Origin of the sequence: Paraburkholderia sp. Ac-20340, from assembly GCF_017104965.1 — a bacterium.
Lineage (GTDB): Bacteria > Pseudomonadota > Gammaproteobacteria > Burkholderiales > Burkholderiaceae > Paraburkholderia.
The window spans coordinates 1-57,519 of record NZ_JAAGPR010000029.1 but is presented as its reverse complement, the minus strand read 5'-3'; the positions used below and the strand labels follow the sequence as shown (position 1 = coordinate 57,519).

50 protein-coding genes and 1 pseudogene (1 of these 51 only partly in view) are annotated in these 57,519 nt (G+C 65.3%); 30 read left to right on the top strand and 21 right to left on the bottom strand.

Annotation, left to right across the window (positions count from 1 at the left end):
* On the bottom strand, positions 1 to 48 hold the 5' end (the start) of the coding sequence (locus G3N59_RS28170) for a LysR family transcriptional regulator (RefSeq protein ID WP_205986110.1). Its footprint begins 825 nt before the window's first position; the window shows 48 of its 873 coding nt (coding positions 1–48); the start codon lies at positions 46 to 48; its stop codon lies beyond the left edge, outside the window.
* Positions 49 to 186: 138 nt separating this feature from the next.
* On the opposite strand from G3N59_RS28170, the gene G3N59_RS28165 reads away from it, so the two are divergent.
* Positions 187 to 1,653 (top strand): MFS transporter, encoded by a 1,467-nt coding sequence (locus G3N59_RS28165; protein WP_205986109.1) that lies wholly within the window; start codon positions 187 to 189, stop codon positions 1,651 to 1,653.
* A 155-nt stretch (positions 1,654 to 1,808) separates the two neighbouring features.
* Here G3N59_RS28165 and G3N59_RS28160 read toward each other — a convergent pair whose 3' ends face one another.
* The gene (locus tag G3N59_RS28160) at positions 1,809 to 2,687 is read right to left on the bottom strand and encodes a LysR family transcriptional regulator (RefSeq protein ID WP_205986108.1); all 879 of its coding nucleotides are present in this window, start codon (positions 2,685 to 2,687) and stop codon (positions 1,809 to 1,811) included.
* Positions 2,688 to 2,796: 109 nt separating this feature from the next.
* Between G3N59_RS28160 and G3N59_RS28155 the strand changes: the two genes are divergently transcribed.
* On the top strand, positions 2,797 to 4,188 hold the full coding sequence (locus tag G3N59_RS28155) for an aldehyde dehydrogenase family protein (RefSeq protein WP_205986107.1): 1,392 nt from the start codon (positions 2,797 to 2,799) through the stop codon (positions 4,186 to 4,188).
* Between the two features lie 294 nt (positions 4,189 to 4,482).
* On the opposite strand, the gene G3N59_RS28150 is transcribed toward G3N59_RS28155, so the two are convergent.
* The 5 genes from G3N59_RS28150 to G3N59_RS28130 all read right to left on the bottom strand — a co-directional run bounded on the left by G3N59_RS28150 (position 4,483) and on the right by G3N59_RS28130 (position 8,723).
* Positions 4,483 to 4,938: a hypothetical protein gene (locus G3N59_RS28150; protein ID WP_205986106.1), complete on the bottom strand. Its 456-nt coding sequence runs from the start codon at positions 4,936 to 4,938 to the stop codon at positions 4,483 to 4,485.
* A gap of 68 nt (positions 4,939 to 5,006) precedes the next feature.
* Positions 5,007 to 5,246, bottom strand: coding sequence for a hypothetical protein (locus G3N59_RS28145; RefSeq protein ID WP_205986105.1), 240 nt, complete (start codon positions 5,244 to 5,246; stop codon positions 5,007 to 5,009).
* A gap of 79 nt (positions 5,247 to 5,325) precedes the next feature.
* Positions 5,326 to 7,266 carry an AI-2E family transporter gene (locus tag G3N59_RS28140; RefSeq protein ID WP_205986104.1) on the bottom strand — a complete coding sequence of 647 codons (1,941 nt, stop codon included), beginning with the start codon at positions 7,264 to 7,266 and terminating at the stop codon, positions 5,326 to 5,328.
* Positions 7,267 to 7,531: 265 nt separating this feature from the next.
* Complete coding sequence (locus G3N59_RS28135; protein WP_205986103.1) at positions 7,532 to 8,170, bottom strand: ABC transporter substrate-binding protein; 639 nt, start codon at positions 8,168 to 8,170, stop codon at positions 7,532 to 7,534.
* A gap of 307 nt (positions 8,171 to 8,477) precedes the next feature.
* On the bottom strand, positions 8,478 to 8,723 hold the full coding sequence (locus G3N59_RS28130) for a hypothetical protein (RefSeq protein WP_205986102.1): 246 nt from the start codon (positions 8,721 to 8,723) through the stop codon (positions 8,478 to 8,480).
* A gap of 400 nt (positions 8,724 to 9,123) precedes the next feature.
* On the opposite strand from G3N59_RS28130, the gene G3N59_RS28125 reads away from it, so the two are divergent.
* The 13 genes from G3N59_RS28125 to G3N59_RS28065 all read left to right on the top strand — a co-directional run bounded on the left by G3N59_RS28125 (position 9,124) and on the right by G3N59_RS28065 (position 22,180).
* A complete protein-coding gene (locus tag G3N59_RS28125; RefSeq protein WP_205986101.1) occupies positions 9,124 to 9,987 on the top strand; it encodes an STAS domain-containing protein in 864 nt (287 codons plus the stop codon).
* A gap of 15 nt (positions 9,988 to 10,002) precedes the next feature.
* Complete coding sequence (locus tag G3N59_RS28120) at positions 10,003 to 10,359, top strand: STAS domain-containing protein (protein ID WP_205986100.1); 357 nt, start codon at positions 10,003 to 10,005, stop codon at positions 10,357 to 10,359.
* Positions 10,360 to 10,378: 19 nt separating this feature from the next.
* Positions 10,379 to 10,804 (top strand): ATP-binding protein, encoded by a 426-nt coding sequence (locus G3N59_RS28115; protein ID WP_205986099.1) that lies wholly within the window; start codon positions 10,379 to 10,381, stop codon positions 10,802 to 10,804.
* Positions 10,789 to 11,985 (top strand): ATP-binding protein, encoded by a 1,197-nt coding sequence (locus G3N59_RS28110; protein WP_205986098.1) that lies wholly within the window; start codon positions 10,789 to 10,791, stop codon positions 11,983 to 11,985. The genes G3N59_RS28115 and G3N59_RS28110 overlap by 16 nt, the downstream gene beginning before the upstream one ends.
* A complete protein-coding gene (locus G3N59_RS28105) occupies positions 11,954 to 13,357 on the top strand; it encodes an ATP-binding protein (RefSeq protein ID WP_205986097.1) in 1,404 nt (467 codons plus the stop codon). The genes G3N59_RS28110 and G3N59_RS28105 overlap by 32 nt, the downstream gene beginning before the upstream one ends.
* Complete coding sequence (locus G3N59_RS28100; RefSeq protein ID WP_205986096.1) at positions 13,354 to 14,877, top strand: response regulator; 1,524 nt, start codon at positions 13,354 to 13,356, stop codon at positions 14,875 to 14,877. The genes G3N59_RS28105 and G3N59_RS28100 overlap by 4 nt, the downstream gene beginning before the upstream one ends.
* A gap of 42 nt (positions 14,878 to 14,919) precedes the next feature.
* The gene (locus tag G3N59_RS28095; RefSeq protein WP_205986095.1) at positions 14,920 to 15,390 is read left to right on the top strand and encodes a GNAT family N-acetyltransferase; all 471 of its coding nucleotides are present in this window, start codon (positions 14,920 to 14,922) and stop codon (positions 15,388 to 15,390) included.
* 87 nt (positions 15,391 to 15,477) lie between these two features.
* Positions 15,478 to 16,161, top strand: a complete 684-nt coding sequence (locus G3N59_RS28090; RefSeq protein ID WP_205986094.1) for a hypothetical protein — start codon at positions 15,478 to 15,480, stop codon at positions 16,159 to 16,161.
* A 321-nt stretch (positions 16,162 to 16,482) separates the two neighbouring features.
* Complete coding sequence (locus G3N59_RS28085) at positions 16,483 to 17,640, top strand: HPP family protein (RefSeq protein ID WP_205986093.1); 1,158 nt, start codon at positions 16,483 to 16,485, stop codon at positions 17,638 to 17,640.
* A 94-nt stretch (positions 17,641 to 17,734) separates the two neighbouring features.
* Positions 17,735 to 18,148 carry a helix-turn-helix domain-containing protein gene (locus tag G3N59_RS28080; protein WP_205986092.1) on the top strand — a complete coding sequence of 138 codons (414 nt, stop codon included), beginning with the start codon at positions 17,735 to 17,737 and terminating at the stop codon, positions 18,146 to 18,148.
* A 5-nt stretch (positions 18,149 to 18,153) separates the two neighbouring features.
* Positions 18,154 to 19,947, top strand: a complete 1,794-nt coding sequence (locus G3N59_RS28075; protein WP_205986091.1) for a chloride channel protein — start codon at positions 18,154 to 18,156, stop codon at positions 19,945 to 19,947.
* Positions 19,948 to 20,441: 494 nt separating this feature from the next.
* Positions 20,442 to 21,026: an ANTAR domain-containing protein gene (locus tag G3N59_RS28070; RefSeq protein WP_205986090.1), complete on the top strand. Its 585-nt coding sequence runs from the start codon at positions 20,442 to 20,444 to the stop codon at positions 21,024 to 21,026.
* Between the two features lie 8 nt (positions 21,027 to 21,034).
* The gene (locus tag G3N59_RS28065) at positions 21,035 to 22,180 is read left to right on the top strand and encodes a CmpA/NrtA family ABC transporter substrate-binding protein (protein WP_205986149.1); all 1,146 of its coding nucleotides are present in this window, start codon (positions 21,035 to 21,037) and stop codon (positions 22,178 to 22,180) included.
* 22 nt (positions 22,181 to 22,202) lie between these two features.
* On the opposite strand, the gene G3N59_RS28060 is transcribed toward G3N59_RS28065, so the two are convergent.
* The 6 genes from G3N59_RS28060 to G3N59_RS28035 all read right to left on the bottom strand — a co-directional run bounded on the left by G3N59_RS28060 (position 22,203) and on the right by G3N59_RS28035 (position 27,404).
* A complete protein-coding gene (locus G3N59_RS28060) occupies positions 22,203 to 22,496 on the bottom strand; it encodes an antibiotic biosynthesis monooxygenase (protein WP_346777948.1) in 294 nt (97 codons plus the stop codon).
* A 106-nt stretch (positions 22,497 to 22,602) separates the two neighbouring features.
* Positions 22,603 to 23,421, bottom strand: coding sequence for a multidrug ABC transporter ATPase (locus G3N59_RS28055; protein ID WP_205986089.1), 819 nt, complete (start codon positions 23,419 to 23,421; stop codon positions 22,603 to 22,605).
* Positions 23,422 to 23,530: 109 nt separating this feature from the next.
* Entirely contained in the window at positions 23,531 to 24,634 is a 1,104-nt protein-coding gene (locus G3N59_RS28050; protein WP_205986088.1) for a porin, read from the bottom strand.
* A gap of 76 nt (positions 24,635 to 24,710) precedes the next feature.
* Positions 24,711 to 26,054: an MFS transporter gene (locus tag G3N59_RS28045; RefSeq protein WP_205986087.1), complete on the bottom strand. Its 1,344-nt coding sequence runs from the start codon at positions 26,052 to 26,054 to the stop codon at positions 24,711 to 24,713.
* 130 nt (positions 26,055 to 26,184) lie between these two features.
* Entirely contained in the window at positions 26,185 to 26,544 is a 360-nt protein-coding gene (locus G3N59_RS28040; RefSeq protein ID WP_205986086.1) for a protocatechuate 3,4-dioxygenase, read from the bottom strand.
* Positions 26,541 to 27,404 (bottom strand): gallate dioxygenase, encoded by an 864-nt coding sequence (locus G3N59_RS28035; protein ID WP_205986085.1) that lies wholly within the window; start codon positions 27,402 to 27,404, stop codon positions 26,541 to 26,543. The genes G3N59_RS28040 and G3N59_RS28035 overlap by 4 nt, the downstream gene beginning before the upstream one ends.
* A gap of 375 nt (positions 27,405 to 27,779) precedes the next feature.
* On the opposite strand from G3N59_RS28035, the gene G3N59_RS28030 reads away from it, so the two are divergent.
* The 3 genes from G3N59_RS28030 to G3N59_RS28020 all read left to right on the top strand — a co-directional run bounded on the left by G3N59_RS28030 (position 27,780) and on the right by G3N59_RS28020 (position 32,478).
* Positions 27,780 to 28,487, top strand: coding sequence for a GntR family transcriptional regulator (locus G3N59_RS28030; protein WP_205986084.1), 708 nt, complete (start codon positions 27,780 to 27,782; stop codon positions 28,485 to 28,487).
* A complete protein-coding gene (locus tag G3N59_RS28025) occupies positions 28,484 to 29,755 on the top strand; it encodes a LysR family transcriptional regulator (protein ID WP_205986083.1) in 1,272 nt (423 codons plus the stop codon). The genes G3N59_RS28030 and G3N59_RS28025 overlap by 4 nt, the downstream gene beginning before the upstream one ends.
* A 551-nt stretch (positions 29,756 to 30,306) precedes the next feature.
* Complete coding sequence (locus G3N59_RS28020; RefSeq protein ID WP_205986147.1) at positions 30,307 to 32,478, top strand: TonB-dependent siderophore receptor; 2,172 nt, start codon at positions 30,307 to 30,309, stop codon at positions 32,476 to 32,478.
* Between the two features lie 95 nt (positions 32,479 to 32,573).
* On the opposite strand, the gene G3N59_RS28015 is transcribed toward G3N59_RS28020, so the two are convergent.
* The gene (locus tag G3N59_RS28015) at positions 32,574 to 33,242 is read right to left on the bottom strand and encodes an O-methyltransferase (protein ID WP_205986082.1); all 669 of its coding nucleotides are present in this window, start codon (positions 33,240 to 33,242) and stop codon (positions 32,574 to 32,576) included.
* A gap of 551 nt (positions 33,243 to 33,793) precedes the next feature.
* Here G3N59_RS28015 and bcsB point away from each other — a divergent pair.
* The 9 genes from bcsB (at position 33,794) to bcsR (ending at position 49,283) form a co-directional block, all read left to right on the top strand.
* On the top strand, positions 33,794 to 36,253 hold the full coding sequence (gene bcsB, locus G3N59_RS28010; protein WP_205986081.1) for a cellulose biosynthesis cyclic di-GMP-binding regulatory protein BcsB: 2,460 nt from the start codon (positions 33,794 to 33,796) through the stop codon (positions 36,251 to 36,253).
* 2 nt (positions 36,254 to 36,255) lie between these two features.
* Positions 36,256 to 37,590: a cellulose synthase complex periplasmic endoglucanase BcsZ gene (bcsZ, locus tag G3N59_RS28005; protein WP_205986080.1), complete on the top strand. Its 1,335-nt coding sequence runs from the start codon at positions 36,256 to 36,258 to the stop codon at positions 37,588 to 37,590.
* Positions 37,560 to 41,618 (top strand): cellulose synthase subunit BcsC-related outer membrane protein, encoded by a 4,059-nt coding sequence (locus G3N59_RS28000; protein WP_241024319.1) that lies wholly within the window; start codon positions 37,560 to 37,562, stop codon positions 41,616 to 41,618. The genes bcsZ and G3N59_RS28000 overlap by 31 nt, the downstream gene beginning before the upstream one ends.
* Positions 41,619 to 41,718: 100 nt before the next feature.
* A complete protein-coding gene (bcsE, locus tag G3N59_RS27995) occupies positions 41,719 to 43,632 on the top strand; it encodes a cellulose biosynthesis protein BcsE (RefSeq protein WP_205986079.1) in 1,914 nt (637 codons plus the stop codon).
* Position 43,633: 1 nt separating this feature from the next.
* Positions 43,634 to 43,909, top strand: coding sequence for a hypothetical protein (locus G3N59_RS27990; protein ID WP_205986157.1), 276 nt, complete (start codon positions 43,634 to 43,636; stop codon positions 43,907 to 43,909).
* Complete coding sequence (gene bcsQ / locus G3N59_RS27985; protein WP_205986078.1) at positions 43,906 to 44,763, top strand: cellulose biosynthesis protein BcsQ; 858 nt, start codon at positions 43,906 to 43,908, stop codon at positions 44,761 to 44,763. The genes G3N59_RS27990 and bcsQ overlap by 4 nt, the downstream gene beginning before the upstream one ends.
* On the top strand, positions 44,760 to 47,399 hold the full coding sequence (gene bcsA / locus G3N59_RS27980) for a UDP-forming cellulose synthase catalytic subunit (RefSeq protein WP_205986077.1): 2,640 nt from the start codon (positions 44,760 to 44,762) through the stop codon (positions 47,397 to 47,399). The genes bcsQ and bcsA overlap by 4 nt, the downstream gene beginning before the upstream one ends.
* Positions 47,400 to 47,480: 81 nt before the next feature.
* Complete coding sequence (bcsG, locus tag G3N59_RS27975) at positions 47,481 to 49,067, top strand: cellulose biosynthesis protein BcsG (protein ID WP_205986076.1); 1,587 nt, start codon at positions 47,481 to 47,483, stop codon at positions 49,065 to 49,067.
* Positions 49,068 to 49,283 carry a BcsR/BcsP family cellulose biosynthesis protein gene (gene bcsR / locus G3N59_RS27970; RefSeq protein ID WP_205986075.1) on the top strand — a complete coding sequence of 72 codons (216 nt, stop codon included), beginning with the start codon at positions 49,068 to 49,070 and terminating at the stop codon, positions 49,281 to 49,283.
* Positions 49,284 to 49,299: 16 nt separating this feature from the next.
* Here bcsR and G3N59_RS27965 read toward each other — a convergent pair whose 3' ends face one another.
* A complete protein-coding gene (locus tag G3N59_RS27965) occupies positions 49,300 to 50,166 on the bottom strand; it encodes an SAM-dependent methyltransferase (RefSeq protein WP_205986074.1) in 867 nt (288 codons plus the stop codon).
* A gap of 409 nt (positions 50,167 to 50,575) precedes the next feature.
* Positions 50,576 to 51,322 (bottom strand): annotated as a pseudogene (locus G3N59_RS27960) (hypothetical protein); the annotation flags it as partial.
* Positions 51,323 to 51,402: 80 nt separating this feature from the next.
* Between G3N59_RS27960 and G3N59_RS27955 the strand changes: the two are divergent.
* Positions 51,403 to 51,744: an XRE family transcriptional regulator gene (locus G3N59_RS27955; protein WP_205986072.1), complete on the top strand. Its 342-nt coding sequence runs from the start codon at positions 51,403 to 51,405 to the stop codon at positions 51,742 to 51,744.
* Between the two features lie 308 nt (positions 51,745 to 52,052).
* On the opposite strand, the gene G3N59_RS37470 is transcribed toward G3N59_RS27955, so the two are convergent.
* Positions 52,053 to 52,292, bottom strand: coding sequence for a hypothetical protein (locus G3N59_RS37470; protein WP_346777953.1), 240 nt, complete (start codon positions 52,290 to 52,292; stop codon positions 52,053 to 52,055).
* On the opposite strand from G3N59_RS37470, the gene G3N59_RS37465 reads away from it, so the two are divergent.
* Entirely contained in the window at positions 52,209 to 52,475 is a 267-nt protein-coding gene (locus G3N59_RS37465) for a GFA family protein (protein ID WP_346777951.1), read from the top strand. The two genes, G3N59_RS37470 and G3N59_RS37465, sit on opposite strands and share 84 nt — an antisense overlap.
* Positions 52,476 to 53,003: 528 nt before the next feature.
* Entirely contained in the window at positions 53,004 to 54,983 is a 1,980-nt protein-coding gene (gene rpoD, locus G3N59_RS27945) for an RNA polymerase sigma factor RpoD (RefSeq protein WP_205986070.1), read from the top strand.
* Positions 54,984 to 55,130: 147 nt separating this feature from the next.
* On the opposite strand, the gene G3N59_RS27940 is transcribed toward rpoD, so the two are convergent.
* The 4 genes from G3N59_RS27940 to G3N59_RS27925 all read right to left on the bottom strand — a co-directional run.
* Positions 55,131 to 55,793 carry a DUF799 domain-containing protein gene (locus tag G3N59_RS27940; protein ID WP_205986069.1) on the bottom strand — a complete coding sequence of 221 codons (663 nt, stop codon included), beginning with the start codon at positions 55,791 to 55,793 and terminating at the stop codon, positions 55,131 to 55,133.
* Positions 55,794 to 55,807: 14 nt separating this feature from the next.
* A complete protein-coding gene (locus G3N59_RS27935) occupies positions 55,808 to 56,173 on the bottom strand; it encodes a DUF4810 domain-containing protein (RefSeq protein ID WP_205986068.1) in 366 nt (121 codons plus the stop codon).
* A 65-nt stretch (positions 56,174 to 56,238) separates the two neighbouring features.
* Positions 56,239 to 56,916 (bottom strand): CsgG/HfaB family protein, encoded by a 678-nt coding sequence (locus G3N59_RS27930; protein ID WP_205986067.1) that lies wholly within the window; start codon positions 56,914 to 56,916, stop codon positions 56,239 to 56,241.
* A 401-nt stretch (positions 56,917 to 57,317) separates the two neighbouring features.
* Positions 57,318 to 57,519 (bottom strand): hypothetical protein (locus tag G3N59_RS27925; protein ID WP_205986066.1); only part of this gene is annotated, 202 nt, incomplete at its 5' end.

The window sequence follows — 57,519 nt, the reverse complement described above, 5'->3', positions numbered from 1 at the left end:
CGCCACCACCGTGAACGAGCGCAACTGGTCGAGTTCGAAACCGCGCATCCTGCCCTCGCTATCCATCGAATAAGTCGATGGATAGTACCACCTATTCCCGCTTTTCCGCCGGATGCGTGCTATAGCACAATGGCCTGCCGATGGTGCGCTGCAACGCGCCCGCGCAACTCTCCAGAAAGGTCCGTCATGAGTGACAACACCCTGACCGCCGCGCCGCCCGTGGCCGCGGCACCCGCTTGCGGCGCTGCCGCGCACGGTCATTCCGGCTGGGCGCTCGTGGTGCTGCTGATCGGCGCGATCCTGCCGCCAGTCGATTACTTCATCGTCAATCTGGCGATGCCGTCGATACACCGCGGGCTCGCCGCCAGCCCGTCGCAGCTGGAACTCGTGGTGTCGGCATACGCGTGCGCCAACGCCGTCGCGCAGATCACCGGCGGGCGGCTGGGCGATCTCTACGGCCGCAAGCGCATGTTCATGATCGGCATGGCGGGCTTCGTGCTGGCCTCCACGCTCTGCGGCCTGGCGTCGAGCGCTTCGGTGCTGGTGCTCGGGCGCATCCTGCAAGGCCTGTTCGCCGCCGTGCTCGCGCCGCAGGTGCTGGCGACGATCCGCAGCGTCTACGCGCCGCACGAGCAGGTGCGCGTGATGGGGCTGTACGGTTTCGTGTTCGGCGTTGCGGCGGTGATCGGCCAGTTGGGCGGCGGCGCGCTCATCAGCCTGCATCCGTTTGGCCTGGGCTGGCGCGCGATCTTTCTCGTCAATCTGCCGATCGGTGTGCTCGCGCTGCTCGGCAGTTGGCGGTTTATCCCGGAAAGCCGGCCGCCGCGCGGCGCGCGCATCGACGTGCCCGGCACGCTGCTGCTCTCGCTGTTTCTGCTGATGCTGGTGTATCCGCTCACGCGCGGACGCGAAGAAGGCTGGCCCGCGTGGATGCTGTTCTGCCTTGCGGCGTCGGTGCCGGTGCTCGGCCTGCTGCTGCGCGTGGAACTGCGCACGCTGGCCGCAGGCAAAGACCCGCTGCTCGACGTGCGGCTGTTGCGCAATCCCGTCGTGGCGCTCGGTCTGGCGCTGGCGTTTCTGTTCTATCTGCTCAGCGCGTTTTTCCTGAGCTACGGGATTTATCTCCAGAGCGGGCTGCACTGGACGCCGCTGGCGTCGGGGTTCGCGATCCTGCCGTTCGGCGTGGGCTTTCTGTCGAGTCCCTTGTTGATGCCGCGTCTGGTGGCGCGCATCGGCGGATATCGGGTGCTGACGCTGGGTTACGCGATGATCGCGCTGGGCCTTGCCACGGCGGCGTCGCTCGCGGGCGCCACGGCGCCGGGCACGGGCTTCTACGTCGGGCTCGCGGCGATGGGTATCGGCCAGGGTCTGGTGCTGCCTTCGGTCGTGCGGATCGTGCTCGCGGAGGTCGAACCGGCGCGTGCGGGCGTGGCGTCGGGCATGGTCACGGCAATGCTGCAGATCGGCGCGGCCGTGGGCGCAGCGACGCTCGGCGGGCTCTTTTTCGCGCGCCTGGGCGAGCATCCTGGCGCGCTCGATTACGCGGCGGGCTTCAAGGTGTCGATGTTCGCGCTGGTGGCGATTCTGTGCGTGTGCGTGGTGCTGTCGATGGCGCTGGCGCCGCTGCATCGCCGCTTGCATCCGCACGATTGAGCGTTCATTACGATATGCCGAAGCCTTCGTTCACGCCTGCGCGCACGCTTGCTACGATGCGGCCAGTCTTCTCCGAGACTGCCTGGGCCGCTCGCTGAGCCGGTCTGGACTGGGGTTGGCCCCGGCACGGGTGCATGCGCGTGCCGGGGCGCTTTTCACTGCGCGGCGGCCAGCGCCTGCGCTTCCAGCATGTCCACCAGCCGACGCAGCGCAGCCGGCGCGCGCAGATCGCGCCGCCAGACCAGATGGATCGACACATTGCGCACGGAAACCGGCAACGTGTGCGCCATCACCGAAGCGCGGCTCGGCATGTTTTCCAGCATGCTCGCGGGCAGCAGCGCGAGCCCCGCGCCCGCCGAAACACACGCCAGCATGCCGTGATACGACTCCAGTTCGAACACGCGCCCAGGTGCCGCGCAATCCTCCTCGAACCAGCGTTCGAAAATTCGCCGATACGAGCAGTTCGAGCGGAACGCGTAGATGTTCGCGCCGTTCACGTCCTGCGCGCGCTTGATGGGCGCGCGGTTCACCGCCGAGATCAGCACCAGTTCCTCGTTGAACACCGGCACGCCCGTGAGCGCCGGATGCGAAAGCGGCCCGTCGACGAAAGCCGCGGCCAGTTCGCCTTCGAGCACGCGATCGATCAGCTTGCCCGACGGCCCGGTCGACAGATCGAGCGCCACTTCCGGATAGCGCTGATGAAACGCCGCCAGCACCGGCGGAATGCGCACAGCCGCCGTGCTTTCGAGCGAGCCTAGCGGCAGCACGCCGCGCGGTTCGTCGCCGGCAACCGAGAGTTTCGCTTCGTCGGCGAGATCGAGGATGCGGCGCGTGTAGTCGAGAAACGCCGCGCCTGTCGCAGACAGCCGCAGACGCATCTTTTCGCGGATAAAGAGTTCCGCCCCCAGTTCTTCTTCCAGTTGCTTGAGCCGCGTCGTGAGATTGGACGGCACGCGATGCAGCCGCAGCGCGGCGGCCTGCACGCTGCCTGCATCGGCGATTTCGCGAAAGATCTGCAATTGAGCCAGCTCCACACCCTCTCTCCCAGAGAACAATTTGTTCAATATTATTCACTTTTACTGAGCATTGCCAGCTCGTATGCTGTGGCTCATCCCATCTCATGTTTCCTGCCAGGAGCCCAGCATGACCGCACACATCGACACGACCGGCGCCGTCTCGCGCAACCCCGCCAACGGCGACATCATCGCCACCTATGCGTTCGACAGCGAAGTCGCCGTCGAAGCCGCGCTCGTGCGCACGGCCAGCGCCGCGCGCACCTGGCGCGACACGCCGGTCGCCCAGCGCGCCGCCGTGCTGGTGCAACTCGCGCACGTGCTGCGCGAGCGCAAGCAGGTCTTCGCCAACATGATCGCCGACGAAATGGGCAAGCCCGTCGTGCAGGCGCGCGGCGAAGTCGAGAAGTGCGCGGCGCTGGCCGAGTGGTACGCCGAAAACGGCCCGGCCATGCTCGCGCCGCTCAACGCGCCGGTGCAAAGCGGCGTCGCGCGTCAGGAATTCCGTCCGCTCGGCCCGATCCTCGCGGTCATGCCGTGGAATTTCCCGATCTGGCAAGTGCTGCGCGGCGCGGTGAGCATGCTGCTCGCGGGTAACACGTACGTGCTCAAGCACGCGCCGAACGTGATGGGCAGCGCCTATCTGCTGCGCGACGCGCTCGCCGCCACCGACCTGCCGGAAGGCGCCTTCGAAGTGCTGAACCTGCCGCCCGAGCGCGTCGCGCCGGTGATCGCCGATGCGCGCATCGCCGCCATCGCCGTGACGGGCAGCGTGCGTGCCGGTGCGGCCATCGCGCAGCAGGCGGGCGCGGCGCTCAAGAAGTGCGTGCTCGAACTGGGCGGCTCGGACGCCTTCATCGTGCTCGCCGATGCCGATCTGAACGAAGCCGTGCGCTCCGCCGTGCTGGGCCGCTACGGCAATACCGGCCAGGTGTGCCTCGCGGCCAAGCGCCTGATCGTCGAGGAAAGCATCGCCGCCGAATTCGAAGCGCGTTTCGTCGAAGCCGTGAAGGCGCTGCGCGTGGGTGCGCCGCGCGAGGACAGCACCTTTATCGGCCCGATGGCGCGTTACGACCTGCGCGATGAACTGCACCACCAGGTCGAGCGTTCGATCGCCGAAGGCGCGCGCCTCGTGCTGGGCGGCAACAAGATCGAAGGCGCGGGCAACTACTACGCGCCGACGATTCTCGCCGACGTGCAGCCGGGCATGACGGCGTTCAAGGAAGAACTGTTCGGGCCGGTCGCGGCGATCGTGGTGGCGCGCGACGCGCAGCACGCGGTCGAACTGGCCAACGACAGCGAATTCGGTCTGGGCGGCACGATCTGGTCGGCCGACGTCGAGCGCGCGAACGCAATGGCGGCGCAGATCGAAACGGGCGCGGTCTTTATCAACGGCGACGTGGCGACCGATCCGCGCGTGACGGTGGGCGGCGTGAAGAAGAGCGGCTTCGGGCGCGAACTGTCGAGCTTCGGGCTGCACGAGTTCTGCAACATCCAGACGGTCTGGGTGGATCGCCGCTAAGCAGTCCGACGGAAGGCGCGAATACGTTTTGCGCCTTCCTGGAAGGTATTTTTTACCGATTCTGGCCCTGCCAGGGTTAGCGAGCGAGCGGGTTTTTCCGAATTCAACCTTTTGTCGCGATGACCGTTAATCAGGTCATGGAGCACGGCAGCGAATCGACCGACTTGCCGGTTCGTGCGCCGCGCACCATACCCTGTCCCCGTTCATTCAGGGACCATGCAGAGTCGAAGATTGAGCGCCGGCGGGCAACCGCCGGCGATTTTTTTTGCGCGGACGGAGCGCGTAGTGCGTACGTCAGGGCCCGCTGAAGCGCTTGATGAACGCGATGATGCTGGCGCGGGTCTTGAATGCGTGCCCTTCCGGTGCGCAGGCCTCGCGATCGAGCGGGATTGCGCTGAAATTGGCTGCGCTCGCAACGTTCTTCCAGACTCCGGCTGTCTTCTGGAACGCAAGCAGATCGATGTCGATTGCATCGTCGGTCTGTTCGATCGAGCCTTGCGGCAAACGGATGGCCGCACAGAGAAAAGCCACGTCGCCCGTCTTGACCATCTCCAGCACGATGTAGCGCCCGTCTTCCTTGCGATCTCGGTGCGCGGCCGCCAGAATCTGCGCGCGGTCGGGGTCGCTGCGATCTAGATCGGCGGCGTGGGCAAGATCAAGCGACGCCGCAAGCAAAGCGGCGTTGAGCGCGAATGTCAGTGCGAGGGAAAGACGGTTCATCGGCGGGGAAACGGCCGGCGAGCCCGGCATGTTTTGAACGGACGCCCATTCTATGCGGGCTTGATCATCGCCCGCCGGCTGCGCGGTCTTAATCCGCCTCAATGCGTATCGAAACTCATATCGTCGTGCATCACGCGCACGGGCTCGACGCGGCCGAGCGCGGCGAGCAACGAATGGCCCGCGGTCGTGAGCGACGGCAGGCACAGTCCCTCGGCGCGCGTTTCGAGCGCGACGAGCTGGCGTTCAAGCAGGGTGTCGAGTTCGTGACGGTTCATGTCGATCTGTTCCGGCGCGTGGCGGATCAACATCAGCGTGGCGAACTCGTGAGGGCTCAACAATTCATGTCTCCTAGTGATGCCGCAACCAGGGGCACAGGGGCGCATATCATCAGACATGAATGTGACGCCAGCGTGACTGTCACATTTGTTGTCGCGCGGCCGCCTCCGGCTGGCGCGTCAGCGCCGTGCCGCACTCCTCCACGAGATCGCGCAGCGTCGCGGCGAGATGCGTACCGGCATCGTCGGTGGCAATCCCCATGCCTTCGTCGCGACGCATCGCCCGCACGCCGACGATGATCGGCATGGCAGGCGCCCGCTCGCGCACGCGCCGCACCAGGTTGCGAAGGTACGGCGGCGATTCCGCGGCATCGAGCGACACCACGCAAATCGCGTGGATATCCAGCGCATCCACCATGCCCGCTTTCGTGTTGCGCACGTCGTCGTAGGTGGTCGCCGTGCAGGGAATGCGCGCGCGCATCAGCAACTGGCAGACGATGGCGGCCACCACGTCGTCGAAGGCGCCGCGCCCCGGAATGCACAGCACGGCGCGGCCGTCGTGCGGCACGTCCAGCGGCGCATCGACGGCATCGCCATTGCGGCGCGCATTCGCATCTTCCAGCGCCGCGTGGCGCGAATCGTCGACGGATTCGAGATCTTCGACGATATCGAGCAGCGCCTGATTGATGCGCGCCAGCTGCTCGGCCGGCAGCACGCCGCGCAGCACGTCGTTGCGGGCGAACCGCAGCCCTTCGAACACCACCTGTTCGTAGTAATCGATCAGCGGCATATCGGCGAGCAGGCGGTCGGCCTGCAACAGCGCCTCATGCGGATCGTCGGCGAGCAGACGCTGGTAGCAGGTTTGCGCGGGCGTGAGCGCGGGCTGATCGCCGAGCAGGATGGTCAGAAAATTCAATCGATCCACGTAACGGCCGAGCGTGACGATGCACAGCGTCAGCGGCGTCGACAAAACCAGACCGATCGGCCCCCAGAGCCAGCTCCAGAAAATGGCCGCCACCACCACCGCGAGCGGCGAAAGACCCGAACGGCGGCCATAGAGCATCGGCTCGGCGAACTGCCCCGCCACCACATCGACGACGATAAAGAAGATCAGCGTCCAGACTGCCATGGTCCATTGCGGCTGGATCGCGGCGGCCAGAATCGTGGCCATCACGGCGGCGATCCAGATGCCGATGTACGGCACGAAACGCAGCAGCGCCGCGCACGCGCCGAACAGCAGCGCGCCCGGCACGCCGATGCCCGCCAGCCCCACCGCGAGCACCGCGCCCACCGAAACGTTCACGCCCAGTTGCGCGACGAAGTAGCGCGACAGACGCTCGGAGGCGTCGTTGATGGCGGTCGTCGTGCGGTGCAGATCGTCGGAGCCGAACACACTGATGAGCCGGTCGCGCAGATCCTCGCGCTGCAGCAGGATGAAGATCGTCACCACCAGCACGATAAAGCCGGTTTCGAGCGGTGCGATGACCGGCGAAAACGCTTTCTGCGCGAGCTGCATCGGCGTGGGCGCGGGCGTGTGGACCTCGACTGGCATCGGCTGCTGCGGCTGATTGCGCGCGGCGCGCCCGCGCGGCTGGGGCGGCGCGGGCGGTGGCGTGGGCGTCACGCGCTGCAATGCGGCGGCGGCGCGCGTCATCAGCGAATCGGCGCGGCCGACGGTCTTTTCCTGCACCGTCTCGATTTTCTGCTCGATGGCTTCCTGATACTGCGGCAGATCGGCGGCAAGCTGCACGACCTGCGCGCCGATCAGCGCGCTCACGCCCGCCAGCGCGAGCACGGTGGCGAGCACGGCGATCATGATCGACAGGAACTGCGGCAGGCGCAGGCGGCGCAGCGCGTTGACGAGCGGCGCGAGCAGAAAGCTCAGCAGCACCGAAAGCGTGATCGGAATCAGCACCGCGCGGCCGAAGTACAGACCGCAGACGACCACCACGCCGGTGATGACGGAGGCGAGCGTGTGGACGGTCGGCGTGCTCGGGGGGAACACGCGGTTGCGGCGGCTGCCGGGCGTCGCGTGAGCGTGGCCGAACTGCGGCCGCTCGGGAGGCGGAAGCGGAAAATTCATGGCATGGCGACCGTGGCGGGGACGGTCATAGGATTCATTTGGCGATTCGTGGTGCGAATTGGGTTCGCGCATCGGGGCGCACCTGCATTCAGGGTAGTGCGCGCTGCGCGCAATGGGCGGCAACGGGCGAAATCATTTGGGTATGCGTGGCTTGATTCACGCCGCTTGCGTTCCGGTTTGCCTGGCATGGGCAGGGCAAGCGGCGTGCCGCGCGCGAGCGTAACGCAGACGCGCGACGGGCGAAAAGGCGCGCAGTCTGCGCGCGTCAGGGTTTGCCAGCTTCGAGTTGCTGATTGCGCGAGCTCAGGAACTGGATCAGGCCGTCTACGCCGCCTTGCTGGATCTTTTCGTTGAACTGGGCGCGGTAAGTCTGGATCAGCCAGGCGCCGAGCACGTTCAGGTCGTAGAGGCGCCAGCCGTTCGGCGTCTTGTAGAGGCGATAGTCGATCTCGACGGGCTTGCCGCTGGTTTGCGCGAGGGTGCGCACGACGACGTCGGTATCCGTCGGGGCGTTGCGCATGGGGGTGTATTCGATCTGCTGATCGGGCTTCAGTTGCGCCAGGGCGCCGGCGTAGAGGTGGATCAGCAGAAGCTGGAACTGCTGCATCACCTGTTGCTGCTGGGCGGGCGTGGCGGTGCGCCAGTGGCGGCCCATCGAAAGCTGCGTCGTGCGCTGGAAATCGACGTACGGGAGGATGTCGCGATCGACGATGCTGCGGATGCGCGGGATGTCGTCGGGGGTGATCGACTGGGCGCGGACTTCGTCGAGCACTTGCTGGGTGGCGGTCTTGATCAGCGCCTGCGGGTCGGTCTGGTCGACTTGTTGCGGTGCTGCGCTGGCTGTGTGGGGAAGCAGGCCGGTCAGGGCGGTGAGTAGCGTGATGATTTGCAGGACGGTCTTCATGCGGGGCTCGGTCGGTTTTCTGGCTGGCTGTCGCCACTTTTATAAAGCATTCGGGCGATGGGTGTGTTTCAAGGTCTTTTCTTTTCTATGTTTTTGCGAGTTTTGATCGAACAAACCGCGGAACACAAACGTAACCCCACACCCAGGTCCAAAAAACCTGTTACGTCACGTTACATCTACCGGGATTTTGTTACAGAAACCGGGTCCAGAAGACCAGCGAAAGACCCAGCAGATACAGAACGGCAAAAACCCGTCAGGTGACGACCAGCCGACCTCAACCAACAGGTCAGCCGGCCGTCCCGGCGCTTTATTCGCGCCCCCTCCCCTCAAACCCTTGCCCCGCCTGTCCAGCCGCCGCAGGCTCCATAAGGAAAGCCTCCAGCCCAAACAGCCAGGCAACGCAATACGACAATCTCGACAAGACCCGCAGGCCTTTCTCGTCCTCGGCGACCTCGTCCGCCAGTCCTTGCGCGGTAGCGAACGCGGCCCCTGCCGTTCCGCTGCTGAGACCCGTTGGCGTCGATTCCTGTAGTGAAACGGGATCGATCTTCATGTGGCACCCCTCTCCTCGTTTTTGTGTGTGGCGGTCAATACAGAGCAATCTCCGTACCAGCGCGTCCAGCCACAAAAAACCGCGCGATGCGAGCGATTCCCTCACGCCAGAGTGCGGTCCCGCACCCAATTCCCGAATCGCGCTTCAAGGCTCCGACATGCCCGGCATCGCCATCGTGTGTAAAAACTACAAGCACACCCTGCAAAAGCGTTAAACCCCTTAATACAAAAGGACTTTACCGACTCGCCCGCGACCTCAAAAAACCCCAAAAACACCCATTCCGTTCCCGATCTTTTTGCCCACGGGTAATAGCTTCAATCACGACAATGGTGTAAGGTGCAGCGGTTCCGTCTCAAAAATAGAGACTGCAAGCGCACCGCCAGACTGCAGGAGAGATCGCATGAACACACCCGAACGGGCTCGTCTCGAAGATGTTCTGAACCCGCATCGCGACGCCCTGCTCGCCGACTGGGTCCGCCTGCATCTGCCCATCGCGCTGCGCCGCGGTCTCGCCATGGAAGCGGAGATCCGCGAGCAGTTTTCGACCTTCCTCAAGGTGTTTCTCGACACGCTCGCAAAGTCCGACGCGCTCGACGTCAATCGCCCGGAATGGGAGCCGGTGCGCGCTTTTCTCGCCGATATGTCGGCTCATCGCGCGCGCCAGGGTTTCACGCCCGCCGAAACCGCCACTTTCGTGTTCTCGCTCAAGCAGCCGCTCTATGCGCGTCTGCGCGAGAGCTTCGTGAATCCCGCCGAGCTGGCCGAAGTCAGCTGGTCGATCAATCTGCTGATCGACGAACTGGGCCTCTACACCACCGAGGTGTTCCAGAAGAGCCGCGAAGCGATCATCGCGCGTCAGCAGGAGGAACTGCTGGAGCTCTCCACGCCGGTCGTGCAGTTGTGGGAAGGCATTCTGGCGCTGCCGCTGATCGGCACGCTCGATTCCGCGCGCACCCAGGTGGTGATGGAAAGCCTGCTGCAGAAGATCGTCGATACTGGCGCGGGCCTCGCGATCATCGACATCACCGGCGTGCCGACCGTCGATACCCTCGTCGCCCAGCATCTGCTCAAGACCGTGGCCGCCGCGCGGCTGATGGGCGCGGACTGCATCATCAGCGGCATCCGTCCGCAGATCGCGCAGACCATCGTGCATCTGGGCGTCGATCTCACCAACGTCACCACCAAATCCACGCTCGCCGACGCCTTCGTGATCGCGCTGCAGCGCACCGGCTCGTCGATCATCAAGCCGAAAGCCGCGGCTTAAGGGAGCAGGCGCGCGATGGAACGCATTCCGATTCTGCGTCTGGGCGACTGCCTGATCGTCTCGATCCAGGTGGACATGCACGACCGCCTCGCGATCGCGCTGCAGGACGATCTCACCGCGCGCATCGTCAAGGAATCCGCCAAGGGCGTGCTGATCGATATTTCCGCGCTCGATGTGGTGGATTCGTTCATCGGCCGGATGATTTCGAACACGGCGGCGATGGCGATGGTGCTCGATGCGCAGACCGTGGTGGTCGGCATGCAGCCGTCGGTGGCGATCACGCTGGTCGAACTCGGTCTCACGCTCACCGGCGTGCGCACCGCCCTTAATGTCGAAAAAGGCATGGCGCTGCTCAAGCAGCGTCAGGTCTAGCACGCCGGTTGCCTGCGAGATGAACGGCAACGGCGCGACCGACCGGCTGCTCACCCAGGTGAGCCTGCGCTCGGACGAGGAAATCGTCCGGCTGCGGCAGATCGTGCGCGACGAAGCGATCGCCCATGGCTTTTCGCTGATCGAGCAGACCCGGTTCGTGACGGCGGCGAGCGAACTCGCGCGCAATACGCTGCAATACGGCGGCGGCGGCGATGCGCGGCTCGACGCCGTCAGCAACGGCGTGCGCGTGGGTCTGAAGCTCACCTTCACCGATCAGGGACCGGGCATTCCCGACATCGAACGCGCCTTGCAGGACGGCTTCACGAGCGGCAACGGTCTGGGCCTGGGTCTGGGCGGCTCGCGGCGTCTGTGCGATGCGTTCACCATCGACTCCACGCCGGGCAGCGGCACCACGGTCACCATCATCAAATGGAAAGTACGCTAGACGGCGCGTCCGGCTCGGCCGGCGGCACCCATCGCTCCTTCGAGATCGGCGACGCCAGCAGCGTGGCGTTCGCGCGCCGCGGCGCGGCGCAGGCCGCGCAACTGGCCGGGCTCAACGAGACCGACGCGGGACGCCTCGCGATCGTGCTGACCGAAGCCGCCACCAACATCCTCAAGCACGCGGGCCACGGCGAACTGCTGGTGCGCGCGCTGGACGGCGGCGTGGAACTGATCGCGCTCGATCGCGGCCCCGGCATGACCGATGTGCGCACCGCGCTGTCCGACGGCCACTCGACGGCTGGCACGCCCGGCACGGGTCTGGGCGCGATCCGGCGGCTTTCGAATCAGATCGCGCTGTGGTCGCAGCCGGGCCACGGCACGGTGCTGCGCGTGCTGGTGCAAAAGCCCGGCGCGCCGCGCGCGGCGCTCTCCGGTCCCGAGATCGGCGGCGTCTGCGTGCCGTATCCGGGCGAGGAAGTGAGCGGCGATGGCTGGCAGGCGCAGGCCGATCCGGGCGGTTTCACGATCGCGCTCGCCGATGGCCTCGGTCACGGCGCGGAGGCGCACGTGGCCGCCACGGCCGCGCTCGAAGTGTTGCGGCGGCGCGCGGGGCTTTTGCCCGCCGCGTTGATGGAGCTGTCGCACGCGGCGTTGCGCCCGACGCGCGGCGCGGCGCTCGCGCTGGCGCGCTTCGATCTCGTGCGCGCCAGCGTGAGCTTTTGCGGCACCGGCAATATTGCGGCGGTGGCGTATGGCACCGGGCGGCCGGGGCTTGCGGGCGCGGCTGCGTCGGCGAGTTTATCGTCGAACTCGTCGTCGAACTCGTCGTCGAACTCGTCGACGAATTCGTCGACGCATTCAATCAGCGCGCAAGGCGACGCCCGCCCGAGCTACCAGATCGTCTCGCGCAACGGCATCGTCGGTCACACCATGCGCGGCACCCAGGAATTCGACCTGGCCTGGCGCGCCAACAGCCTGCTGATCCTGCATTCGGACGGCGTCGGCACGCGCTGGGATCTGGACGCCTGGCCGGGGCTCGCCCATCAGCCGGCTGTCGTCATCGCCGCCGTCCTTTACCGCGACTTCTCGCGCCGCCGCGACGACGCCACCGTCGTCGTCGTCAAGGCGCAGCCGGGAGTACAGTTGAACCATGAATACGCCACTGCTGCGCATCCGCATTGAAACCGCCCAGGACGTCGTCGTGGCGCGGCGGCGTTCGCGCGACCTGGCGGCGGGCTTCGGTTTTTCGACGCTCGACCAGACCCGCATCGCCAGCGCCGTGTCCGAAATCGCGCGCAACGCCTTCGACTACGCAGGCGGCGGCGAGGTCAGTTTCGCCTTCGACGCGGCACGCTCGCCGCAGACGTTCGAAATCATCGTGCGCGACCACGGCGAGGGGCTGCGCGATCTCGCAGCCGTGCTCGACGGCACGTGGCGCTCGCCCACCGGCATGGGGCTGGGCATCACGGGCAGCCGGCGGCTGATGGATCGCTTCGAGATCGAATCGACGCCGAAAGGCACCACCGTCTCGATGGCGCGCAGCCTGCCGCACGAGCGCTCGACGCTGCGCGGCCAGGAACTGGAGCGCATCGTCAACAGCGCGGCCGCGCTCGCGCCGCAGGCCGATTCGCTCGAAGAAGTGCAGCAGCAGAATCGCGAGCTGGTGGCCACGCTCGACGAACTGCGCGAGCGTCAGGAAGAACTGGCGCGCCTGACCCAGGAACTGGAAGCGACCAATCGCGGCGTGGTCGCGCTCTATGCGGAACTCGACGAACGCGCCGAAGAACTGCGCCGCGCCGACCTGATGAAAACGCGCTTTCTCTCCAACATGAGCCACGAACTGCGTACGCCGCTTTCGTCGATCCGCGCGCTCGCCAATCTGCTGCTCAACCGGCTCGACGGCGATCTGACGACGGAACAGGAGCGCCAGGTCAAGCTGATTCTCGCCTCGGCGGAAACGCTCGGCGAAACCGTCGACGATCTGCTCGATCTCGCCAAGATCGAGGCCGGCAAGACCGAAGTCACGCCCGCGTGGTTCGATCCCGCCGATCTGTTCGCCGCGCTGCGCACCATGCTGACGCCGCTGCTGGAAACACCGCATGTGTCGCTCGAATTCGCCGCCACGGCCGACTTGCCGCGCCTTTACACCGACGAACCCAAGCTCACGCAGATCCTGCGCAACTTCGTCTCGAACGCGCTCAAGTACACCGAACGCGGTCTGATTCGCGTGGGCGCGCGGCTCGAAGCGGACGGCGAGCGCATCGTGTTCTTCGTCGCGGATACGGGCATCGGGATTGCTCCCGAGCATCACCCGATCATCTTCGAGGAGTTCGGCCAGGTGCAGAACCGTCTGCAACAGCGCGTGAAGGGAACCGGCCTCGGCCTGCCGTTGTGCCGCAAGCTGGCCGCCTTGCTGGGCGGCGAAGTGGGCGTGGAGAGCGAACTGGGCGTGGGCTCGACGTTTCATGTCGATATTCCCGTGCGGCTCGCCGATGCCGCTCACGCCAGCGATGAACACAACGAACCCGCCGGCTCGGGAGGCACGGCATCATGACGCCCGACGCCACACTCATCCTCAATGTCGACGACAACGAAGGCGCGCGCTATGTGAAGTCGCGCGTGTTGCGCCACGCGGGCTTCGCGGTGATCGAAGCCGCCACGGGGCAGGCCGCGCTCGACGCCGTGCGCGAGCACGCGCCCGCACTCGTGCTGCTCGACGTGAAGCTGCCCGACATCAGCGGTATCGACGTGTGCCGCCTCATCAAGCAGGACCCGCGGACCAATTCGACGCTGATTCTGCAGACGTCGGCCGCGGCCGTGCAGGCGCGCGACAAGATTCGCGCGCTCGACGGCGGCGCCGACAGCTATCTGACCGAACCCGTCGATCCCGCCGAACTGGTGGCGAACGTGCGCGCGCTGCTGCGCCTCTACGCCGCCGAAAAAGCGCTGCGCGACGCCGACCGCCGCAAGGACCACTTCCTCGCCACGCTCGCGCACGAGTTGCGCAACCCGCTCGCGCCGATCCGCAACGCCATCGAACTGCTCGACCCGCGCCACGGCGCAAGCGACGCGGGCCGCGCCGACGCGCGCCAGATCGCCAGCCGTCAGGTCGAACATCTCGGCCGGCTGGTGGACGATCTGCTCGACGTCTCGCGGATTTCGCACGGCAAGATCGCCTTGCAGATGAACACGCTCGATCTGCGCCAGATCGTCGAAATGGCGGTGGAAACCAGCCGCCCGGTGCTCGACGCCAAGCAGCAGCAACTGACCGTGAGCATGACGGCGGCGCCTTGCCATATCGTGGGCGACGGCATTCGCGTCGCGCAGATCATCAGCAATCTGCTGTCGAATTCGGCCAAATATACGGCCGTGGGCGGCGCGGTTACCTTGCGTCTCGATGCCAGCAACGCCGACGTGGCGATCAGCGTGCGCGATAATGGCATCGGCATCGCGCACGACGAGCTGCCTTATGTGTTCGAACTCTTCATGCAATCGCGCGATGCGGTCAAGCGCGCGGACGGCGGGCTCGGCATTGGCCTCGCACTCGTGCGCGAGCTGGCGGAACTGCATGGCGGCTCCGTGGCCGCGCATTCGGAAGGACTCGGCAAGGGCTCGGAATTCGTGGTGCGGCTGCCCATCGTGCTCGCGCCGGATACCGACGCCGTACCCCTAGATAACAACAATATGGATAACGAACAAATCTCACGCAAACGACGCGTACTGATCGCCGACGACAATGTCGATTCGGCCACCTCGCTCCTGATGCTGCTCGAACTCGAAGGCCATGACGTGCGCGTGGCGCACGACGGCCCGAGCGCGCTGACGATCGCGCAAAGCTTCGAGCCGCATGTGGCGATTCTCGATATCGGTCTGCCAGGCATGGATGGCCATGCGCTCGCCAAGGCGCTGCGCGCGCAGCCGGCCACGGCGCACACGCAGCTGATCGCGCTCACCGGCTACGGCCAGGAACGTGACCGCCAGGCCACCACCGAAGCCGGCTTCGACCGGCATCTCGTCAAGCCCGCGCCCTTCGACGAAATCCTGCGCGAGATCGAAGGGACCAAAGCCAGCTAGACGCACGCCGCGGCGTTGCACTGATGAATACGGGGATTTCCGATGCAGCCACGCGCCATTCATAGCGGCGATCTCGAACTCGTCTGCCGCCATCGCGAGGCGATGTTCCGCGAAGCCGGCCGCGACGCGGCCACGCTCGCGACCATGACCGCGCACTTCCGCACGTGGCTCGCGCCGCGTCTTGCCGATGGGCGCTACTTCGGTTTCGTGCTGAATGAAGCCGAGGCCGAAGCCGATACCGATGCGCCCGTCGCGGGCATCGGCCTGATGGAAATCGACTGGCCGCCGCATCCCGCTCACCCCGATCAGGACCGGCGCGGCTATGTGCTCAATGTCTACGTCGAGCCGCACGCTCGGCGGCGCGGCCTCGCCCGCCAGCTCATGGAACTCGCCGATGCCGAATTCGCGCGGCGTGGCATCCGCTACGCGATCCTGCATTCGACCGAGCAGGGCCGCGATCTGTATCGGCAACTCGGTTGGGGCGGGACGACGGAAATGGCGAAGGCGCTGTAACCCGCACTTCGACGCCCGTTTCGCTCAAGCCCCCGTTCATTCGTGCCGTTAACCGGTTGAGCCATCAACCTTCTCACGGAGCCACGCTTGAACGGGAACACGCGCGCCTTTATTTCCAGACCCAAAACCGGCGCCCTCGCCGCGCTCGCGGCCTTCGTCCCTCTTTCGGTTGCGCTGCTGCTTTCGGGCTGCGTGACTCATACGCAAGTGGTCGCCGCGCCCGCGCGCCCCGTGGTGGTGGCCGCGCCGCCGCCCGCGCCGGTCGTGGTGGGCGCGCCCGCCTACGTGCCCGAGCCACATGACGCCTATGTGTCGGTCGCGCTCGATCGCGATGTGGTCTACGTGGGCGGCATGACGTACATCTGGTTCGTCGGCCCGGATGGCCAGCGCCATCGCCACTACTATGGCCGCGGCGATCTGCGCGGCGAGGTGTTCCATCGCCGTGCCGAACTGCGCAACGTGATGGCGCATCACGACGGCCATCTGCCGATGCAGCAACACGCCTTTGTCGAGCCGCCGCCGCGCGCGCCGCATGAGCCGCGCGTGCATGTGGAAATGGTCTCGCGTCCGGGCGGTCATGGCGCGCCGCGCCCGATGCCGCACGCCGAAGCCCATGCGCAGCCGCATCCGCATGCGCGCCCCGACACGCGCCAGGCGCAGCATCACGCGCCGGCGCCCAGCCGCAACGCCGCCGATCATGGCCGCCGTCTGCCGAACGCCCATCCCGGCGATGCGCATCCGATGGCGGGCAATCCGCGTCATACGGTCTAGGCCGAGGTTTAGGTTTAGGTTTAGGTTTAGGTTTAGGTTTAGGTTTAGGTTTAGGTTTAGGCCTTCGCCAGAGCCACAATACAAGCCGCCGGGCGCATCGCATGCGCCCGGCGGCTTTTTCATGCCCGTTTATTCGACATCCTCATTAATGTCGATCTGCGCCCAACCCCCGCGAAAACTTCAACGCTTATATCGGCACTTATATCCGCGCTTATACCAGGCATCGCGGAGCACCATTTATATCACGTTACGATATAATTCGGCGCAATCGAAGCTTCCCGGCTTCATGCTTATAACGTTCGATTTGTCGCTATTTCAACTGTGTTTCGTCTGAACTTCTCCCGCTGGATCGCACGCTTCGCGCCGCCACCCGTCACCTTGCGCTGGCGCGAACGTCTGCGTTCGGGCGTCGGCGCGCTGATCGGCATTGCGCTCACCGGCGCCGTCTCGCAGCACCTGCTCGGCAACGCTTCGACGATCCCCTGGCTGATCGCGCCGATGGGCGCTTCGGCCGTGCTGCTGTTCGGCGTGCCAGCCAGCCCGCTGGCGCAACCGTGGTCGATCATCGGCGGGAATCTGGTTTCGGCGGTCGTGGGCGTGACCTGCGCGCTCTTAATCGCCGATCCGGTGCTGGCTGCCGCCGTGGCCGTGGGCGTGGCGATCTGCGCGATGTTCACGCTGCGCTGCGTGCATCCGCCTTCGGGCGCGGTGGCGTTGACTGCGGTGCTCGGCGGCCCTGCCGTGCGCGCGCTCGGCTACGAGTTCGTGCTGGAGCCCGTGCTGCTGCAATCGTTCGTGCTGCTGGGCGCGGCGCTTGTCTATCACAAGGCCACCGGGCATCGCTATCCGCATGCTGCGCTCGCGGCGAAATCCACGCCGCCCGCGCCGGCCGCGAGCGGCTTCTCGCGCGCCGATCTCGAAGCCGCCCTGCGCGAGCGCAACGAGCTGATCGACGTCGATACCGACGATCTCGAAGCGCTGCTGCGCGAAACCGAAATTCGCGCCTACGCACGCACTTTCGGCATGCTCAATTGCGCCGATGTCATGTCGCGCAACGTCGTCAGCATTACGCCCGCGACCACGGTGGGCGAAGCGCGCGCGCTGCTGCGCGAGCATGACGTGAAGGCGCTGCCGGTGGTGGACGCACAGCGTCACGTCAAAGGCATCGTCACCCGCGCCGATCTCGCCGACGATGGCGCCCGCCAGCATCCGCTGCGCGCCTTGCTGCGCACGCTCGGCTTCGGCCCGCGTGAACGCGCGGGCAACGATGCGCGCGTCAGCACGTTGATGAGCACGCACGTGCGCACGATTACCGCGGCGACGCCCATCGTCGAATTGCTCGCGCTGTTCGCAGGACGCGGCCATCATCACGTGCCGGTCGTGGACGGCGAGCGCCGCCTCACCGGCATCATCACGCAGGCCGATCTGATCTCGGGCCTCTACCGGCAAACGCAGCCGCTGCAAAAACAGAGCGCCTGAAACCCGCAACAGCGCCGCCGCAATGTCCTATTGCGGCCATAAATATCATGTTGTGATATATTCGCAGATCGAAACGTCCCGCCCTGGATCCCCGATGAAGCAAAGCCCACGCGGCCTGAAAAAGGCCGATTTCGAGCAACTGTCCGAATTCCGCTATCAGATGCGCCGTTTCGAGCGCTTCTCTGAGCAGGCCGCCCAGAACGAAGGCATCACGCCACTGCAGTATCTGTTGCTGCTGCATGTGAAGGGCTATCCTGGCCGCGAATGGGCCACCATCGGCGAACTGGCCGAGCGTCTGCAGGCGCAGCACCACGGCGTAGTCGCGCTGGTGTCGCGCTGCGAAGCGCTCGAACTCGTGGAGCGCCGCGTGAGCGAGCGCGACCGCCGCCAGGTGGAAGTGCATCTGCTCGACGCTGGCGAAAAGCTGCTCGTGCGCCTCGCCGAACTGCATCGCGCGGAACTGCGCTCGCTCGAAGACGCTTTCACCATTCCGCAAATCGACCTTTGAAGACCATGCATTCCGACGATTCCCACAAGCGCGATTTTTCGGCCAACGCTCGCCTGCCCGGTATCGGCGCGCTGGCGGCCGTGATTGGCGCGCTCGCCACGCTCGCCGCGTTCGTGCTGCTGAGTCTGATCCACTGGTTCACGAACCTGTTTTTCTTCGGCCGCTTCTCGTTCGCCGATCATTCGCCCGCGCTCAATACGCTCGGCGCGTGGGTGATCGTCGTGCCGGTGGCGGGCGGGCTGATCGTCGGGATGATGGCGCGCTTCGGTTCCGAAAAGATTCGCGGCCACGGCATTCCCGAAGCAATCGAAGCGATCCTGTTCGGCAAGAGCAAGATGTCGCCGAAGGTGGCGGTGCTCAAGCCGCTGTCGTCGGGGATCGTGATCGGCAGCGGCGGGCCGTTCGGCGCGGAAGGTCCGATCATCATGACGGGCGGCGCGCTAGGTTCGCTGCTCGCGCAGTGCGTGCGCCTTACCGCCGCCGAACGCAAGACGCTGCTCGTGGCCGGCGCCGCCGCTGGCATGACGGCGGTGTTCGGCACGCCGGTCGCGGCCGTGCTGCTCGCGGTGGAATTGCTGCTGTTCGAATGGCGTCCGCGCAGTTTTCTGCCGGTGGCGCTCGCATGTGCCGTGGCGGGTTTCGCGCGCGCGGTGTTCTTCGGCACCGAACCGCTGTTCGCCATGCAGACGCCGCCGCCTCAAGCGCTCGCGCTCGGCTCGTGTGTGATCGCCGGGCTGCTCTCGGGCGCGCTGGCTTCGGGTTTGTCGGTTTCGCTTTACAAGGTCGAAGACCTGTTCAAGCGTCTGCCGCTGCACTGGTCGTGGTGGCCCGCTATCGGCGGTCTGGCGGTGGGGATCGGCGGTTATATCGAGCCGCGCGCGCTGGGCGTGGGCTATGACGTGATCGGCGATCTGCTGCATCAACATATTCTGTTGCAGGCGGCCGTGGCGATTCTCGCCGTGAAGGCCGTGATCTGGGTCATCGCGCTCGGTTCCGGCACGTCGGGCGGCGTGCTCGCTCCGCTGCTGATGCTGGGCGCCGGGCTGGGCTGCGTGCTCAGCCACGTGCTGCCCGGCAGCGATCCCGCGCTGTGGCCGCTCGTGTGCATGGCCGCGACGCTCGGCGCCACGCTGGGTGCGCCGCTCACGGCCATCGTGTTCGCCTTCGGCCTCACGCACGACGGCAATGCGCTGCTGCCCTTGCTCGCCGCGACGCTGGTCGCGCACGGTTTTGCGACCGTCGTGATGAAGCGCTCGATCATGACCGAGAAGATCGCGCGGCGCGGGTATCACATCTATCGCGAATATGGCGTCGATCCGCTGGAGCGCCATTACGTCGATGAGGTGATGACGCGTCAGGTCGAATCGATCGACGCGAACATGAGCGTGCGCGAAGCGTTGACGCGCTTCTTCGGCACGACGCAGCAGCGGCGCGCGTGGCCCGTGGTGCGTGACGGCCGGGTGCTCGGCGTGGCGGATCGCGCGATGCTCGAAGCGGTGCGCGTGGACGAAGCGCTCGATCAGCCGATCGGCACGCTGTTCGCCGCGCGTGCGGTGGATGTCGCGCTGCCCGAGGAAACTTGCCGCCAGATCGCCGCGCGACTTGCCGTGCATGGGCTGGAGCGGCTGCCGGTGGTGAGCGATCGCGAATCGAAGCGGCTCGTGGGCATCGTCTCGCGCAGCGATCTTGTGAAGCTGTCGCTGGCGCATTTCGAGGAAGAGACCAAACGCGAACGCTTTCGCCGTATCGGCACGGGCGGCGGCAAGCGGCGGTTTCCGCCAGTGCGTCGCACGGGCTGAGGCCGCGGGCGCACGCAGCAGAGAACCGTCGCGCGATACGGGCGGTTCTTCTGCTGAATGGTGAATGCTGAATGCTGCTCGCTGAACTCCGTTGCGTCGGGTCTCGACGCGTCAACACCCGCTTTTCTGCTTTAACGGCATCGCGCAGAATTGGCTGTTAGTTGCAATACAACACGCCGATCTGCGCCATTCGAGTGCCAGAGCGCGTCGCACGCACTGCTGCGGTGCACCACATCCGATCTAAAACCGGCCTGCGCCCCGCCGCTGCGCCTTCTTCGCCCTCATTTCGTGCGGCGCACAAACTGGCACGCACCTTGCTGAAAGGATGACGTGTGCCGCAACGATGCGGCGCACCACGTACGACGACGCCCCACACGTCGCGATCCATTTCAGTCGGGCAATGCAGTTCGACTCGCGAGGCAAACGCATCGAGCCAACCGACTCGCGCGATGCGCCACGTCGAAAGCCTTCATGCCATCGACCCAAGAAACACCATGCTGCGCGTCCTGCTCGTAACCGACACCGACAAGCCCATCGGCGATCTGCGCGACGCGCTCGCGCGCCTGGGCTACGACATGCTCGCCGAGCCCGCGACGCCCCAGGCGCTGCATCGCGTCGTCGAGCGCGAGCGGCCGGACGTCATCATCATCGATACCGAATCGCCGTCGCGCGACACGCTCGAACAGCTTGCCGTGATGAACGCCACCGCGCCGCGTCCCGTGCTGATGTTCAGCAACGACGCCAATCAGCAACTGATCCGCTCGGCGGTCAACGCGGGCGTGACGGCGTATCTCGTCGAAGGGCTCGCCGGCGAGCGCATCGCGCCGATTCTCGAAGTCGCGCTCGCGCGTTTCGCGCAGGAAGCGCAACTGCGCGAGCGTCTGACCCAGGCCGAGAACGAACTCGCCGAGCGCAAGCTGATCGACCGCGCCAAGCGCATCCTCATGGAACAACAGAAGTTGACCGAGCCCGCCGCCTACGCTTCGCTGCGCAAGCGCGCGATGAACCAGAGCCTCAAGCTCGCCGAAGTCGCCCGCCAGATCGTCGCGGCCGCCGACGCGCGCGAGCGCGACGCATGAACTCGCCTATGAATGCCACCGCCAACCCAGGCGCCGCGCCGTCCACACCGGCCGCGCGGCTCGAAAAGACCCATCTGAAGATCGGCTTCGTGCCGCTCGCCGATGCCGCGCCCGTCGTCGCCGCGAAGCTGCTGGAGTTCGGCCACGCGCACGGCCTCACGCTCGAACTGTCGCGCCAGCCGACGTGGGCCGCGCTGCGCGACAAGCTGCTGGCCGGCGAGCTGGACGCCGCGCACTCGCTGTATGGGCTCGTCTATGGCGTGCAGCTTGGCATTGGCGGGCCGCAGACGGACATGGCCGTGCTGATGGTGCTCAACCGCAATGGCCAGGCGATTTCGCTATCGAACCGTCTCGCCGATGCGCTCGCCGAACACGGCACCTTGCCGCGCGCGCTCGCCACGCTGGGTCGCAAGCCCGTGTTCGCGCAGACTTTCCCGACCGGCACGCACGCGATGTGGCTGTATTACTGGCTCGCTTCGCAGGGCGTGCATCCGCTGCGCGACATCGACAGCGTGGTGATTCCGCCGCCGCAGATGGTGGCGGCGCTGGCCGAAGAGCGGCTCGACGGCCTGTGCGTGGGCGAGCCCTGGCCCGCCCTGGCGCAGCGGCGCGGCGTGGGGCGCACGGTGATCCGCAGCGGCGAGATCTGGCCGGATCATCCGGAAAAAGTGCTGGCCTGCCGGCGCGATTTTGTCGCCAGCAATCCAAATACGGCGCGCGCACTGGTGCAGGCGATGCTGGAAGCCTGCCGATGGCTCGACGGCGCGGGCCATCGCAGGGAAATTGCGCAGTGGCTTGCGCGGCCCGAAATGCTGGGCGCGGATGCCGATCTGATTGCGGCGCGGCTGGAGGGTGAGGCCGGTTTGAGCGCGTCCGAGATGAAGTTCTTCGAGGACGGCGCGGTGAATTATCCGGTGGAGTCGGAAGGCGTCTGGTTTCTGACGCAGTTCGAGCGCTGGGGCATGATGGCGCCGCGTACCGACTATGCCGGGATCGCCAGCGCGCTGAATCAGACGGCGCTTTATCGGGAAGCGGCGGGCGCGATGGGAATTTCGGTGCCTGCTGTGTTGCCCAGGCCGGTGTTCGTCGATGGACACACCTGGGATGGGGAGAATGCGGCGGCGTATGTGGAGGGGTTTGAGATCAAGGCCTGAAACACCACGCCGCCCGTCCCGCTTACTTCACCACCACTTCCGTATGGCCCACGACCGGCGGCTTTTCGAAGTACGGGCCAACCAGGCGGCGCCATTCCTGGAAATCGGCGGATTCGCGGAAGTGGACCATGTGATCTTCGAGCGTCTCCCACTGCACGACCAGCACGTACTGGTTCGGCTCTTCCACTCCGCGTTGCAGCTCGACCGCACGGCAGCCGCGCGCGCGATGGAAAAGCGGCAGCGCCTGCGTGACGCCCGCTTCGAATTCGGCGTTCTTGCCTGCCAACACCGTGATATGCGCCATTTCGTAGACCACGTTCTGCTCCTTGCTATGCGTTGATTCGTTGATGCGTCGGGATGCGCGCCTTCGCCGTAGCTGACGCGCCCGCCACGTTATCACGGCTGCACGTTCGACCACACGCTCACTTTCCGCGCTTCATGACGGAATCAGGGGGATACCAGAAGTCACGGGACATATTGAATCCATAGGTCTTGCCGTCGTAGTGCAGCACAATGCGCTTCGTGTACTTGCCTGTCTCGACCCATTGCAGCTTTTTTACCTCTTCGCGTGTGACTCGTGCGCTGAGCGCGAGATCTGCGAAACCGTGGCTGGCGGTCTTTTCGAGAGCAATCGTAATGGCAGCGTCCGCGCCGTGTGTCTGGTCGAAGCCGGGACCGCACGAATTCGGGGCAATGCTAGCCCAGCCATAGAGATTCGTGCCTAATACAGCACGCAGCGCGCTGCCTTCTCGCACGTAGAGCGTCAACTCCTGGTCCGCAGCCGCATCGGCGCAACTCGGGCCGCGTCCACTGCTTTTGAATACCACGCCAAACGCGCGTACGTCGGGCGAAAGCCAATACGGCGCGGTATCGATGCGAAAGCTACCGACCTGCTCCGACGGGTCTTCTTCGATCGTGGAACGCGTAGCCGCAATCACCTGATCGCCTTTAACCAGTGCGACGACCTGCGCAATCTTGCCGTCATCGCTATTCGGGCCAACATGATCCGTATCGAACGCGAGCGCTGCAATCGTCGTATCCGGCGCATCCGGCATCGCCTTGCAGGACGCCGCCGCAAGCACGCCGTTGCCGTTGCTCCAGGACGCGAGATTGCCTTTCACGCCCGCCCACTTCGCCACCGATGCGACGACCTCATCGCCGCAAGGCTGATCTTCGCTGGCTTGAGCAGGAGTAGAGAGTGTCGCAACAACTGCCAACGCGAGCGGCAGGAATGTACGCATAAGACCGGTTTCCCCATTGAGCTTGAAAAGCGCGAAGGAGAATACCGCAAGACGAAACGCGGCGCATGCAGGAAACCCACATGCGCCGCGTTCGGAGAACAGAGGACAATCAGAACTTCGTATGCAGACCCACTCGTGCAACCGCCTGGGTCTGGCCGCTCGATGCGCCATCCGAGCTGTTCATGCCGTTGATCTGCGCATTGCCGCCCGAGCTGGCACGCTGATACACGCCGAGCACATACACGCTGGTGCGCTTGGACAGCGCGTAATCGACAATCGCCGCCAGCTGGTGCGCGTGATTGTTATCGACCACGTCGTTACCCTTCATGTACATATACGACGCACCCGCGCTCAGCGCCGGCGTGAAGTAGTAATGCGCGCCCACCGAGCCCTCATACACGGAACCGCCGTTATACGAGTTGTGCACCGTCGTGAACAGCGCGTTGGTGATCCAGTTGCCAAACTTGTAATGCGCGCCGATACCCCAGTTGCGCACGCTCACATCGCCTTCGCCGCTCACCACGTACTTGAGGTTCGTGTAAGCCGCATTCACGCCGAAGTTTTCGTGCGCGTAGTTCAGCGCGAAGCTCGAACCGTTGCCCGTACCGATCGAACCCGCCACGTTGCCGAAGCTGTACATCGCGCCCGCGCTGAAGCCGCCGAACGTCGGCGAAACGTATTTCACCGAGTTGTTGACGGTCTCGCCCGCCATGCGGTCCCAGTCGAACGCGCCGGTCGCGTTGCTCGGCAGCGCGAGCTTGTCGAACGGACCCGCGCGGAAGTCGTAGAAGTGACCCGACAGTTCGGCCGGATCATCGCCCGCGAAATACAGCGAGTCCGTCATGAAGTCGTACTGGTTACCCAGCGAGAGCTTGCCGTAGACGGGGTTGCTCAGGCCGACGATCGACGTGCGGCTAAAGAGGCTTTTGTTCGGCATGAAGCTGCCGTTGTCGATCTGAAACTGGTTGACGAGCTGGAAGAACGCCTTGCTGCCGCCGCCCAGATCTTCCGTGCCGGTGATGCCCCAGAGGTTCGGGCCGTTCACGCCGTCGTCCATCTTCACATTGCCGTGGCCGCCCTGATTGCTCACGTAGGTGATGCCCGTATCCATCATCCCGTAGAGCGTCACGCTGCTTTGTGCGAACACCGGGCCTGCGCAGATCACCCCCGTCAGCGCGGCGATTATTTTTTTGTACTGCTTACCGTTTGCCATTCTCCAAGCCTCCTGTTTATAGATCTAGATTCGTCTTGTTTGTATTCGTCGATTGTGGCGGGTGCGAACGCGACGTTCAGGCGTCCGCGACCGGCGCAGTAATGAAGCGCAGCGCGAGGCGGTTCAGCAGGATCGCAGCGGCAGCCACCAGAGCGGGCACGGCCAGCACCGAGAACACCGTCGAGAAGCTGAAGCCCAGCGACAGCAGCACGCCACCCACGAACGAACCGAGAATGCCGCCCAGTCGGCCGAAGCCCAGCATCCAGCTCACGCCCGTGGCACGGGCACGCGTCGGGTAGCAGGTCGGTGCGAGTGCGTTGAGGCCCGTTTGCGCGCCGCTCATGAAGAAGCCTGCGCAAGCCACCAGCACGGTCAGCATGCTGGATTTGAGCGTGCCCATGCCCAGCGCGAAGATGAACACGCCGCCCAGCAGATAAGCCGCGCCAATCACGGCGTTGCGGTCGAGACGGTCCATGGCGAAGCCCACGACGATCGCGCCCACCGTGCCGCCCAACTGGAACATGCCGGTAATCGCCGCTGCGCGTTCGACCGGAAGACCTGCGTCCTTGATCAGCGTCGGCAGCCAGCCGGTGAGCAGATAAATGATCAGGAGTCCCATGAAGTAGGTGACCCACAGCATCAGCGTGCTCATGGCGTAGCCATCGGCGAACAGCATGCGTACCGGCGCCTTGGCGGCAACGGCCGGTTCCGGCGAGGTGAAGCGCGTCGTGGCGGCGAAGCGATGACCGCTGACACGCGAGAGCGTCGCGGCAATACGTTCGGCGGAGAAGCGGCGCACCAGCAGGAAGCGTGCGGATTCCGGCAGCAGACCCATCAGCACCGGCACGAACAGGATCGGCAGCACACCGCCGAAGACGAACACGCCACGCCAGCCGAAGTGCGGAATCAGCGCCGCCGCAACAAAGCCGCCCATGCCCGAGCCGAAGTTAAAGCCCGTGAACATGATGGTCAGCAGCAGCGAACGGCTTTTCGAGGGCACGTATTCGGAGAGCAGCGTCGTCGAGTTCGGCATCGCCGCGCCCAGACCGAGGCCCGTGAGGAATCGCAGCGCGACCAGTTGGCCCGGCGTATTCGCGAAGGCGCACAACAGGCTGAAAAGACCGAAGCACGCAACCGAGCCCAGCAGCACTTTCTTGCGGCCGATGCGGTCCGCCGACGGTCCCGCGACCAGCGCGCCAATGGCGAGGCCAACCATGGCCGCGCTCATCACCGGGCCGAATGCGGCGCGCGTGATCGACCATTCCTTCATGACGACCGGCGCGACGAAGCCCATCACGGCCGTGTCGAGCCCATCGAGCGTCACGATCAGAAAACAGAGGGCGAGGACGAGCCATTGAAAGCCCGACATCCTGCGGGAATCGATAAAGCCCTTGATATCCACTGCATCAGCAGAGTTCATGCGTGTCTCCGAAGTTAATATTTCCCCGCTCGCGCGCTTCGTCGGCGCGGGAGTGTGTTGCTACAAGCTACTGCGGATCAATCGGCGGGCGCGCCGTGTTCGGGTGGCGCGCCCGCGGCCAGTCAAGCGGTCAAACTGCGTCGGGCACCTGACGCGTCTTCAGGAACGCTTCGAGCGTTTCGCCCCGCATGCACGCGTACATGCCCAGATTGGTGATCTTCACGACACGCGCGAACTTCTCCAGCACGAAGAAGCACACGCCGTACTGCACGAGGCCAAGCCAGTCGGTGTTGTCGACCAGCGTGCGCTCTTCGCTCGTGAGCGCGGCGGCGTCGTAGGCCGCCTTGCGATCGCCCAGCCACAGCTCGCGCGCGGCCGGCGTGCGCATCATCCAGAAGAAGCGGTTCAGACGCATCGCCTTGATGCTCAGGCGGATGTCGAACGGATACGTACCGGTCAGCGCTTCCACGCCTTCGAGTTGCGGATTCATCGTGCGCCCTCCTCGTTACCTTCCGCGACGTTCTCGTAGATCGTCACGGCCATCGCCGTGCTGGTCGCGAGGTAGTAGTTGCGGTGCACTTCCTTGATCTTCGGCGCGAGCGCGCCGCGCATCGCCAGCCACATGATCGTTTCCACGCTTTCCGCGCCGCCCAGGCGCACGTAGTCCACGTGCTTCATCTTCGCGAGCCGTTCCGGGTCGTTGACGATGAGGTCGAGGAACTCCATGTCCCATTCGGTGTTGTTGAAGCCGCTGCGCTCGCCATGCACCTGATGCGAGAGGCCGCCCGTGCCCACCACCACCACGTCGAGATCTTCCTCGAACGATTCGATCGCGCGTCGCATCGCCTGACCGAGGCGATAGCAGCGGTTCGCCGTCGGCAGCGGATACTGCAGCACGTTCATTTCGAACGGCACCAGCGCCGTGGGCCAGCCGCCGTCGTGCGGCAGCATCAGCGAAAGCGGCGAGTTGCAGCCGTGATCGAGCGGCTTGTCCTGGAAGATCGTCAGATCGAATTCGTCGTTGACGAGCTGTTCGGCGATATGGATCGCCAGTTCCGGGTGACCGGCGATATCCGGCAGCGGACGCTTGCCCGCGCCTTCGTCGGCGAATTCGTGCTGCGGCGAGACGCCCAGCGCGAAAGTCGGATAGCAGTCGAAGAAGAAACTGTTGGCGTGATCGTTGTAGAACATCACCAGCACGTCCGGCTTGCGCTCGGCGAGCCACTGCGCAACGGGTTCGTACCCCTTGAAGAGCGGCGCCCAGGCCGGCTCGTTCTGCTTGCCCTTGTCGTACGCCATGCCGATCGTCGGCACATGCGAAGTCCCAATGCCGCCTACTATCCTTGCCATGCTGTGTTGCCCTCATGCCGGCCCGCCCGCGTCGTGCAAATGCGTGCCGGATATTACGTTCGATTACCGAAGGGACTCGCCGCGCTGTGGCGGAAGCGGCCCCTGTTGGGATACGAAATTACAGAATTGGCGTTTGCGTGGTAAGTAAGGGTAACCACTAACTTTTGCATTTCGAACCGCTATAAACGGGCTATCCGGCGCTTCCCAGCCTTTCTCGCTGCCGCGAAAGCCACGCGCCATAACGGTTTTTGGTATCCTGAAACGAGTTGTTCGCGATTCTTCACGACTTCACGCGGCAACCGGCCGATAAACGAAACAGATAGCAAAAGAACGAACTCGCAAGGCCGTCCGGGCGGCCCCTGGCGGGACATCGAGATGAACGAGACTACCCAGCAAACCATCGTGCAGGCGCTGCGCACGCGCATCCTTTCAGGCGAGCTCGCGCCGGGCCAGCGGCTTGTCGAAGCCCACCTCGCCGAACGCCTCGGCATCTCCCGCACGCCGCTGCGTTACGCGCTGAGCGTGCTGGCCACCGAAGGGCTCGTCGAGCGCTCCGGCGGGCGTGGCTATATCGTGCGCCGTTTCAGCGTGACCGACGTGCTCAATGCAATCGACGTGCGCGGCGTGCTCGAAGGCCTGGCCGCGCGCAGCGTGGCCGAACGCGGCGTGAGCCCCGCGCTCGCGCGCGCCTTGCAGGATTGCCTGCGCGAAGGCGATGCGATTTTCGAGGCGGGCGCCGAGGCGCTCGGCGGCGAGGCGGAAGCGCACTATGCCGATATGAACGGCCGCTTTCACGCCCTGATCGTCGATGCCGCGCAGAATCACGCGGTCAGCGCGGCGCTTGGCCTGAACGACAAGATTCCCTTCGTTTCGCCGGCCACGGTCGTCTTCGACGATGCCGCGCGCCAGCAGCAATACATGATGCTGGCCTACGCGCACCGCCAGCATCACGCCATCGTCGGCGCGTTGCTCAAGGGCGAAGGCGCGCGCGTGGAGGCGCTGATGAAAGAGCACACCCACATTTCGAAGGAGAGCCTGAATCTCTCGGTCGAAAATCTGCATCTGATCGCGGGGGCCGCATGAATCCGCCGGATCTGCTCAATCTCACGCATCTGCGCGCGTTCCGTCTGGTCGCCGATACGGGCAGCGCCACGCGCGCCGCCGCCGCGCTGTACCGCGCGCAATCGGCCGTCACGCGATCGGTGCAGGAACTCGAAACCGCGCTGGGCCAGCCGCTGTTCGAGCGCAAGCCCTCGGGCATGCTGCCGACCGCCGTCGGCCGCGTCGTGCTGGATCGTTGCGCGCGCATCTTTACCGAACTCGAAGCGCTGGCGCAGTGGTGCGCGGCGCGCCAGACGCGCCGCCGGGCGCTCGCCGAAGGCGCGCTGCCTGCGTGGCTGCTCAACACGCGGCGGCTGCAGCTATTCGTGGCGCTCGCGCGCCATCGCCATATGCCCAGCACCGCGAGCGCATTCGGCATCAGCCAGCCCGCCGTGAGCAGCGCGATGCGCGTGCTCGAAAGCGGCTCGGGCGTGACGCTTTTTCACCGCAGTCCGCGCGGCGTGCAACTGAGCACCGAAGGCGAAACCTTCCTGCTGCACGTGCGGCGCGCGCTCAACGAATTGCGGCACGTGCCCGACGACATCGCCGCCCTGCACGGCAACATTCAGGGCGCGGTCACCGTGGGCGCGCTGCCGCTCGGCCGCACGCTGATCCTGCCGGCGGCCATCGCGCGCCTGAGCGCGCAGCATCCCGGCGTGCGCGTGGTCACGGATGAAAGCGCCTATGAATTGCTGGTGGCCGGCCTGCGCGCAGGCGATATCGATTTCATTCTGGGCGCGCTGCGCGAAAACGACGCGGCCAGCGGCCTCGCCAACGAGCGTCTGATGGCAGAGGACATGGTCGTGCTCGCACGGCGCGATCATCCGCTCGCGCAGAAAACCGGGCTGAGCGTGGCCGATATGCGCAACGCCCAGTGGATCGTTTCGCGCCTGAATTCGCCGGCGCGCGGGCTGTTCGAGGCGCAGTTCAAACGCCTGAAACTCAAGCCGCCCACGCCCACCGTCGAAACCGCCGATCTCGCCGTGATTCGCGGCCTGCTGATGGGCACGGACATGATCGCCGCGCTTTCGGCGCAGCAATTGCACTACGAGATCGCGGCGGGAGAACTGGTGGTGCTGGATGTGCCGCTGCACAACACGCGGCGCGAGATCGGTCTGACGATGCGCTCGGATAGCGCGCCGTCGCCGGGCGCGCGCGCATTGATCGACGCGATCCGGCTTGCGGTCGCGGAGGCCGCGCCTGCGGTGCGGGTGGTGGAAGGCCGTCTGAGCGGCCAGAGCGCGCGCTGAACGCCGCCTCGCCATCGCGCGCATCCACGCGCGTCCACCAGAGCGCGCCCGATGGCGAACACGTGGTCCACTACCGCATCGTCACGCCCCCATACCGACGCCGGAACACGCTTCGCCGTGTTCCTTCAAATGTCATAACGTTGCGCGTGCAACGTTATTCGGCGCGCTCGCTTCAGCCTGCGCTGCCGAAGCGATTTGACCCTCTCAAACGCCCCAAAAGATAGTTGTGTGCGCACCGGCCTGTCAGGTACTCATCAGGTGCTGAAAGTGTTGCGTAAACCCCGAATATGCCCTTGATCTGCGAAAACGAATAACAATCGTTCTCATTCACAGATACAATCCGCATACTTTTGAGGTTCAGCCTTTGTCGCGCATCGCCGCGGCACTGCGCCCATTCCCCAAACGATACGTCCGCCGACGAGCCGCTGGTCTCGCGAGGCGGCTGCACGACCACACGCTTCGAATTCACTATGTCCGCAACCCGTTTGCTTTCGCCGCGCCTTGATGCGGCTGCGCTGTCCGCTTCGTCGATCCAGACCGCTTCGCCTGCCATGCCCGCCAGCCGCCGCGCGATTCTCGCCGCCGTCGCCGTGGCGTTCGCGCTGCCCGCCGCCGCGTTCGCCCAGGCCAGCAGCACCGCCGCCACGACCACCACCGACCAAAGCACCAATAGCACGCTGCCCACCGTCAAGGTGCAGGCCGCCAGGGACGCGCTGCCCGGCGATCTCGCGCCGACTTACGGCGGCGGTCAAATCGCGCGCGGCGGCAACTTCGGCATGCTCGGCCAGAAGAACAACATCGACGTGCCGTTCTCGATGACGACCTACACGGCCAAGGCCATCGCCGACAAGCAGGCACGCACCGTCGCCGACGTACTTCAGAATGATCCGGCGGTGCGCACGGCGTACGGCTACGGCAACTTCCAGGAGGTCTACGTCATTCGCGGCTTCCAGCTCGATAGCGATGACGTCTCCCTCAACGGCCTGTACGGCATCACGCCGCGCCAGATGGTGGAAACGCCGGCGCTCGAGCGCGTGGACGTGTTCAAGGGTGCGAGCGCCTTCCTGAACGGCGCGTCGCCGAACGGCAGCTCGATCGGCGGCAGCGTGAACCTGCAGCTCAAGCGCGCCGACGACAAGCCGATCACCCAGGTCACGCTCGAAGGCAGCGCTTCGGGCGAGTTCGGCACGCGTGTCGATGTGGGTCGTCGTTTCGGCGATCAGGACCAGTTCGGCATTCGCGTGAACCAGGCGAACCGCGACGGCGAAACCAGCATCGACGGCGAACACCGCCGCAACAGCCAGACCGCCGTGGCGCTCGACTGGCGCGGCGAGAAAGTGCGTGTCGAAGGCGATTTCCTGTATCAGCGTCAGCACGTTTCGGACGGCCGCCCGGTCGTGTATGTCTCGGGTACGGAAATTCCGTCGGTGCCGTCGGCGACTTATAACTACGCCCAGACCTGGTCGTACAGCTCGACCGAAGACACCGTCGGCATCCTGCGCGCCGAATACGACTTCATGCCGGGCTGGACCGCCTACGTGGCGGGCGGCGCGCGCCATAGCAACGAGTCGGGCCAGTATTCGTCGCCGTATTACACGAGCCCCGGCGTCACCACGGGTTCGCGCATGTTCGTGCCGCGCAAGGAAGACGCGACATCGGCGGAAGTGGGCGTGCGCGGCCACTTCAACACCGGTCCGGTCAGCCATTTCGTGACGGCGGGCGCGTCGATCGTGAGCGTGCATACGGAATCGGCGTGGAACATGTCGGGCAGCTTCAACACCGACCTCTACAACACGCCGCAAGTGGCTACGCCCGCGTCGAAGTACTACTCGCAGGGTCTGGACGGCAATCCGCCGCTGACCTCGACGAGCCTGATGCGCAGCGTGGCCGTGTCCGACACGCTCGGCTTCCTGCACGATCGCGTGCTGTTCACGGTGGGCGTGCGTCATCAGGAAATCAACTCGAACGCGTATTCGTCGTCGACGCTGCTGCAGACCGAGGCCTACAACGATTCGATCACAACGCCGCTGTTCGGCGTCGTTTTCAAGGCGACCAATAATCTGTCGTTCTACGCGAACCGCAGCGAATCGCTCTCCGCGGGCGAGCAGGCGCCGAGTACGGCGAAGAATAACGGTGCGCTGCTCGCGCCGGAGCGCACCAAACAGTACGAAGTGGGCGCGAAGTACGACACCGGCAAGTACGGCGCGCAACTCGCGCTGTATCAGCTCGAAAAGCCGCAGAGCTATACCAATAGCGCGGGCTACTACGTGGCCGACGGCAACGAGCGCCATCGCGGCGTGGAAGCGTCGGTGTTCGGCGAGGTGTACAAGGGCGTGCGTCTGATGGCGGGCGCGACCTACATCAACGCGGTGCAGCTGGACACGGGTACGAACGACGGCAATCGTCCGATCGGCGTGCCGAGCTTCATGTTCAACCTGGGCGCGGAATACGATCTGCCGTGGGTGCCGGGCCTGACGTTCTCGGCGCGCTACACGCACACGGGTCCGCAGTATCTGAACACGACCAACACGCTGTCGATCAAGGCCTGGGACACGGTCGATATGGGCGCGCGCTACAAGACGAACCTGTTCGGCCGCGACACGACCTTCCGCGCCGACGTGTTCAACCTGACCAACAAGGCCTACTGGAGCTCGACGACCGGCGGTTATCTGACGATGGGCGCACCGCGCACGGTGCTGTTCTCGATGACGACGGACTTCTGATCGCGCTTGAGCGCTCCACGAGCCTCATGAGCGAAGTGAAAACGCCGGTGCTGCATGCAGCACCGGCGTTTTTTTATCGGCGAAAAAAGAGCGCTTCAACCGCCGACGACGGTGATCGCAAAACCATCCCAGCCCTTGCTGCCCACGGTCTGCACCGCCGTGGTATCGAGCCGCGCATCCTGCGTGAGCCGATCGAAGTAATCGCGCAGCCCCACGACATCGGCGTCGTGATCGTTCGGATCGGCGATACGGCCGCTGCGCACCACGTTATCCGCGACGATGACCGTGCCCGGGCGCGCGAGCTTCAGCACGCGTTCGAGGTACTGCGGATTGCTGCGCTTGTCCGCGTCGATAAACACAAAATCGAACGGCGGCGTGCCGTCGCTCACCATCGCATCGAGCGAATCGAGCGCCAGCCCGGTCACGACCGTGACCTTATCGCTCAAGCCCGCGCGCGCGAGATTGGCGCGCGCCACCGCCGCGTTCTCCGGACTGAATTCGAGCGACACCAGCGTGCCGTCTTCCGGCAGCGCACGCGCGAGCCAGATCGCGCTATAGCCGCCCAGCGTGCCGATTTCGAGAATGCGCCGCGCGCCCTGAATGCGCGCCAGCAGATGCAGGAACTTGCCTTGATTCGGCGCGACGTTGATGGCGCGCAGCCCCGCTTGCGCACTTGCCGCCAGCGCGCCGTCGAGCGCTTCGTCCGCGCCGATCAAGCGATCGGAAAACCAGTCGTCTACTGCATGCCAGGTCTGTTCGTTCATTGCGCGCTCCGCGATCGATGAAGCAGCCAGCTTAACGTGCGCGCACAACGACCTGCAGTTAGCACCACCCGAATATCCGCACGACAAGTCAATCAGACACGCCTGATGACTCAATTTTCTATGCGCCGATCATGATTATCGACAAGCTTTTTTCGCTTTATTTTTTGCCGATTTCCATGCAAGCCAATGCTTGCGGGCTTTCATTCGTTATGCATAGATATTGCGGAACCGTTCGGAAACATTGCACACTCCTTCGATCCGCCGCGCGATAAGGGGTCAGGCGTGAGAGGCTTACTGCAGGCGGCTCTAGCCATGCGTTGCGCGAATGCGACTATGCACGTCCTTCTGACAATCCTTAACCATGCAAAGCAAATAAACGGTGAGCAATCATCTGCCGGTTTTGATAAGAGTCATATAAACTCCGCTGAACTCCGAACGTTGGCGCACTCCCGAATCAGGGCGGGAAATGCGGAATCGCCAATATCACCCGACGACGGCTGGCTGTGCACGACTGGGGGCAGCCGTCGCGATAAGACAAAGGGCCGTTTGCGATGCGAGTTTCCGTTCATGTCCGCCTCGGCGCGCTGATCGCCGGGCTGCTGCTGGCGTCCAGCCTTCTCGCAGCCGACAAGCTGGCCGCTGCGTCGGCAAGCAAAGCTCAGCCCAACGCCACTTCAGGCACGCCAACTGCTACACCCACCGCCGCCGCGCCGGCGCCCGCCTCCGGGCCGGATATCGGCATCGGTCTTACGGGCGGCGTAGCGGGCAGCATCGCCACGACACCTGGCGGCAGCGGTCCCGCGGTGATTCAAACGGCGCCCGGCAAGATCGCCATGCCGGCGGACGCCACGCCGCTCCCCGTCGGTCCGACCCGCACGCGCACCTTCTCGCTGCGCCAGATGGGCGTCTACGGTCCGATGCAATTGCGCGGGCTCGATCCCACCGGCTATATGAATGTCGATGTACGCACCGACGAAGTCGTCAACAGTGCGAAGTTGCGCCTCGTCTACACGTACTCGCCGTCGCTTATTTATCCGCTCTCGCATCTGAAGGTGATGGTCAACGGTGAAATCGTCGCGACGATTCCGCTCGTGAAGGAAACCGCCGGGCAGATGGTCACGAGTGAGATCAATCTGGACCCGCGCCTCTTCACGGACTACAACCGCATCAGCGTGCAGATGATCGCGCACTACACGCTCGATCACTGCGAAGACCCGTACCACTCGGCGCTGTGGGCCGATGTCGCGCCCGAAAGCACGCTCACGCTCAACACCACCGGCATCACGCTGCCCAACAGCCTCGCGCTGCTGCCGGTGCCGTTCTTCGATCGCCACGACAACACGCTGCTGCGCGTGCCCTTCGTGCTCGCGGCCAACGCGGGCGTGCCGACGCTTCATGCGGCCGGCGTAGTGTCGTCGTGGCTCGGCGCGCTTGCGAGCTATCGCGGCGCGCGCTTCCCGGTCGTGCGCAGCGCACCCGCCGACGCCAACGCCGTCGTGCTCGCACTGCCCGGCCAGGTGCCCGCGGGTCTGACGCTGCCGGAGATCAAAGGCCCGACGATCTCGGTGATGGCCAACCCCGCCGCCGATCCGCAATCGGGCCGCAAGCTGCTGGTGCTCGCCGGCCGCACGCCCGAAGAACTGGAGAAGGCCGCCGATGCGCTGGTGCTCGGCCAGGCCGGCATGTCGGGCGACAGCGTGATCGTGCAATCGGTCGATATGGGTCCGGCGCGCAAGCCTTACGACGCGCCGAACTGGGTGCCCACCGACCGCCCCGTGCTGCTGCGCGAACTCGTCAGCGATCCTCAGCAATTGCAGGTCTCGGGCTACAACCCGCCGATGATCCGCGTGAACATGCGCGTGCCCGCCGACCTCTACGCGTGGGCGCGCAGCAACGTGCCGCTCGACATCCGCTATCGCTACACGGCGCCGTCGACCTGGAACGATTCGGTGCTCAACGTGAGCATCAACGACCAGCTGGTGCGTTCGCAACGTCTGCGTCCGGTCACGCGCTCCGCCGACGAAGCGCGCATCAACGTGCCGCTGCTCACGGGCGCCGATGCGCGCGCGACGAGCAACATCGAGATTCCGGCCTTCCGCGTCGGCTCGAACAACCAGTTCCAGTTCCAATTCCACATCGATTCGCAGAAGACCGGCCTGTGCACCTCCACCGCCACGGACGTCGCGCGCGCCGCGATCGACCCCGATTCGGTGGTCGATTTCAGCGACTTCGCGCACTACACGGCGCTGCCGAACCTGGCCTACTTCGCCAATAGCGGCTATCCGTTCACGCGCATGGCCGACCTCGCGGAATCCGCCATCGTGATTCCCGATGCGCCCAACGCGCAGGATCAGGAAGCCGTGCTGACGATGCTCGGCCATATGGGCCAGTGGACCGGCCTGCCCGCGCTGCGCGTGAAGATCGTGCCCGCCAGCCAGATCGACAGCGTGAGCGGCGACGACCTGCTGGTGATCGGCTCGGGTTCCGCGGCCACGCTGCTGCAGAAGTGGGGCAAGGATCTGCCGCTGCTGATCGAGCAAGGCAAGACCGCAGTGACCACGCGCGATCAGCGCAGCGGCTGGCCAGGCTGGCTCGGCGGCACCGAAGACATGGACGACGCAACCCCGGCAGGCCGCTCGATCGTCACGCTCGGCGGGCCGATCGCCGCGCTGATCGGCTTCGAGTCGCCGCTGTCGTCGGGCCGCAGCGTGGTGGCGCTGGCCACGACATCGTCGGCGCAACTGGGCGATGTGCTCGACGCGATGGACGATGGCACCAAGGTCTCGGCGATCCACGGCGATCTGAGTCTCGTGCGCCAAAACGAAGTGGAAGGGATGCGCGTGGGCGATCGTTACTTCGTCGGCGATCTGCCGTGGTATGCGCGCGTCTGGGTGCATGTCTCGCGCTATCCGTCGCTGATGGCGCTCGCGGGGATTCTCGCGGGTCTGATCGTCGCGCTTACGGTGTTCTGGGCGCTCGGGCGCATGGCCGCTCGCCGCACCGGAGACTGACGATGCGGCCGGGATCGTCCCGCCTCGCGCGCTGGCTCGCGGCTGGCGCCTGCGCGTTCGCGCCGCTTGCACTGCTTACGCTGCCCGTCGCCGCGGGCGCGGCGCAGGCGGCGGGTTCGACGCCTGCCGCTGCGGCCAAGGCGACGCCTGCATCGGCGAGCACAAGCGCCTGCGCGTGGTCCGACTGGACCGCGTTCAAGCACACCCTGCTTTCCGCCGATGGCCGCGTGATCGACGCCAGCACGCCGCGCCAGATCACCGTGTCCGAAGGCCAGTCGTATGCGCTCTTCTTCGCACTGGTCGCGAACGACCGCGCGGCCTTCGACAAGATCCTGCAGTGGACCGAGAACAATCTGGCGCAAGGCGATCTCACGGCGCATCTGCCCGCATGGGTCTGGGGACGCACGGATATCGACGAGAAGGGCGCGCCCGTGGCTGCATCGGGTGCCTCGGCGGCGGCTTCCGCCAGCGCGACGCAAGCCTCGAAAGGCACGTGGGGCGTGATCGATTCGAACTCCGCCAGCGACGCCGATCTCTGGATCGCCTACACGCTGCTCGAAGCGGGCCGGCTCTGGAACGAGCGCCGCTACACGGCGCTCGGCACCGTCATGGCGCGCAACATTGTGCGCACCGAAACGGCCACGCTGCCGGGTCTCGGCCGCACCGTGCTGCCCGGTCCCGCAGGCTTCAAGATCGACAAGGACACGTGGCGTCTGAACCCTAGCTACGTGCCGCTGCAGGTGATGCGCCGTTTCGCGCTGGCGCTGCCCGAGGCGAGCGAATGGAAGGCGATGCTCGACAGTTCGACGAAGCTCGTGAACGACACCGCGCCGCATGGTTTCTCGCCGGACTGGGTCGTTTATCGCGGCAAGGACGGTGCGAAGAACGGCGGCAAGAACGGCTTCGGCCCCGACGCCCCCACGCACGCCGAAAGCGCCTATAACGCCATCCGCGTGTATCTGTGGGCAGGCATGCTCGCCTATGACGATCCGCTGCGCAGCACGACGCTCGCCACCTTCACGCCGCTCTCCGGCTTCGTGGCGGCGCACGGCTTCCCGCCCGAACGCGTCGATACGCAAACCGGCACGCCGGCTTCGAACGAGGGCAACGGCGGCTTTTCGGCGGCGGTCGCGCCGTATCTGTCGGCGCTGGGCCGCACCGATCTCGCCGACGCCCAGGTCGAACGCAGCCGCACGCTCGCGCAAAAATCGCCGCCCGGTTACTACAGCAGCGTGCTGATGCTGTTCGGCCTCGGCTATCTGCAAGGCCTTTATCACTTCGACGCACAAGGCCGCGTCGCGCCCGCATGGACTACCCGATGCCCGGCCCCGCGCTGACCGCCCTCGCCCGCCCGTCGCGTGGCCAGCAACCGCGCGCCCGTCTGCGCGCGACGCCGCGCCTGTCGTCGCTGCTCGCGCTGCTGATCGCGGCGTCGCCATTCGTTGCGCGCGCGCAGAACGCGCAGAACGCCGCGATGGCGCCGAGCGCGCAGAACTCGCCGCAGCCCGCAGCGAACGCCGCCGCGCCTTCGGCACAGGCCGCGCAACTGCTGTCGGGCGCGCGCATGTGGATGTCGAAGAACCGTCCCGACGTCGCGCAAACGCTGGTGCAAAAAGCGCTGCTGTTCAATCCGCAGCAGCCCGATGCGCTCGCGCTCATGGGCGAGGTCGAGTTGCGCATGAACCGCCCGGCCGAAGCCGCGAAGGCGCTCGCGCAGTTGCAGAAGATCGCGCCGAATGCGCCCGCCACCCAGGAACTCGCCGACGCTTATCGCGTGGCCACCAAAGACAAGAACGAACTCGCCGAAATCCGTCTGCTGGCGAATGCGGGCAAGTCAGAGGAAGCCGCCCCACGCATGGCGAAGCTGTTCCCGAACGGCGCGCCGCGCGGCGATCTCGCTCGCGATTACTACCGCATCATGTCGGGCACGAGCGCGGGCCGCGTGCAGGTCATCAACGAACTGCGGGCGCGGTTGAAACAGAACCCGGGCGACGCGCCCTCCGCGCTGATTCTCGGCGACCTGCTGACCGATCGCGCCAGCACGCGCATGGAAGGGCTGAACCTGATCTACGGCGTCTATCAGCGTCAGGACAGCAACCGCGCCGAAGCGCTCGAACTCTGGCGGCGCGCGCTTGCCAGCGCGGGCCACGACGATCCGGCCTATTACGTCTGGTATCTGCGCTATCTGCAACAGGTGCCCGACGACACCGACACGCAGCAGACCGTCGCCGATCTCGCGAAGAAGCTCGGGCCGAACGGCGTCGCCCAGGCCAATGCGGCGGCGGCGAGCGGCAAGCCTTATGTCGTCGCATCGAATAACGGCGGTGGAAACGGCGGTGGCAGCCAGACGCGTGCGCGCCCGGCCGGTCCCGGCGCGGCGGCGCGCAATCGCGGCCTTGCGCAAATGGAGCGCGGCGATCTCAAGGATGCCGAAGCATCGCTGCAGAGCGCCCAGCGCGCCGATCCGAACGACGGCGAAACGCTCGGCGCGCTCGGTCTCGTGCGCATGCGCGAAGGCCGTCAGGACGAAGCGCGCGATCTGTTCGCACGCGCGCTCAAGCTCGATCCGGATAACGCCGGCAAGTGGCGCAGCCTCGAAAAGACGGCGAGCATCTGGGGCACCATTGGCCGCGCGCGCACCGCCAATTCGCAGGGCAAGCCGGAGGAAGGCGAAACGCTCGCCCGTCAGGCGCTCAAGCTCGATCCGGGCAATAGCGACGCCACGCGCATCCTCGCCGATTCGCTGATCGCGCAGAAGAAGTGGAACGAGGCGGAAACGCTGCTGCGCCCGCTCGTCGAAGCAAAGCAGCCCGACATGGGCGCGCTGCGCAGTCTCGTGACCGTGCTGCGCGCGACGCATCGCGACAACGAAATCGATCCGCTGATCACGGCCACGGCGCCGCGTCTGTCCGGCTCGACCGCGGAACTCAAGCGCCTGCGCGCCGACCTGCTTTCGATCCAGGCCGATCAACTGCTCGCCCAAAACCTCAAGAGCCCGGCCATCGCCAAGCTCGAAGACGCCGTGCGCCTCACGCCCGACGACGCCTGGACGCGCTTCACGCTCGCGCGCCAGTATCGCGATCTGGGTTTGCCCGCGCTCGGCCGTCAGGTCATGGAAGATGGCCTGAAAGTCTCGCAGGCGCCCGACATGCGCTACGCCAGCGCGCTCTATCTGAATTCCGTCGATGACATGGACGGCGCCGCCGCGCAGCTCGATGCGATTCCGGTCGCCCAGCGCAGCGACGGCATGCGCGAACTGATGGGCAATCTCAAGGCGCAGAAGCAGCTTGCGCAGGCGCGCCAGCTCATCGCGCAAGGCAAGGAAGACGAAGCGCGCGCGCTGCTCGACAGCGCCGCCGCCAGCGCCACGGCCGCCAATGATCCGCAGATGCTGGCCACGGTGGGGCGCGAATGGATCGCCATCGGCGAAACAGACAAGGGGCTCAAGCTGGTGCAGGACTGGCTCGCCGCGCATCCGGTCGATCCGGCCGCGAACAGCGTGCGCGTGCGCTATGGCGAACTGCTCGGCGCGGCCAATCGCGACGACGAGTGGGCGAAGTGGATCGACGCCACGCGCGCGCAGCCCGGCATCACCGACGAACAGCGCGCGAGCCTCGACGATCAGGAACTGCGCCTCGCCGTGCGTGCCACCGACCGTCTGATCGAAGCGGGCGATCTGCGCCGCGCGCAGCGCACGCTCGACGCCGTGCCGGATCGCCTGAAGTCGAACCGCCGCTGGCTGCTCGAAGAAGCCGATGTGCTGGAAGCGAAAGGCGATTACAAGGGCGCGCTGGCCTGCGCGCAGAAGGTGCTGGCCACGCAGCCGAACGACGCCGATGCGCGCCTGACGGTCGCGCGCCTCTACGAACGCATGGGCCGCAATGCGCAGGCCGCGCAGATGGTGCGCGACGTGCTCGCCGACACGCCCGAAGACGACGTCGATACGCGCCTTGCCATCGCGCGGCGCTTCACGGCGCAAGGGCTCAATCAGGACGCGCAGGATGTGGTCGATCCGCTGCGCGCGCGCTATCCGGACCGCTCGGATGTCACGACGCAGGCCGGGCGCGTGGCGCAGTCGCGCGGCGACTACGACGAAGCCGCCAGCCTCTATCGCACCTCGCAGACCCAGGAGCAGGCCGAAGGCGCGCAGCCGGACACCACCGACGGGCTGACATCGGCGGCCCGCGCGCTGCAAGGTCTGGAAGATCGCAAGCAAGGGCAGATCGCCACCGAGTGGTATCAGTCGAATCTCTCGGGCGACTCGGGCATTTCGGAGCTGCACGCCACCGAAATCCCGCTCTACGTGCGCATCCCGGATGGCTACACCGGCCACTATTTCTTCCACGCCGATACCGTCTATCTGAACGCCGGCACGCTGCCCGCCAACGATCTGCAAAGCGCGTATCAGTACGGCAAAATCGCGGCGCTCGGCAATACCGGCCTGAATCCGGTCAACGAGACGGCCACGGGCGTCGCGCTGGCGGCCGGTTACGAGTACAACCGCGCGAACACCAACTGGCGCGCCGATATCGGCAGCACGCCGATCGGCTTCCCGATCACCAGCGTGCTCGGCGGCCTGCTGTATCGCTACGATTTCCCGCACGCGTCGCTGTCGGTCGATGTGTCGCGCCGGGCCATGACGAGCACGCTCGTGTCGTATGCGGGCGGGCGCGATCCCGTCACGGGCGAAACCTGGGGCGGCGTGGTGCGCAATGCGATCAGCGTGCGCGGCGCGCAGGATTTCGGTCCGGGCACGCTGTTCACGAGCGTCGGCTACGGTCTGCTGACCGGCACCAACGTGCCGACCAACCAGGAACTGCGCATCCGCAGCGGTTACGGCCTGACGGTCTGGAAGCGGCCCGACCAGAACGTGTCGAGCGGCCTCACGATCAACTTCTGGAAGTACTCGAAGAACGAGCACTTCTATACCTTCGGCAACGGCGGTTATTACAGCCCGCAAAGTTATCTGTCGTTCGGCATCCCGATCGACTGGACCGGGCGTTACAACAAGCTGTCGTGGGAGATCGACGGATCGGTAGGCGTATCGTTCACCAACGAGGACCGCTCGCCGTATTTCCCGACCAACGCCGCACTGCAGTCGCAGGCCGCCGCTTACATGGCCGCCAACGGGCTGGGCTCGCCGTATTTCGGCGGCGGTTCGGGCGGCGGCTTCAGCTATGCCGTGGAAGCCGCGCTCGAATACCGCGTGACGCCGCACTTCACGGTGGGCGGGCGCTTCCGGCTCGACCGCTCGCGCGATTACGCGCCGAACGTGGGCCTGCTGTACCTGCGCTACTTCTTCACGCCGCAGCACGGTCCGGTGCCGTATCCGCCGACGCCGGTCAGGCCATACTCGGAATATTGAGGCATCGTATGAAGACTTCGATGGACAACGCGCTGCCGACTCTCGCCACGACGCTGGGCCGCCCGCCTGCGCCGCGGCTGGCCGCGCCGGGAGCGACACGATGAACCAGCCCGCCCGCGAATCCACCGCCGGCAAGGCGCAGGCCGCGCCCCACGCCGCCGAGCCGCGCAAGTCGCTGCTCGCGCGTCTGTCACAACGCGAGCCGCTCGCCGTCGACGGTTTGCCGCCCGCGCTGGCCACGCTCGGCATGGGCCTCGTGCATATCGTCTACGCCAACGCCTCGCCCGCGCGCGACGCGCTGTTCTGGGAGACCGCCGCCGCCGCGCTCGAAGGCCCGGCCACCGTGCTGTCCACGCGCGATACCGCCAGCATTGCCGCCACGCTGCGCGAGCACGGCATCGACATCGACCGGCGCGACGCCACCCATCACTGGGCCAATATCTGCTCGCTCACGCCGCTCGAAGGCCGCGACGGCGCGCAGGTGCTGATCGAGGCGCTGGAGGCGCTCGCCAACCAGTGCGCCGCGCCCGCGAGCCAGTTCTATATCGAAGGCGCGGAAGCCTTCTTCGCCTGGCACGACGCCGCCGCACTCGCGCGCCAGGGCGCGCAGCTCGCCAACTGGTGCGCGCAGCACCGCTACGGCGTGCTGCTGGTCGCCGAGCCGCCGGGCGCGGGCGAAGACAACGCACAACCCGCGCTCGCCGCGTTCCAGGCGCGCTTCGCGGGCGCGGCGCAGTTGCTGCAGACGCAGGGCCAGTTCCACTGGGAAGTCGCGTTCTGGCGCACGGGCGATGCGGTGCTCGGCAGCCAGTCGTTGCCGTTGCGCTTTTCGGCGGTCGATCATCGGCTGACGGTGTCGGGCGGGGTCTTCTCGAATTCGGCGGGCGAAGCCGGTCTGCTCGCGCCCGACGAAGGCCGCGTGATCGTGTCGCGCGACGCTGTGCTCAACGAGCGCGTGCTGCCGCCGTCGTGGCAGGTCGTCGACGATAACGAGGCCGCGCTCACCGCCGCGCGCAATGCCGTCGCCGCGACCGTGGTGCTCGATTTCGGCGCGAGCCGCGACCTCGAAGCGCTCGCCGAACACGTCCACACGCTGCGCCTGCAATGCGGCACCGCGCTCAAGATCATCGTGCGCGAAGACGGCGTGGCGATGCGCTACGAATCGCTGATGCTCAATCTGGGCGCGAACCGCGTCGTGCCGCGCAACACCACGCTTTCGCAGGTCGAAGCGATCGTCGAAAGTCTGCAGGGCCAGGTATTCTCGCGCCCGATGCCCGCCGATTACCGTCAGGCGCTGGCCGCCGTGATGCATGGCGACGAAAGCGGCTACGTCAGCGCGACGCACTTCGTCGAACTCGTGCGCGCCGCCGTCGAACGCAGCCGCGTGATCCAGTTGCCGAACGTGCTGATCCGCCTTGCGCTGATGCCCGAAGTCGCGCACGTCGATGCGTTGCAGGCCTGCCATCAGCGCCGCGCGGGCGACATCATGACGGCGGCGGGTGACAGCCTCTACGTGTTCTTCTTCGCGTGCCGCCTGGGCGACGCCGATGCGGTCTGCCAGCGCGTATTCCTGCGCCCGCTCGCCGAGCTGTTCCAGGGCGAGCAGCGTTGCGGCGATTCGAGCTCGATCGGCGCGCTGCTGCAAACGCTCACCGACGAAATCGACGCGCAAACGCCGCCCGATTACTCCGGCTGGCTCGCGCTGAATGCGCCGCAGGATGTGCCGACGCAGGAGCACAAGCAAGTGCAGGAGCAGGCGCCCGCCGCGCAGGAAACAGCCAAACCGCAGAAAGCGCAGGCCACGAAACAGGCTCAGGAGCCACAGCAGGCGCCCGTGATTCCCGCCTTTATCGCACCGCGCGAAGTCGCGCCTGCCGCGGTGGCGCGGCCCTTGCCGTCGTTGCCCGCGTTGCCCGTGCTCGCCGATACCGCGCCGGCGGCGCCATCGGCTGCGTCCACGCGCGCCGAACCGCGCCGTGCCGCGCTGCCGCTCAAAGCTCAGGGAACCCGCTGATATGGATATGTTCTTCGGCTATTTCATCTGGGGGCTGATTCTCGCCGCGCCGCTCTGGTGGCTGGCGTGGCGGCTGCGCCTCGGACGCTTCCTGCCCGACTGGGCGCGGCCGGTGCGGCAACGCCCGCTCGAATTGCCGCAGCAACTGGACGCGCTCGTGATCCGCGGCAAGCGTCGCAAGGATCTCGTGGTGCGCCGCCCATCGACGGTCGCCGCCACGGCACCGGCGCCCGCCAACCCCGCCTCTGCGGCCACTCTCGCGGAACCCCGCTCATGAAAACCATCGCGATCGTCTCCGCCGTGGGCGGCGCGGGCCGCACGACGCTCGCCGCGTCGCTGGCGGGCCTGCTGGCCGCACGTTCGCACACGGCGCTCGCTGTTGAATGCGATCCGCGCAACGTGCTGGCGCTGCATTTCGGTCTGCGCGAAAACGCGCGCGAAGGGCTGGTCACGCATCTCTACAACCCGAACGCCGCCGGCGACGACTGGGCGCGCGCCGCGCTGCAAAGCGACGACGGCGTGCTGGTGCTGCCGTGGGGCAGCGTCACGGCCGACGGCGAGTCGACCACCCACAGCAGCGACGACGGCGACGGCACGACGCGCCTCGACGCCAATCGCCGCTGGCTGCGCGATCTGCTCATGCGCGTCGATCTGCCGTCCAGCACGCTCACGCTGATCGACGCCGCGCCCTGGCCTTCGGCGCACGCGCGTCAGGCGATCGAAGCCGCCGACCTCGTGCTCGGCGTGCTCACGCCCGACGCCGCCGCCTGCGCGACGCTGCCGCGCTTCACCGAGGCGCTGGTGCGCGCGGGCAAGCGCACCGCCTTCGTCGCGAATGCCGTGGTCCCGGCCCGCCAGCTTCACACCGACCTGATCGCGCTGCTGCGCGCGCGTCTGGGCGCGGCCATGCTGCCATACGTAGTCCATGCCGATACAGGCGTGCCCAACGCCTTCGCGGGCGGCTCGAACTTCTGCCGCAGCGCGCCGGGCTCGCAGGCCGCGCACGATCTGAACGGTATCGCCTCGTGGCTGTCGCACTGGGCTTCGGGTGCGCTCTCCGAACTCGCCAGCGATCTGCCCGAAGGTGCGAGTCCGCCGCCGCCGGACCGCTTCGCAGGAGGCCGGGGATGATCCGCGCGAGGGTGCAGACGTTCTGGGCCGACTACGTGAGCGACCCGCTGGCTCGCTACTGGCGCGCGCTCTGGGTGGGTCTGCGCCGCGTGAGCGCGCCCGAACTGAACGTGGCCACCGATGCGGGCTTCGGCGCGTGGCTGCTGCGCCTCTTTTTCCGCCCGCCGCGCCCCGGCAAACGCGACTGGCCCGCGCTCGCCTTTTCCGCAATCGGCCGCGATATCGTCGCGCGGCTGAACCTCGGCCAGGACCGCAGCGCGGGCGCGTGGCTCCTGCGCCTCTTTCTGCGCCCGCGCCGTGGCCGCCGCCGTTTCGCCGCCGATCTGCGCATGGTCCACAAGCAGCCGCAAGCGCACAAGATCGCGGCGCGCGTGTGGCTCGACCGCAAGCTCGAACCGCTTTATCGATATGGCCGGCGCGTTGGCGCAGCAATCGCGGCGCGCCTGCCGGCAATCGACTGGGACGGCATCCAGCACCGCCTCGAAAAGCTCTCCGAAGCGCTCGACAGCGTGCCCTTCCTGCGCCAGTGCCTGCTCGTGCTCGCCTTCATCACGGCGATCACCATTTGCACCACGCCGCTGCCGCTCGGCGACCAGGTGCTGCTGTTCTTCCTCGTCTGGCTGGTGGTGATGCTCGCGCGCCGCGTGCCGGGCCGCCTGTCCACCATGCTGATGGTGATGCTGTCGATCATCATGACGGGCCGCTACGTCTGGTGGCGCTCCACGCAAACGCTGCACCTCACCAGCCCGGCCGAAGCCATCGTCGGGTATGTGCTGTTCGCCGCCGAACTGTACACGTGGGTCGTGCTGATGCTCGGCTACGTGCAGACGGCCTGGCCACTGCGCCGCAAGCCATCGCCGCTGCCCGACGATCCCAACGACTGGCCCACCGTCGACATCTACATTCCCACTTATAACGAGCCGCTCGCGGTGGTGCGCCCGACCGTGTTCGCCGCCAGCACGATCGACTGGCCGCGCGACAAGCTGCGCATCTACCTGCTCGACGACGGCGACCGCGACGAATTCCGCGACTTCGCCGCGCATGTGGGCATCGGCTATATCCGCCGCGAGGAACACACGCACGCGAAGGCGGGCAACATCAATCACGCGCTCAAGCTCACGAGCGGCGAGCTGATCGCGATCTTCGACTGCGACCACATTCCCACGCGCTCCTTCCTGCAGACGACGGTGGGCACTTTCCTCGCCGATCCGAAATGCGCGATGGTGCAGACGCCGCACCACTTCTTTTCGCCCGATCCGTTCGAGCGCAACTTCGACACCTTCCATCGCGTACCGAACGAAGGCAGCCTTTTCTACGGTCTGATCCAGGACGGTAACGACTTCTGGGACGCCACTTTCTTCTGCGGCTCCTGCGCAGTCATCAAGCGCGCGCCGCTGGAGTCGATCGGCGGTATCGCCACCGAAACGGTGACCGAAGACGCGCACACGTCGCTGCGTCTGCATCGCAATGGCTACACCTCGGCGTATCTGCGCACGGTGCAGGCCGCGGGCCTCGCCACCGAAAGTCTCGCGGGGCACATCGGCCAGCGCATCCGCTGGGCGCGCGGCATGGCGCAGATCTTCCGGCTCGACAATCCGTGGTTCGGCAAAGGGCTCTCGTTCTTCCAGCGCATGTGCTACAGCAACGCCATGCTGCACTTCTTCTACGGGCTGCCGCGTCTGATCTTCCTCGTGATGCCGTGCGCGTTCCTGTACTTCGGACTGCACGTCATCAACACGCCCGCGACGGTGATTCTCGCCTACGTGCTGCCTTATCTCGTGACCGCTGCGATCGCCAATTCGCGCATCCAGGGGCGCTACCGGCATTCGTTCTGGGCCGAAGCGTACGAGAGCGTGCTGGCGTGGTACATCGTGCTGCCGACCACGATCGCCGTCGTCAATCCGAAGCTCGGCAAGTTCAACGTGACGTCCAAGGGCGGTCATATCGAGGAGGATTACCTCGACTGGACCATCTCCACGCCGTATCTCGTGCTGCTCGGCATCAACGTGGTCGCGATTCTGTGCGGTATCGGCCGTCTGACGATCTGGCAGACCGACGAACCCGCCACGGTGTTCATGAACCTGTTCTGGGCGCTCGTGAATCTCACCGTGCTGGGGCTGGCCGTGGGCGTGGCCAAGGAAGCGCGTCAGGTGCGCGTGGCGCACCGCATTCCGCTGCGCGTGCCCGCCATGCTCACGCTGCCCGACGGCCGCACGCTCGCCTGCAAGACCGAAAACTATTCGATGGGCGGTCTGGGGCTCGTGCTGCCCGTCGAAGCGGGCGACGAAAAACTCGATTCCGGCGAGCGCGTGAGCGTGTGTCTTTCGCGCGGCTCGGTCGAGCACGACTTCCCCGCGGTGGTCGCGCGGCTCGCGGACCGGCGCCTGGGGATTCGCTTCGAGGATATGTCGATCGAGCGCGAACGGCGTCTGGTCGAATGCACGTTCGGTCGCGCCGACGCCTGGCTCGAATGGGAAGACGTGCCGCGCGACGACGCGCCGCTCAACGGTCTCGTCGAACTGATCCTGCTGAGCTGGCAAGGGTATCTGCGTCTGGCCGACGCCTTCTTCGACGCGCTGGAGAACATCTTCACGCGGCGGCGCGACGAAGGGGGCAAACCGGCGCGTCAGCCGTAACGCGCAGCCGTATTTATCGCTATTCGAAACGCAGCAGCACCACCGAATTCACGCCGCAATTACGCTGGAACGCGACTCACTATGGGCCTCTGGAATCTCTACTTCGCCGCCAAGCTGTATCTCTTCTCGCTCGGGAAGCTGCAGATCGTCTGGCTGCTGAACATCCTGTTCGCCGTCGCGCTGCTGGTGCCGCTGCACTGGCGCTGGCTGCGCATCACGCGCAATGTGCTCGCGATCGTCGCGGGCTTCGTGCTCTTCTATCACGAGTCGGGCTGGCCGCCGATCAGCCGGGCGATCTCGCAGATTCCGGTGCTGCTGACCTTCACGCCGTCGTACATGCTGGAACTGCTCGGTCGTCTCGTGTCGCTCAAGGCGATCATCGCGGCCGTGCTGGCGGTGCTGCTCTACTTCCTCGTCAATCGCTGGATTCGCGTGACGACGCTGGTGCTAATCGCGCTCGTGGGCATTCCGCTTTATCAGGGCGCGGGCACGCTGGTCGCGAACGCCACCAGCGCGCTCGCCGACAATAGCGACAACGGCGATAACACCAACCGCAACGCCAACGAGCCGAAGAACGAACAGGCCGGCGGTTACGACCAGCAACTCGCCGCTTTCCGCTCCAACGAGGAAGGCCGCCACGTCACCTTCACGCCGCTCACGAGCGATACGAGCGCGCAGTTCGACATCATCGTCGTGCATATCTGCTCGCTGTCCTGGGACGATATGGATGTCGTGAAGATGCGCAACAACCCGCTGTTCTCGCGCTTCGATTACGTGTTCCAGAACTTCAGCTCGGGCGCGAGCTATAGCGGCCCGGCGGCGATCCGCGTGCTGCGCGCGTCCTGCGGACAGGAGGCGCACAAGGCGCTCTACGATCCCGCGCCGCCCGAGTGCCATCTGTTCACGCAACTGGCGCAGGCCGGTTTCACGCCGAACGCGCTGCTCAACCACAACGGCCGCTTCGACAATTTCCGCGGCACGGTGATCAACGAAATCGGCGTGCCGGGTGTGACGATTCCGTCGAACGACGGCCTGCCCGTGTTCATGAAGGAATTCGACAACTCGAATCTGTACGACGACTACGACGTGATCGCGCGCTGGTACAAGCAGCGCATTGCGGCGGGCGGCGGTCCGGTGGCGCTCTACTACAACACGGTGTCGATGCACGACGGCAACCGCCTGCCGAACAACAATCTCACGAGCCTTCAGTCGTATCCGATCCGCCTGCAGACGCTGCTGGGCGACGTCGATAAAGTGATCAACCTCGTCGCCCAGTCGGGTCGCAAGGCCGTGATCGTGTTCGTGCCGGAGCACGGCGCTGCGCTGCGCGGCGAAGAGAACCAGATCGCCGGCATGCGCGAAATCCCCACGCCGAATATCGTCCACGTGCCGGTGGGCGTGAAGGTGGTCGGCCTGCCGGCCGGCACCGACCACGCGGGCGGCCCGGTGACGATCGACCAGCCGACGAGCTATCTGGCGCTCGCGCAACTGCTCGCGAATCTGGTGGCGAAAAGCCCGTTCGCGGTTGGCGCGCAACCGCTCGCGACTTACGCGCAGAACCTGCCGCAGACGCGCATGGTGGGCGAAAACGAAGGCACCGTGACGATGGCCACGCCATCGGGTTACGTGATTCACACGCCGGACGGCGTCTGGGTGGAGGGCAAGTAAATGGCGCTGAAACTCTGGGGCAGTTCGCGTCGCTCGCGTCGCAGTCCGTTGCTGCCCGGCGATATCGATGCGCTCGCGCGTCTGGTCGATGGCGTCGATGCCGATCGCTACTACGATGTGCAGGCGCTCGAAGCCTGGCAGGACGCAGCCGGGCGCTGGCCGCTCGTGGCCGCCGTGCTCGAACTCAAGCCCGAAACGGACGACTCATCGGCATAACTGGGCGATGGCGCGTCTAGACGCGCTCGGCGTAGACGGTGCGCTCGATCGGCATGCAGCTCAGGTTGCGGCCGGTCGGTTCGATATAGCGTTGCGCGAGTGCGGCGGGTTCGAGCTGCTCGATGGCGCGCCAGCCGTAGGGCGCGAGAAACGCACGCAGCGCCTGCGGATCGAGACCGAAACGCCAGACCGGGCGCGACGCGACGAAGCGGCGATAAAGCGGCGCCATGCCCGGCGGTACGTCGCCTTCGAGAAAATCACTGCAGATATAGGTGAAAGCCAGGCGGCTGCCCGGCTTTGCGCGAGAGAGAAACGCGAAGGTGGCGCGCACGGACGCTTCGTCCAGGTATTGCGTGACGCCTTCCCACACGAAGAACGTGCGCAGCTCGCGCCGGTAACCCTGCGCGGCAAGCGCAGCGTCGAGCGCCTGATGCTCGAAATCGATCGCCACGAGCGTCATATTCGCGGGCACCCGGCCATAGCGTTGCTTCAAACGGGCGCGCCGCGTTTCGATATTGGCGCGCTGATCCAGCTCCCACGCAGGCACGCGGTTGTCGTCGAGCAGACGTAGCGCACGGGTATCGAAGCCCGCGCCCAGATTCACGAATGCATCGATCTGCGGCAGCGCTTCGCTGAGCTTGTCGTCGATGTAGCGCTTGCGGCAGAGCAAGCCGCCCCACAGCCCCGGATAGTGACGCTCGGCCATGGCGCTCATGCGCGTGGCCGTGCGCGCGCCCGTCATCGACAGAAACCAGCGCGCAGCGGTGGGCAGGAAGGATTCGGCGAGTTCGTCGTGGACGATGCGACGCGACGGCGCCAGGCGCTGCTCGACGGCAACCAGCGCCATCGGCCCGATCGCGGTGCGGGCGGCTTCCATCGTCATCGCGCTCTCCATCTGTGGCGGCTTCGGGGACGCTTCAGGACAGCGTCGGGCGGCCTCGGCTGCGCTTGTGGGGAAGCGGGTACGGGTAAGGATCGCCGTGGAACAGTTCCATCGTCAATTGCGTCCAGTCGGCCTTGCGTGATGCGGCTAGCGTGCGGACGCTCCGCAAGCCGGTGCTGGTGCCGCTTTGTCGCGCGGTCGCGCCGCAGTCTGTGGGCACCGTATCGAACAGGTCGCGTGCGAAGAGTTCGTGCGTATCCCCGCTGTGGCCGCTGTGGCCGCTTTGGCCGCAAGTTGCCGGCATCGCGGGCCAATCGCCGCAGCGTGTGCGGGAGATGTGCGCTGGCGTGTCGCTTTCGGCCTCGCGTGCGGCCAGATGCACCGCGGCGGTTTCGCGCGCCTGCGTCACCAGCTCGAACAGATCGCTCGTTACGCCGCGCGTGTGTTGCGCCGATGCCTCGCTGCGCAGGCGCTTCGTGAGGTCGATATAGGCGTCGAGATCGGCGTTGCGTACCGCTTCGTGCAGCTTCGCCATGTCGCGCGCCTTCACGCGCGTGGGCTGCACGAGCTTCACGAAATACGGCGCTTCCAGTTCGACGCCGAACGCAACCGGATAACCGTTCGCGCCAAATTCCGCGCCTGCGCGTTCCGTCGTGCCGATGCGGTCCACGACCACGGTGCCCTGCGACGCGCACGGCGCCTTCGCGGTGCTGACGCTACGCAGACGCTCGGGCTGCACGCGCAGGCCGCTACCCAGCGTGAGTTCGGTGGGCGACGCGCACACGAGCGCGTAGTGATGATCGCGCAGCTTGCCCGACGGCAAGCGCGTGCGGCTCGTCACGAACACATGTTGCGGTAGCTGACGCACCTGCCCGCTCGCATCCACCCAGGCGTTCCAGACCAGCGCGTCTTCGCGCCGCACGTCGGCCACACGCGGGCGACTGGCCGCCGGCGAGAACAACGCCAGCAGCGAGCCCGTACGCAGCGCGGCAAGCTGCGCGCTGTTGCCGAGCGACTGACTGATGCCCCACAGAAAACGCCCACCGCCCAGACGGCGCTCCCACTCCTTGCGCAGGACGATCGTCGGGAGATCTTCTCCCGTTTCGGAACCGATCCTGGACCAGCAGAACGTGGGCGGTAGGTGTTTCAGTGCCATCGACTTCCTCGAAATGCGCCGAGCCCACCGGATTCGGCAGGCAATTCAATAAACGTTACTGTATAGGTATAATGCATGACATGGAAGGCCCAGACACTCATTTTCCCGTGCAGGAACTGCTGCGCCGGCTAGCGGCAGACACGCGCTCGTCCAGCCAGATCGCGCGGCTTTCGGGGGTTAGTCAGCCCACGGTTTCGCGGTTGCGTCTATCGAATGGGCGCAGGGTTCGGCGCAGCGCGTCATTCAATAAGCTATGCAATTTCTACAATATGGATGCCGCCTCGCGGCATGCGTCGGCGTATAACGACCTGCTGCGCAATGCCATCGTCGATGTCTGGGACGGATCGGAGGAGCACGGGCGCGCGCTGCTCGTGGTCATCAAGGGGCTCAAGGAACTGCGCGAGCGGGCCGGTCGCGCGTGAGCGAGAACCGTGCATGGCATCTTAGGTAACCCGATTTGGGAACAAGGTCGCCAGCAGGCATGGCATACGAGCGAAAAAGGCAGGTTTAGTCGCTTTCCAGACTTGCTTGTGTGCCTTGTCGCACCGACATTGCATAGAAATAGGCACGATGCGGGCAATACGCTCCCATAACCGGTGACCTTTCGGCTCGAGCGGGAACCTATGCGAAACAAGGCCTCGTTTTTTCGGCGAGTGTCTATATATAGAGAAGGCCGTCGCGTTTCGCGACCCGCCCGTAACTTTTCGTTTGCTTGCCTGTCACCATGAATTCACCGTCGACTGACGATCGCGCTGCATCGCTGCGAGGCCAGTGCCTCTGCGGCGCCGTGCGCTATCGCGTCGCCGATGCATTCCGCTACGCCTTCAACTGCCATTGTTCGCAGTGCCGGCGTGCAACCGGCGCGGCTTTCAAACCGTTCGCAGGTATCGAGCGCGCGCATTTGCGTCTTGAACAGGGTCGGGACGAGGTTTCGGTTTATGGAGATGTCGATGCCGCACACGATGTCCATTGCGGACGTTGCGGCTCGCTGCTGTATTCGGTCGTACGCGAAGGCGCGTATGTGCACGTGACGCTGGGTACGCTTCTCGATGCGCCGACGATTCGCCCTCAAGGGCATCTCTTCGTCGCATCGAAAGCGCCGTGGTACGAGATTACTGACGCATTGCCTCAATATGACGAATTTCCTTCGTAATATTCCAGCGCACTTGCCGAAGTCAACGCACAAGCGCGCAAGTACGTTCATAATGATGGGTTGGCACGCCGCAGTCGCCGTAATGGGGAGCGATCGTAGTGTGCCACGTGCATCCCTGCGCCATTTCGACGCAATTTTGCTGCGGCACCGCCTGGCCGTTTGTCCAACGAAGGAAAACGTGCGAACCATTGGCCGGTTATTGCGTCAAATCACGCGCTTGAGAGAACGCGGAGCGCTCAACAGCGCCACTCAGACGTCGTATCTAAAACGTTTCGACCCTGCAAGGGGCGATCTGTGCGTCCGCGCGACGATACAGGTTGCCTCCTATGGCGTAACGCACTACCATACGCGATCTTTCTGCATTGCACGAAAATCCAGGACGCCACGCCCCTGTGCGTTTGGCGCTCGCTCGGCGGGCCGGCACGCGCCCCCGCCCATTCCCCTGCAATTTCGTCATCGCCAGGACGCCACGCCGCTGGCGCGTGACCCTTTTTGCCCTCGCCGGGCATTCCTCTCGAGGAGAATGTATTGACTAGCCATGACCGGGAAGACGCGCTGGCCTCGTCTACCCGCACCGCACGCCGCGGATCCAAGGACAAGACCGGCGATACGACTCAAATGGACGGTTCCTCGCAGCTCGAAAAGCGTCAGCACCAGATGCGCGCGCTGATCAAGCTCGGCCGTGAACGCGGTTACCTGACCCACGCCGACATTAACGACCACCTGCCCGATAACTTCGCGCAGACGGCCGCGCTGGAAACCATCGTCGCGACCTTCAACGACATGGGCGTGCAGGTCTACGAGCAGGCGCCGGACGCCGACACGCTGCTCCTGAACGACGAAGCACGTGCCGACCAGCAGGCCGACGACGAAGCCGACGAAGAAGTCGAAGTCGCGCTGTCGACCGTCGACTCGGAATTCGGCCGCACGACCGACCCGGTCCGCATGTACATGCGTGAAATGGGTTCGAGCGAGCTGCTCACGCGCGCAGGCGAAATCGAAGTCGCCAAGCGCATCGAAGACGGTCTCCAGGAAATGATCCAGGCGATCGCGGCTTGCCCGTCGATCGTCGCGACGATTCTCGCCGACGCAGACCGCGTTGCTGCGGAAGAGATGCGCATCGACGAACTCGTCGACGGCATCGGCAGCGGTGACGCCGAGCAGGAACCCGCACCCGCCGCAGAAGCCGAAGCCGATGACGCCGTCGAAGCTCAGGCATCGGACGAAGAAGAATCGGACGATAGCGACGACAGCGACGAAGAAGCAGACAACGCCAAGGCGAACGAAGCGCAACTGGCCCAGCTCAAGGCTGACAGCCTGGCGATCTTCGCACGCGTGCGCGCGCTGTTCGAACAGATGACCTGCACGACCGACGCCGACGCTCGCGCGACGGCCGCCGAAATGCAGATCTGCGCGGACATCCAGCAGGAACTCGCACAGATCCGCTTCACGGCTCGCACGATTGACCGCCTGTGCACGCTGCTGCACGAGCAGGTCGCGGGTATCCGCGCGATCGAACGCAATGTGCTGGCGATCGTCGTCGACCGTTGCGGCATGCCGCGCGAGGCGTTCATCGAGCAGTTCCCGGGCAAGGAAACCGATCTCGAATGGGGCGTGCGTGCTGCCGCTTCGTCGAGCAAGTACGGTCCCGCCATCGAGCGTAGCCTGCCGGCCATCCAGGCCGAACAGCGCAAGCTCGCTGAGATCGAAGCCGCTGCTTCGCTCTCGCTGCAGCAGATCAAGGCGATCAACCGCCGCATGACCGCTGCCGAATCGAAGATGCGTCAAGCCAAGGGCGAGATGGTCAAGGCCAACCTGCGTCTCGTGATCTCGATCGCGAAGAAGTATGTGAACCGTGGCATGCAGTTCCTCGACCTGATCCAGGAAGGCAACATCGGCCTGATGAAGGCGGTGGACAAGTTCGAATACCGCCGCGGCTGGAAGTTCTCGACCTACGCAACGTGGTGGGTTCGTCAGGCTGTGACGCGTGCGCTCGCCGACCAGGCGCGTACGATTCGCGTGCCGGTGCACATGATCGAAACGATCAACAAGCTGAACCGCATCTCGCGCGAAATCCTCCAGCAGACCGGTATGGAAGCTCATCCGGCCGATCTGGCGGCTCGCATGGGCATGACCGAAGAGAAGGTGCGCGGCATCCTGAAGATCGCCAAGCAGCCGGTTTCGCTCGAAAGCCCGGTCGGCGACGACGGCGATGCCACGCTCGGCGACATGATCGAAGACGCATCGTCGAGCTCGCCCGCCGATGCAGCGATCCACGCGAACATGCGTGCCGCCATCGACGAAGCGCTCAAGGCGCTGTCGCCGCGCGAAGCGAAGGTGCTGCGTATGCGTTACGGCATCGACACGACCTCGGACCACACGCTCGAGGAAGTGGGCAAGCAGTTCGACGTGACGCGCGAGCGTATCCGCCAGATCGAAAGCAAGGCGATGCGCAAGCTGATGCACCCGAGCCGCGCCGACAAGCTGCGTCCGTTCCTGGAGCGTTAATAGCGGTTTTATCGCTACGCTACGTCGGACTGGATCCGGCGCTGGAATGAAAAAGCCCGTCACGAAAGTGACGGGCTTTTTGTTTGGTGCGCCTGGTACGTTTGGTACGTTTGTCGCGAAGGGAATCGCGATTGCGTCGAACGTCGCTTAGTCCGTACCGTACTTCGGCGAATGTGGACCGTAGAGCAAGCCCGTCGGCGCACCCGCGTGCAACAGGCGATAGCTCGTGATGCCCGCGATGTCGTGGCTCTTGTCGGTCAGCGAGTTCGCGACCTGTTTGATTGCGGCCATGACCAGCATCGCAATCAGTCCGCCGCCGTTGTTGTTGCTCTCTTCGCTGTTGGCCGTTGCCGAACCTTGCCAGAGAACGTCGCCGCTCTTGAGATCCACCAGCTTCGCCGACGCCGTCACGATCGTTGCGCTCGCAAGCACTCGATACTGCGTGCAGTACTGGGTGATCGTCGAATACACGACTGCATCGGCGCCGAAGATCTCACGCAGCTTCGCAGCTGGGGTCTGCTGGATATCGCCTGCCGTGGTGAGGCCGTTCTGCTTGAACGTTTCTTCCATCACCGCGACCGGAATCACGTAGTAGCCGGCTTCGGCGAGGGGCATCGTCATCTGCGACAGCATGCTGTTTGACGCGTTGACGTCGGTCGTCGAGTTGTCGGGCGGCAGCACGAGAATCGAGCGCGGACGGGCGTTCTTGAACGCCGTGTAATCCACGTTCTTGGCCGGATGCGCGCAGGCGGCCAGCAACGCGAGCGCGGACAGCGCCAGCCAGAGCTTGAGAGAAGAAAATCTGGACATATCGATACGCTCGCTTATTGTTGTTTCGGTTTCTTCATGAGGAAGTCCATATAGGTCGTCGATTCCGGGAAGAGATGCTTCTCGGCGTCGAATTCCTGCATGGCCTGCGTGTCGTTACCGACATTGGCGTACAACATCCCCAGTTGCGCGTGGAAACCCGGCGGCGGCGTGTTGCCCTTGGCACGGATCTCCTGCAGCGACTTTTCGAGCGCGTCGATCTGCTCCTGCGGCGCCTTTTCGCCCTTCAGGTAGTCGTAGACTTCCGGCTGATAACCGGTCCATTGATAGAGCGACGGCGTGGCGGGCGCGCAGCCCGCAAGCACCAATGTCGCCGCCGTGATGGGCAGGCAGATTCCCCGAAGCGTGCCGATGTATTTCATTGCAAAACCCCGTTTGCGTATTTGTTGTGATCGAGCGTGAAGCACCAGTCGCGAATCGCGCGTGCTCAATGCGCGGTGCGCAGTGCGCCCGCATCGACCTGATCGGCCAGGTGGTTGACAGCTTCCTGAATCGCGAGTTCGAGCACCTTGCCGTTGAGCGTCGAGTCGTAGCTTGCGGTGCCGCCAAAGCCGATGATTTCGCGATTCGACAGGCTGTATTCGCCCGCGCCTTGTGCCGATGCAATTACTTCCGACGTCGTCGTATCGACGACATTGATATTCACTTTCGCGTATGCAATCTGGTTCCTACCGCTGCCGAGAATGCCGAACAATTGGTGATCGCCCACTTCCTTGCGGCCGAATTCGGTCACGTCGCCAGTAATGACGTAGTTGGCGCCCTTGATTGCCTGGGCTTTCTTCGTGAAGCCGGCTTCCTGACGAATCTCGTCGAGATTGTCGCGATCGAGAACGCTGAAGCGGCCGCTTTGCTGCAGCGACGTGATCAGAATGGTTTTCGCCTGGCCGCCGAGACGGTCGATGCCGTCGGAGAAAATGCCGCGCATATAGGCTGAGCGATTATCGAACTTACCGACGGCGATCTGCACCGGCTTGCCGACAGCCGGGCGCTGCGCGCTTGCGACCGGCGCGACCGGCAATGCGCGCGACGATTCGGTAGCGCAACCGCTTAGTGCGGCAACGGCCGCGACGGCGAGCACGGCAGCGCAAGTTCTGGACAGCTTCATGGATTCTCCCTGGTTTTAGAACGGAAACGACAACGACAAGCGCGTGCATTGCGGCACGCGCGAAGTGAAGTGGCTGGAGAACAGGGAGCGGCTGCGCAATGCAGCGTGGCGGAAGATGCGCTGGAGGCATAAGACGCGAATACGCTGCGCATCGCGTCGTGGCGAACGCAAGAGGCGCAGTATGTCGCTGCGCGTGTGGTCATTCCATCGGCAATGCATGCTTCTCGCTTCCCGCACGCTGGCGCATGCGCAGAAGCCCCCGGATTCTTGTTGGTGTTGCGTGTTTTTTAAGTCAGTAGTTAAACACTACACACGCGTGTATCGGCGGGTTTTAGAGAAACTTTAGGAAATCGACGATTTAATGCGTATTAGATTTTTATTTGCGCGCGCTTCAAATCGGATTAAAGAGCTTTAAAACGCGATTTAAATCGCATTCGGCGATTTTTTGTATGCGGAGAAGGCACGCGATCGATGCGATCTGCGCGTGCTTTTTCCGCCCGCGTAAACGCCAGAACCCCGGTTCTCGCTGTGAGAGACCGGGGTTCTGGACGTACTGCATAAGGAGCCTGACGATTACCTACTTTCACACGGGCAATCCGCACT

Excerpts from the sequence above, each read along its gene's own strand:
- G3N59_RS28165 (WP_205986109.1), top strand. The coding sequence starts at position 187 with ATGAGTGACAACACCCTGACCGCCGCGCCGCCCGTGGCCGCGGCACCC.
- G3N59_RS28155 (WP_205986107.1), top strand. The coding sequence starts at position 2,797 with ATGACCGCACACATCGACACGACCGGCGCCGTCTCGCGCAACCCCGCC.
- G3N59_RS28150 (WP_205986106.1), bottom strand. The coding sequence starts at position 4,938 with ATGCCGGGCTCGCCGGCCGTTTCCCCGCCGATGAACCGTCTTTCCCTC.
- G3N59_RS28140 (WP_205986104.1), bottom strand. The coding sequence starts at position 7,266 with ATGAATTTTCCGCTTCCGCCTCCCGAGCGGCCGCAGTTCGGCCACGCT.
- G3N59_RS28135 (WP_205986103.1), bottom strand. The coding sequence starts at position 8,170 with ATGAAGACCGTCCTGCAAATCATCACGCTACTCACCGCCCTGACCGGC.
- G3N59_RS28130 (WP_205986102.1), bottom strand. The coding sequence starts at position 8,723 with ATGAAGATCGATCCCGTTTCACTACAGGAATCGACGCCAACGGGTCTC.
- G3N59_RS28125 (WP_205986101.1), top strand. The coding sequence starts at position 9,124 with ATGAACACACCCGAACGGGCTCGTCTCGAAGATGTTCTGAACCCGCAT.
- G3N59_RS28120 (WP_205986100.1), top strand. The coding sequence starts at position 10,003 with ATGGAACGCATTCCGATTCTGCGTCTGGGCGACTGCCTGATCGTCTCG.
- G3N59_RS28115 (WP_205986099.1), top strand. The coding sequence starts at position 10,379 with ATGAACGGCAACGGCGCGACCGACCGGCTGCTCACCCAGGTGAGCCTG.
- G3N59_RS28110 (WP_205986098.1), top strand. The coding sequence starts at position 10,789 with ATGGAAAGTACGCTAGACGGCGCGTCCGGCTCGGCCGGCGGCACCCAT.
- G3N59_RS28105 (WP_205986097.1), top strand. The coding sequence starts at position 11,954 with ATGAATACGCCACTGCTGCGCATCCGCATTGAAACCGCCCAGGACGTC.
- G3N59_RS28100 (WP_205986096.1), top strand. The coding sequence starts at position 13,354 with ATGACGCCCGACGCCACACTCATCCTCAATGTCGACGACAACGAAGGC.
- G3N59_RS28095 (WP_205986095.1), top strand. The coding sequence starts at position 14,920 with ATGCAGCCACGCGCCATTCATAGCGGCGATCTCGAACTCGTCTGCCGC.
- G3N59_RS28080 (WP_205986092.1), top strand. The coding sequence starts at position 17,735 with ATGAAGCAAAGCCCACGCGGCCTGAAAAAGGCCGATTTCGAGCAACTG.
- G3N59_RS28075 (WP_205986091.1), top strand. The coding sequence starts at position 18,154 with ATGCATTCCGACGATTCCCACAAGCGCGATTTTTCGGCCAACGCTCGC.
- G3N59_RS28070 (WP_205986090.1), top strand. The coding sequence starts at position 20,442 with ATGCTGCGCGTCCTGCTCGTAACCGACACCGACAAGCCCATCGGCGAT.
- G3N59_RS28065 (WP_205986149.1), top strand. The coding sequence starts at position 21,035 with ATGAATGCCACCGCCAACCCAGGCGCCGCGCCGTCCACACCGGCCGCG.
- G3N59_RS28055 (WP_205986089.1), bottom strand. The coding sequence starts at position 23,421 with ATGCGTACATTCCTGCCGCTCGCGTTGGCAGTTGTTGCGACACTCTCT.
- G3N59_RS28050 (WP_205986088.1), bottom strand. The coding sequence starts at position 24,634 with ATGGCAAACGGTAAGCAGTACAAAAAAATAATCGCCGCGCTGACGGGG.
- G3N59_RS28045 (WP_205986087.1), bottom strand. The coding sequence starts at position 26,054 with ATGAACTCTGCTGATGCAGTGGATATCAAGGGCTTTATCGATTCCCGC.
- G3N59_RS28040 (WP_205986086.1), bottom strand. The coding sequence starts at position 26,544 with ATGAATCCGCAACTCGAAGGCGTGGAAGCGCTGACCGGTACGTATCCG.
- G3N59_RS28035 (WP_205986085.1), bottom strand. The coding sequence starts at position 27,404 with ATGGCAAGGATAGTAGGCGGCATTGGGACTTCGCATGTGCCGACGATC.
- G3N59_RS28030 (WP_205986084.1), top strand. The coding sequence starts at position 27,780 with ATGAACGAGACTACCCAGCAAACCATCGTGCAGGCGCTGCGCACGCGC.
- G3N59_RS28025 (WP_205986083.1), top strand. The coding sequence starts at position 28,484 with ATGAATCCGCCGGATCTGCTCAATCTCACGCATCTGCGCGCGTTCCGT.
- G3N59_RS28020 (WP_205986147.1), top strand. The coding sequence starts at position 30,307 with ATGCCCGCCAGCCGCCGCGCGATTCTCGCCGCCGTCGCCGTGGCGTTC.
- G3N59_RS28015 (WP_205986082.1), bottom strand. The coding sequence starts at position 33,242 with ATGAACGAACAGACCTGGCATGCAGTAGACGACTGGTTTTCCGATCGC.
- bcsB (WP_205986081.1), top strand. The coding sequence starts at position 33,794 with ATGCGAGTTTCCGTTCATGTCCGCCTCGGCGCGCTGATCGCCGGGCTG.
- bcsZ (WP_205986080.1), top strand. The coding sequence starts at position 36,256 with ATGCGGCCGGGATCGTCCCGCCTCGCGCGCTGGCTCGCGGCTGGCGCC.
- G3N59_RS28000 (WP_241024319.1), top strand. The coding sequence starts at position 37,560 with ATGGACTACCCGATGCCCGGCCCCGCGCTGACCGCCCTCGCCCGCCCG.
- bcsE (WP_205986079.1), top strand. The coding sequence starts at position 41,719 with ATGAACCAGCCCGCCCGCGAATCCACCGCCGGCAAGGCGCAGGCCGCG.
- G3N59_RS27990 (WP_205986157.1), top strand. The coding sequence starts at position 43,634 with ATGGATATGTTCTTCGGCTATTTCATCTGGGGGCTGATTCTCGCCGCG.
- bcsQ (WP_205986078.1), top strand. The coding sequence starts at position 43,906 with ATGAAAACCATCGCGATCGTCTCCGCCGTGGGCGGCGCGGGCCGCACG.
- bcsA (WP_205986077.1), top strand. The coding sequence starts at position 44,760 with ATGATCCGCGCGAGGGTGCAGACGTTCTGGGCCGACTACGTGAGCGAC.
- bcsG (WP_205986076.1), top strand. The coding sequence starts at position 47,481 with ATGGGCCTCTGGAATCTCTACTTCGCCGCCAAGCTGTATCTCTTCTCG.
- bcsR (WP_205986075.1), top strand. The coding sequence starts at position 49,068 with ATGGCGCTGAAACTCTGGGGCAGTTCGCGTCGCTCGCGTCGCAGTCCG.
- G3N59_RS27965 (WP_205986074.1), bottom strand. The coding sequence starts at position 50,166 with ATGACGATGGAAGCCGCCCGCACCGCGATCGGGCCGATGGCGCTGGTT.
- G3N59_RS27955 (WP_205986072.1), top strand. The coding sequence starts at position 51,403 with ATGGAAGGCCCAGACACTCATTTTCCCGTGCAGGAACTGCTGCGCCGG.
- G3N59_RS37470 (WP_346777953.1), bottom strand. The coding sequence starts at position 52,292 with ATGGACATCGTGTGCGGCATCGACATCTCCATAAACCGAAACCTCGTC.
- G3N59_RS27940 (WP_205986069.1), bottom strand. The coding sequence starts at position 55,793 with ATGTCCAGATTTTCTTCTCTCAAGCTCTGGCTGGCGCTGTCCGCGCTC.
- G3N59_RS27935 (WP_205986068.1), bottom strand. The coding sequence starts at position 56,173 with ATGAAATACATCGGCACGCTTCGGGGAATCTGCCTGCCCATCACGGCG.
- G3N59_RS27930 (WP_205986067.1), bottom strand. The coding sequence starts at position 56,916 with ATGAAGCTGTCCAGAACTTGCGCTGCCGTGCTCGCCGTCGCGGCCGTT.